Source organism: Streptomyces sp. SudanB52_2052, assembly GCF_964272415.1.
GTDB classification, from domain to species: domain Bacteria; phylum Actinomycetota; class Actinomycetes; order Streptomycetales; family Streptomycetaceae; genus Streptomyces; species Streptomyces olindensis.
In genome coordinates, this window is sequence record NZ_OZ186796.1 from 8,521,015 (window position 1) to 8,576,486 (window position 55,472).

Sequence of the window (55,472 nt, forward strand, 5' to 3'; positions counted from 1 at the left end):
AGCTCCCAGTAGAACTGCGAGCGGTCCGCCGCCACGGCCGCGCGGATCCCGTCGAAGGCCTCCTTCGGCGTGCCCTCGGGGTTGTCGTCGGTGCGCAGCATCAGCGGCGGCACCGCGCCCAGCAGCACGGCCTTGGCGACCCGCGCGGTCCCGTGCCGCCCGATGTAGCGGGCCACCTCGCCGCCGCCGGTCGAATGGCCCACCAGGACCGCGTCGTCGAGGTTCAGCGTCTCGATCAGCTCGGCCAGGTCATCGGCGTACCGGTCCATGTGGTTGCCCTGCCACGGCTGGCCCGAGCGGCCGTGCCCGCGGCGGTCGTGCGCGATCGCGCGGAAGCCGTGCTCGGCGACCAGACGGGCCTGCCCGTCCCACGCGTCCGCGTTGAGGGGCCAGCCGTGACTGAACACCACGGGCTGTCCCTCACCCCAGTCCTTGTAGTAGATCTCGGTCCCGTCGGACGTGGTGAACGTACTCATGAGCTTCCTCTCGGCGGGGGTGTCGTCGGCGGGATGCCGGCGGGCGATCAGACGAAACGCCGTACGAACGTCAGGGCCGTGTCCGCGACCTCCTGCCAGCCGTGGTCGATGGTCAGGGCGTGGCCCCGGCCCTTGATCTCGATGATCTCCGTGATTCCGGGATTGCGCCGCTGGCGCTTGTAGGAGGCGTTCGACAGCGCCCAGGGCACGGTGTGGTCCTTCTCGCCCGAGATGATCAGCAGCGGACCGCGCTCCGGGTTCTCGGTGTCGACCTTCGCCTCGGTCCACGGGTTGAGGTTGGCCGTGGCCGCCTGGAACAGCGGCGCGCCCGGTGCCGGCACGGCGAACGTCTCGTACAGCTCCCGGGCCTCCTCGTCGCTCACCGCGTTGGCGAAGGAGTATCGGAACTGGTCGAACGTGAGCGGCACGGCACGGTTGCGGTTCGCCGGGTTGGTGAGCACCGGCGCCGCCGCGCGCAGCGACGACACGGGCAGCGGCAGCACGCCCCGGAACGGCGCCGGGTCGATCGCCACCGACGCGGCGGACAGGCCCCGCCCGGCGAGAATCTGCGTGAGCAGTCCGCCGAACGAGTGACCGATGATCGCCGGCTTGCGCTTGAGGCCGCCGATCAGTGCCGCCAGGTGGTCGGCGACCTGCCCGACCGTCTTGCCGGCGAGGACCTCGGGGTGCCGGTTGGCCTCCTCGACGGTGTCCGGGTCGTCGGGCCAGGACAACGAGACCGGGGCGTACCCGGCCCGCTCGAAGTGGTCCGCCCAACGGTCCCAGCTGCTCGGCAGCAGCCACAGTCCGTGGACGAAGACGACGGGCGTGCGGTCGGCGGCGTTGGCCCGCTCGATCAGCTCCTCGTCATGCGTGGTCATACGGTCGTCCCCCTGGACGTCGGTGTCGGTCACGGACGCTCCTGTAAACGTGCACAGGGCGTTCACCTCTGGCCGATACTGGCAGCGGACGCGGTCGGCGGATCGGCCCTGGGTGCCCGGTCCTCGACTCACCGTGCCGGGGCGGAGAGGACTGGGGATGATCCTGCTGGACACGAGGGAGTTATCGGTGGACGAGCGGGTGGAGGCCTTCCGGGGCGCTCTGCTCACCGCGTCCGTGCCGTCGCTGGTCAGGATGGAGGAGGGCGGAGAGCGGGCGTTCGCCCGCATGGAGCGGTGGCACTTCGGCGAGCTGACGCTGTTCACCAGCAGCTCGTCCGGCTGGGCCGTCACCCGGAGCCCCCGCTACCTGCGCCTCGAAGGCGCGCCCATGGTCTCCCTGTCCCTCCAGGTCCGCGCCACGGGCCGGTTCGGCCAGTCGGGCCGGCAGGAACGGGTGGAGCCCGGTGAGCTGATGCTCAACGACCTGACCATCCCCTACGACTTCGCTTGGTCGGGCAGCGGCGGCGCACAGGCGCTCCAGGTGCCGTACGACGCCCTCGCCCTGCCGCCGCACATCGTCCGCCGGGGCGCCGAGCGGCTGCGGGCCAGTCCGCTGTACGACCTGCTCCGCGCGCACATCGCCCGCCTCCAGGCCGACGCCGACACCCTCGCCGGCGACCCGGGCGCGGCCGCCCTCGGCTCGGCCACCCTGGAGCTGGTGCGCGCGCTGCTCACCTCCGCCGCCGGCGTGGACGCCTACGCCCGGCCCGCGCTGGCCGAGTCGTTGCTCCAGCGCGTCCTCGCCTACGCGCGCACCCACCTGACGGAACCGGACCTCACACCCGCCCGCATCGCGCACGCCCACAGCATCTCCGTGCGCGCCCTGTACCGCCTGTGCGCGCAGGCCGGGCTGAGCCTGGAGCAGTGGATCATCGAGCAGCGGCTGGAGGGGGCCCGCGCCGGCCTGGTCTCCCCGGTGGGGCGCACCCGGACCGTCGCGTCGGTCGCCCGCGCCTGGGGGTTCACCGACCCGAGCCACTTCACGCGCCGCTTCAAGGCGGCGTACGGCGTGACGCCCCGGCGGTGGCGGGCCTCGCAGCCCGGCCCGGCAGAGTGAACTCGTAGACGAGCGCGTCCTGCCGGGTGTCCACGACGAGGTCGGTGATCTCCAGCGGCCGCGCGTACTGGTCGTGCACCCGGCGGGTGACCCGCACCGACGGCGTGCTCGCGGGCCGGGTGATGGTGTCGCGGTGGTGCAGGGTGAGCCCGGCCCGGCGCATCCAGTCGTAGGCCCGCCGCAGGTGCGCGGCCGCCGTGCCGTCGGCGCGGTCGCGATAGCGCGCCAGCTCCTCGACCTCCGCCAGCGCCACGGCGGAGAAGGACGTCACGGCGGTCCGCAGGCCGCGTCCGTCGGCGGTGGCGTACCGGTAGCGGTGGACCAGCGTCGGACGTCCCGGGGCGAGCCCCAGCGCCGCCGCGTGGTCCGGCGAGGGCGGTTCCCAGGCGACGGTGGCGCGGGAGACGGTGCCCGGTGTCGCGGCCCGGGCGCCGACGGGGAAGGTGAGCGTGGCAGGGGTCTCGACGGGCGGGCCGGGCAGGGTCGCGTGGCTGCCGCGCCGGTCGGTGGCGACGAGGCCGTCGCGGCGCAGCAGCTCCAGGGCCTGCCGCACGGTCTCCCGGCTGACTCCGAAGTGTCCGGCCAACCGCCGTTCCCCCGGCAGGCGTTCACCCGGCGGGACGGTGCCGTCGCGTAGCTCGCCGAGCAGCTCCGAAGCGATCCGGCGGTACAGGGGCTCCTCTTCGGTCGGCGGGTGGTCGGGCGGGGTGGTGCGGGCCATGCCGCGCCTCCTGTTGGTGACGTACGGTAGTCATGCGGGCTCGGTGCGCCACCAGATCTAGCATTGGTCTAAACCAGCAGGGAAGGGTGGCCGGGCGGTTCGGCCGAAACCGGACCGCCCGCGCCCGCCGTCACAGCGCGCCGTAGAGGGCGTCCACCAGCGCCATCTTCCGCGGGTCGTCCGCGATATGAGGCCCCATCCGGTTCATCACATAGCCCAGCGACACCTCGGCCTCCGGGTCGGCGAGCCCGCAGGAGCCGCCGAAGCCGTCGTGTCCGAAAGCGCGCGGGTTGGGTCCGTAGGAGCCGTTGGGTCCGCTGAGCCAGAGCCCGAGCCCCGCCTCCGTCTCGGCGGCGAGCCCGGCGCCGAGCACCAGGTCCAGGCACCTGCCCTGCCCCTCGCGCACCCGCTCGACCGCCTCGGGGGAGAGGACGCGGTGACCGCCGTACGTGCCGCGCCCCGCGAAGACGGCGTACAGCTCGGCGACCGCGCGGGCGGTGCCGTGCCCGTTCGCCGCGGGGATCTCGGCGGCCCGCCAGCCGGGTGTGCCGGCTCCGGCGGCGGACACCGCCGGGTTGGTCACGGCAGCGATGGCCGCGGGGGTCAACTGCGCGAAGACAGCGGCCTGTTCACTGGTCGTCGCGACCGGCGGCTGGACCAGTTCGGCCGCCCTGCCGTAGTCCTTCTCCGGCAGGCCGATGGTGAAGTCGATGCCGAGCGGCCCGGTCACCTCCCGCTCGAGGAAGGCCCCCGGCCGCAGTCCCGACACGCGCCTGACGACCTCGCCGACCAGATGGCCGTAGGTCAGCGCGTGGTAGCCGGAGCGCGTGCCCGGCTCCCACCAGGGCGGTGTCGCCGCGAGCCGCTGCGTGGTCAACTCCCAGTCGCACAACTGCTCAAGGGAGTGCGGCTCCCGCAGTCCGGCCAGGCCGGCGCGGTGGGACAGCAGGTGCCGTACGAGGACCTTCTCCTTGCCCGCCGCGGCGAACTCGGGCCAGTACACGGCCACCGGCGCGTCGAGGTCGAGCAGTCCCCGGTCGGCGAGGACGTGCGCGCACAGCGCCACCGGGCCCTTGGTCGTGGACCACACGTTGACCAGTGTGTCCCGCTCCCATGGCCGGGTGCGGGCCGCGTCGGCCCAGCCGCCCCACAGATCGACCACCGTCCGGCCGCCGACGGTGACGGTCACCGCCGCGCCCAGCTCGTCCCGCTCCCGGAAGTTCTCCTCGAACGCCCCGCGCACCGCCGCGAAGCGCGCGTCGCAGCGACCGTGCACCCGCACCGCGCGCTCGGCCGCCTCGCTCTCGGGTATCTCGCGTTCGGGCGCTTCGCGTTCGGGTGTCTCGCGTTCGGACACCTCGTGCTCGGACACCTCGCGTTCGGAAACTTCGTGCTCGGACACCTCGTGCTCGGGCATGGCCCCACCCCTCCGCCGGTCGCCTCCGGCCCGGGCCGCCGCCTCGCGGCCCGGGCGCCAAGAACGTACCGACTGGTCGGACCAAGGTGGAAGCCCGACGGCGGTGAACGGCCGGATCAGATGTGCGTGCGCATCCAGCGCAGCTTGGCGGCCTCCTGGTAGGGGCCGCCGCCCTCATGGTCGTTGAAGTCGTACACCTCGATCGCCTTGTCCTCGTGGCTCCAGGCGTTGAAGGCCGCGAAGACGGTCGAGGGCGGGCAGGTCTGGTCCTCCAGGGCGGCCGAGAAGAGCGCGGGGGCCCGGCCGCGGGCGGCGAAGTGGACGCCGTCGAAGTAGGACAGGGTGCGCAGGGCGTCGTCGGTGTGGCCGCGGTGCGTCTTGAGGTAGAGGCCGATCTCCCGGTACGGGTGGCGGTCCGTGAGTGTCGCCGCGCGCGGGAAGTCGCACAGGAACGGCACGTCGGGGGCGATGCCCGCGAGGTCCGGCACCAGGCCGCCGACCGCGATCGTGATGCCGCCGCCCTGGCTGGAACCGACGGCCACTGTGCGCGCCGGGTCGGTGAGGGGGTGCGAACGGGCGGCCTCCACGGCCCGCACCGCGTCCGTGAACACCCGGCGGTAGTAGTAGTGCTCCGGCGCGTCGATACCGCGCGTCATGAAACCGGGGTAGGCGGGCGCGCCGCCCACCGGGTCCGCCGTGCCGCCGCCCCCGCCCCAGGCGCTGCCCTGCCCGCGGGTGTCCATCACGAAGTGCGCCCGGCCCGAGGACGCCCACAGCAGGTGCTCGTGCGGCAGCCCGCGCCCTCCGCCGTACCCGATGAACTCCACGACCAGCGGCAGCGGGCCCTCCGCCCCGGCCGGCAGGGTCAGCCAGCCCTTGACCGGATGACCGCCGAACCCGGCGAACGTCACGTCGAAGACCTGCACGGTGGACAGGCCGGTGTCGACCGGTTCGAAGCGGGCGTCCAGATCGTGCTCGCGCGCCTCCTGGAGGGTCTTGGACCAGAACGCGTCGAAGTCCTCGGGCTCGGCGGACGCGCTGCGGTAGTCGCGGAGTTCGTCGAGAGGAAGGTCGAACAGAGCCATGCAGGACCACCTTGAGTGAGGAGCGGCTGCGAAGACGGTGCGGATGATCACATTACGGGGACGGCCGGAGGACCGGCCAGGCCCTTTCCGGTGCTCTGCGCTCGTTCACGGCGCGGCGCTCGTTCACGGCGCCCGTTCACGGGCCCTGCTCATGGGGCACGGAGCACCGGCGCCCGGAGGACCAGGCGCGGACGCGATCGCCTCACGCGTCCCGACGCGTCCACTCCGGCTCCGTACGGGCCCAGGCCCGCTCCCACTCGGCCAGCCGGCGGCGCATGGCCACCCGGCGGACGAGGAAGTGGCCGAGCAGCACCACGAGCACCGCACCCCCCGTGGCGCAGGTGCCGATCGACAGGGTGTGCTGCCAGACCCCGGTGCCGTCCACCGGCGGGGGCACGTTCCGGCCCCGGGAGTCGAACCAGACGTCCACGACCTCGCCCGGCCGGGTGCCCGCGGAGACCCGTGCCGTCGCCGCGCGCGTGCCCTCGCCGGGCTCCGTCCAGCGCACGGTCGCCCGATAGGCCTGCTGCCCGCCGGCCTGCACCGACGGGAGTGGGCCGCTCTTCCTCTCGACCACCTCGGCGCGGACCCGGTGCCGCTCGGCGCGCTGCTCCGCCGAGACCGACCGCGCCTCGCCGTGGGCCCACACGGCGGCCGCCGCCCCCACCAGCGGCACGACCACCGACAGCAGGACGGCGACCACCAGTACCGTCCACGCCTCGACGACGTCCGACCGACGCCGCAGCGGACTCCGCCGCCAACGCCAGCCGGGCACCCGGGTTCGCATGTCGACCTCCTCGCCGTCACCGCTGCCGGAGGGCCGGACCGGCGGTGCGGTGGCGGCGCCGCCGCTCCCTCCGCGTCACGCCACACGTGCGAGTGCCCACACGGATCTGGTACCCCCTCCGACGCACATCGATCGCTCACACGGCCCCGGCGCCGCCTGACGTGCGGGCTCGGCCCACGCCGTACGGACGGGCAGCGCCGCACGGGAGTGCCGGGCCGTCGGTCCGCTCCCCGGGTGCGCCGGTGCGTGCGCGGGGGAGGAGCGGTGGCGCGCGGCGTCGCGTGCCGAAGCCCTGCGGCCGGGGTGCCCGGACCGGCGGGGGCGAAACACCGGGCTCCGCCCCTGTGGCAGGCGACACGCCACGGGCGGCCGCTCCACCGGGAGGAGGAGCCCCCGTCGGGTCAGCCGAAGCGCTCGATCCGGATGCGGTCCACCGGCTGACCGGTCGTCACGAGCAGGCGAGAAGCGTGCTCGGCGAAGGAGTTGGAGCCGCACACATAGGCCTCCCACCCACCCGGAGGCTGCTCGGCCAGGAGCGACGCCACATGGGTGGCCGTCATACGTCCCACCGGCACACCCTCCGGTGCCCTGCGTGTGAAGACGGGCGTCGTCTCCGCGCCCAACTCCCGGGCGAAGACGAGTTCCTCGGGGCTGCGCGCGGACACCAGCATCCGCAGCGGCACCGTCAGGTTCCGCGCCCGGTGGTGCCGGACCATCGACATCAGCGGTACGACACCGGAGCCGGCGCCGATCAGCAGCGCGGGCCGGTCGCCCGGCCAGGCGAAGAAGCCGCTCACCGGGCCCCGTACCTCGACCCGGTCGCCCACCCGGGCCACGGTGTGGAACCAGCCCGAGACCTCGCCGCCCTCGACGTGGTCCAGGGTCAGCTCCACGTGCCCGGAGTCGTCCGGCGCGGAGGCGATCGAGTAGTGGCGCTGGGCCGTGTAACCGTCCTCGGCGGTCAGCCGCACCATCAGGTGCTGCCCGGGCAGATGCCCCGGCCAACCGGGCACGGCGAACCGGAACGTGGAGGCCCGCGGGGTCTCCCGGCGGATCTCGGTCAGCGTCGCGGTCTGCCACACGGAGGCGGCCTGCTCGCTCACGGCGATGCGCCCGGGCACGGCGAACCGCGTGGGCGGAACGAAGGTCTCAGTCACCGGAGTACCTCTGCTCCTCCCAGGGGTTGCCCCGCTCGTGGTAGCCGTTCCGCTCCCAGAACCCCGGCTCGTCGTGGTCGAGGATCCGCAGGCCCGCGATCCACTTGGCGCTCTTCCAGAAGTACAGGTGCGGCACCAGCAGCCGCGCCGGGCCGCCGTGCTCGGGGGCGAGCGGCCGGCCGTCGTACTCCCACGCGATCCAGGCGCGCCCGCCGGTCAGGTCGGCGAGCGGAAGGTTCGCCGTGTAGCCGGTGTGGGAGTAGGCGACGGCATGGGTCGCCGACCCATGGGGCCGGGCCACATCGAGGAAGGCGTCCAGGGACACGCCCCCGAACCGCACACCGAACTTCGACCAGCTCGTCACGCAGTGGATGGCGCCCTCGTACGCCGACGGCGGCAGCCGGTGCGCCTCCTCCCAGTCCCAGGTGCGGGGCTCCGCCACCAGACCGTCGACGCGGAACGTCCAGTCGGCGGGCGCGAGATCGGGCGTGACCTCGGCGGACAGCACGGGCCAGTCGTCACCGGCGTCGTACTGGCCGGGCGGCAGACCGGGGTCGTCGACGCGCGGGCGCCCGGTGAAGCCTCGGGTGATGTGCATGGGGTGGTGCCTCCGGGGCCGGTCCGACGGTGCTCCGCCGGCCGGCGAGCTCAGTAATTGCGCATTCAACCGTACGTGCCGTGGGCTCAGCCCTGCCCCTCGGGGCCGGGCCACGCGTTGTACCGCACGAGGTAGTCGGCGAACCGCGCCAGATCCGCCGCCGGCCAGTGCGCCAGCCGCTCCCGGAAGGCCTCCCGGCGGCGCTCGGTGACCTGGGCCAGGATGCGCCGCCCGGCCTGCGTCAGGTGCAGCACCTGGACCCGCTGGTCCTGCGCGTCGGGGCGGCGCTCGATGAGGCCGGCGCGCTCCAGCGCGGCCACCTGGCGGCTGACCGTGGACTTGTCCAGGGCGTGGTGCGCGGCCAGGTCGGTGGCGCGGCACCCACCGCTCTCCTCCAGATGCCCGAGCAGCGTGTACGACACCAGCGACAGCTCGGGGTGCATCCGCCCGGCCGCCGCACGGGCCCGCCGGGCGAAGACCGTCATCTCCCGCTGGATGGTCTCCACGGCGTCGGTTGTGTGCACGGGACCTCCCTCACGGCCTCGCTGCGTCCCCTCCCATGGTTGCATGACCCAACCAATGCCCCGGCGGGACGGCGGACCGCTGCGCCGTGCCGGACGACCGGCCCGTCGGGTAGTGTGGCCGCCGGCTGCGGACGGACCCAGCCGTGCGAAGCCGGGGAGGTGAGACCCATTACCGCTGTGTCAGCTCGGGTGCTCTCCTCTCGATGTCGCGCGGATCGCCGGCCGTAGGCGACCGCCGGAGCGCCCTTCGGTTCTCGAAAGGCTCTGGGCTTCCATGCCGTCCGTGTCTCCCGTACCACCGTCCACGCCGCCGTCCCGTGACCGTGTCGTCGACGCCCTGCGCTCCGCGGGCTGCGTCTTCGCCGAGGACGAGGCCGAGTTGATCCTCACCACCGCGCGCACGCCCGCCGAGGCCGCCGCCATGACCGAGCGCCGCGTCGCGGGCGAGCCTCTCGAACTCGTCGTCGGCTGGGCCGAGTTCGCGGGCCTGCGCATCACGGTCGCCCCCGGCGTCTTCGTGCCGCGCCGCCGCACCGAGTTCCTGGTCGAGCAGGCCCTGGACCGGGCGTCCGGAGCGACCGTCGTCGTGGACCTGTGCTGCGGCTCGGGCGCCGTGGGCGCGGCGCTGGCCGCCGGACTCGGCCGCGTCGAACTGCACGCCGCCGACATAGACCCGGCCGCCGTGCGCTGCGCCCGGGGCAACGTCGCCGCCGTGGGCGGCCGCGTCCACCAGGGCGACCTGTTCGAGGCCCTGCCCGGCGGACTGCGCGGGCGCGTCGGCATCCTCGCGGCGAACGTGCCGTACGTCCCCAGCGAAGAGATCGGCCTGCTGCCGCCGGAGGCCCGGGACCACGAGCCGCTGGTCGCCCTGGACGGCGGCACGGACGGCCTCGACGTCCTGCGCCGCGTCGCCGCCGAGGCCCCCTACTGGCTCGCGCCCGGCGGCTGCGTCCTGGTCGAGACGAGCCGGCACCAGGCCCCGGCCGCCGTCACCGCCTTCGAGCGCAACGGCCTGACGGCCTCCCTGGCCGTCTCGGAGGAACGGCACGCCCAGGTGGTGATCGGCGTCAGACCCTAGGGAGTGTCCGGAGCCGTCGCCCGCGCGATGAGCAGTGCCACGTCGTCGAAGTTGTCCGGCTCGTGCAGCGTGCGCAGCAGCAGGTCGCAGACCTCCTCCAGCGGCCGGTCCGGGCCGTCGAGGAGGGACAGCAGGGTGCCGAGCCGTTCGTCGAGCGGATCACGGCGGGTCTCCACGAGTCCGTCGGTGTAGAACACCAGCCGGTCGCCGGGTCCGAGGTCGACGGTGGTCGTGGAGAAGGCGACGCCGCCCACGCCGAGCGGCACGCCGGTCGGCAGGTCGAGCAGCTCCGGCGCCCCGCCGGCCCGCACGCGCACCGGCGGCAGATGCCCGGCGTTGGCGATCCGGCACTGCCGCAGATGCGGGTCGTGGACGGCGTACACGCAGGTGGCGATGGCCTGCTCCAGCCCCGTGGTGATCCGGTCGAGGTGCTCCAGAAGCACGGCCGGATCGAGGCCGAGGGAGGCGAGGGTGTTGGTGGCCGTGCGCAGCCGGCCCATGGCCGCCGCCGCGGGGATCCCGCTGCCCATCACATCGCCCACCACCAGCGCCGTCTTGCCGCCCTCCAGCGGGATCACGTCGAACCAGTCGCCGCCCACCTCGCTCGTGGCCCCGGCCGGCTGGTAGCGGGAGGCGACCTCCAGCCCGCCCGTCACCGGCGGATGACTCGGCAGCAGACTGCGCTGGAGGGTGAGCGCGGTCTCGCGGGCGCTCTGGTACCAGCGGGCGTTGTCGATCTGCACGGCGGCCCGTGCGGCCAGTTCCCGCGCCAGCAGCAGGTCGTCCTCGGTGAACGGCAGCGGATTGCGGGTGCGCTTGAGGTCCAGGGCGCCCAGCACCTCGCCCCGCGCGATCAGCGGCACCGCCAGATAGGAGTGCACCCCGGCCCGCCCCAGCAGCTCGGCCGACTCCGGGGAGCGCGCGATGCGCGCCAGGTCCTCGTCCTTGACCTCCGGCAGCATCACCGGGCTGCCGGTGCGCACGCACTCGGTGACCAGCCGGTCGGGCGCGTACCGGGCCACCTGACCGGGAGGGTCGGCGGCCTCCAGCGCCTCGGCGGAGTCGTACCCCTGGACCGCCAGCGCGCGGATCATGGCCGCCTCGGTGGGGCCGAGGCTGGTGCGCCGGCCCTGCACCACCGCGTCCAGCAGATCGACGGCCGCGATGTCGGCGAGTTCCGGCACGGCCACGTCGGCCAGCTCGCGGGCCGTGCGGTCCAGGTCCAGGGACGTGCCGATCCGCCCCGAGGCGTCGGCGATCAGGGCCAGGCGCCGCCGGGCGGCCTCGGCCTCGATGCCCGCCCGATACTGCTCGGTGACGTCGACGATCGAGACGGCCACGCCCAGCACGGTGCCGAAGGCGTTCTCCAGCCGGTACAGCGAGATCGACCAGGCGTGGTCCTGGTGGGGGTCGGCCGGGGTGCGGCCGATCGTGGACTGGTCGACGACGGGCCGGCCGGTGTCCAGTACCCGGCGCGCGGCGCTCTCCAGGGCGTCGACGTCCATCCGCGGCACCACCTCGCGGGCCGTGCGGCCCAGGTGCTCCTCGGCCGGCACGCCGTTGATCTCCTCCAGCGCCGGGTTGACCGAGACGTACCGCAGGTCCGTGTCGAGGACGGCCAGCCCGATCGGGGACTGCGCGATCATCCGCGTGGACAGCGCCACGTCCCGCTCCAGCCGGTGCACGGTCGACTGGTCGGCGCACAGCCCCAGCGCGTACACGTCGCCCTGGTCGTCGAGCAGGCGCATGTTGCGGAACTCCACGAGCCGTGTACTGCCGTCCTTGCGCCGGATGGGGAAGGCGCCCGCCCAGCTCTGCCCGGTGCCCATGACATCGGCGAACAGTTTGACCACCAGGTCGAGGTGCTGCTCGTGGACCATGATCCGGGCGGCGTACTGCCCGAGCGCCTCCCGCGCCTCGTACCCGAACAGCTCCTCGGCCTGCGGGCTCCACAGCACGATCCGGCCGTCGGCGTCGAGGACCACCGAGGCCACGCGCAGGACGTCGAGCAGGCCGCTCGGCCGCGCGGATCCGCGCACCGGCTCGTCGCCCTCGGACTCGGGAGACCCGGCTGCACTCATCCCACGCCCCGCATTCGCCGATCCTCGCGGCACGCCGTCACGGTGCCGACACCCCATGTTCTACCGCGCGGAGCCGTTCCTCCGAGGCCCCTTCCGTCACCTACCACCATCTCCCAACCCGGCGCGGGCCGCCCCGCAAACCCGCCACCACGAACAGGGGCACTGCCGGTAGTGCTCGCCGGAAGGTGGTGCTTTGCTGGGGTAGGGGCGGATACGGCATGTGGTGGCCGCGAGAGGAGCGATCACGATGGCGATGAACCACGAGCGACCGCACCCCCACTCCGTCTCGGTGGAGATCAGCGGGTGCAGCAAGCACGACGCCCGGATCGTGTTCGACACGCTGTGCGCCTGCTTCGAGTCCGACCGGTGCGCCGACGACGTCCCCGAAGAGCTGCACGAGACGCGCCCGACCGTGTGGCTCGGCACCTTCGACGTCGCCGACGAGCACGAAGGCGCGCGGCCGGCCCGGCTGTCGTCCTCGGTCGAGGCCGACCTGCACGGCGGGTACTGGGCGATCGAGCGGTTCCGCACGACCCTGGACGCGCTGTTCGACGTGCACGACCTGAGCACGGTCTCCGGCGACCAGGAGAAGGAACTGCACGTGCGCCTGCAGAGCCGTTGAGCGTCCTCACTGTGCCCTTCCTCTCTTGTGCAACTAGTTGCATAAACTGCGGGTAGTCCTCTACAACTGCGGGTACGACACCGCGCACGGAGGGCACGATGAGCCGTTACCCGCACCTGCTGACCCCCCTCGACCTGGGCTTCACGACACTGCCCAACCGCGTCCTGATGGGGTCCATGCACGTCGGCCTGGAGGAGGCCGAGGGCGGCTTCGCGCGCATGGCCGCCTTCTACGCCGCCCGCGCCCGCGGCGGAGTGGGCCTGATCGTCACCGGCGGCATCGCCCCCAACGAGGAGGGCCGGCCCTACGAGGGCGGCGCCAAGCTCACCACCGAGGAAGAGGCCGAGCAGCACCGGGTCATCACCGACGCCGTGCACCGCGAGGGCGGGCGGATCGCGATGCAGATCCTGCACTTCGGCCGGTACGCGTACCACAAGGACCTCGTCGCCCCCAGCCCGCTCCAGGCGCCGATCAGCCCGTTCCCGCCCCGCGAGCTCACCGACGCCGACATCGAGCGGACGATCGACGACTACGTGCGTGCCGCCCGCCTCGCCCGGCAGGCCGGCTACGACGGCGTCGAGATCATGGGCTCCGAGGGCTACCTCATCAACGAGTTCATCGCGCAGCAGACCAACCGGCGCGGCGACCGCTGGGGCGGCTCGTACGAGAACCGCATGCGGTTCCCGCTGGAGATCGTGCGCCGGGTGCGTGAGGCGGTCGGCGAGGACTTCATCATCGTCTACCGGCTGTCCATGCTCGACCTCGTCCCGGGCGGCTCGACGCTCGACGAGGTGATCACCCTGGCCAAGGCCGTCGAGGCGGCCGGGGCGACGATCATCAACACCGGCATCGGCTGGCACGAGGCCCGCATCCCCACCATCGCGACCTCCGTGCCGCGCGGCGCCTACACCTGGGTGACCAAGCGGCTGATGGGCGAGGTGTCCGTGCCGCTCGTCACCACCAACCGCATCAACACGCCCGAGCTCGCCGAGGAGCTGCTCGCCGAGGGCGCGGCCGACATGGTGTCCATGGCCCGCCCGATGCTCGCCGACCCGGACTTCGTCGCCAAGGCCGCCGCCGGCAAGCCGGAGGCGATCAACACCTGCATCGGCTGCAACCAGGCCTGCCTCGACCACACCTTCAGCGGCCGGATCACCTCCTGCCTGGTCAACCCGCGCGCCTGCCACGAGACCGAACTCGTGCTCTCCCCGACCCGGCTGCGCAAGCGCGTCGCGGTCGTCGGCGCCGGACCGGCCGGGCTGGCCTGCGCGGTCTCCGCCGCCGAGCGCGGGCACGAGGTGACGCTGTTCGACGCGGCGAGCGAGATCGGCGGACAGCTCAACGTCGCCCGCAAGGTGCCGGGCAAGCAGGAGTTCGACGAGACGCTGCGCTACTTCCGCACGCAACTCGACTGGCACGGCGTCGACATCCGCCTCAACACCCTGGTCACGGTCGCCGACGTCGACGGCTTCGACGAGGTCGTCGTCGCCACCGGCGTCACCCCGCGCACCCCCGACATCCCCGGCGTCGACCACCCGAGCGTCCTCGGCTACCTCGACGTCCTGCGCGACGGCGCCCCCGTCGGCGACCGGGTCGCGATCCTCGGCGCGGGCGGTATCGGCTTCGACGTCGCCGAGTACCTCACCGACAGCGGCGACAAGGCCCACGAGAACCCGCAGACGTACTTCCGCCAGTGGGGCGTCGACCTCGACTACCGCGCTCCGGGCGGCCTCGCCGCGCCCGAGCGGCCCGCCCCGCCGCGCACCGTCCACCTGCTCCAGCGCAAGACGTCCAAGGTCGGCGCCGGCCTCGGCAAGACCACCGGCTGGATCCACCGCACCGAGCTCAAGCACCGCGGCGTCACCATGGTCCCGGGCGTGCGGTACGACCGGATCGACGACGCCGGACTCCACGTCACGATCGGCGAGGAGAGCACGGTGCTGGAGGTCGACACCATCGTGCTGTGCACGGGCCAGGAACCGCGCCGGGGCCTGTACGAGGAGCTGCTCGCCGCCGGGCGCAGCGCCCACCTCATCGGCGGGGCGGACGTGGCCGCCGAACTGGACGCCAAGCGGGCCATCAAGCAGGGCACCGAGCTGGCGGCGGCGCTGTAGGGGGCGGGCGGCCCGTCCCTAGGATGACTCCATGTCACTCCCGCACGCGATCCTCACCGCCCTCCTGGAGAAGCCGTCGTCCGGGCTCGAGCTGACCCGCCGGTTCGACCGGTCGATCGGCTACTTCTGGTCGGCGACGCACCAGCAGATCTATCGCGAGCTGGGAAAACTGGAGGCCGACGGCCTCATCAGGGCCCTGCCGTCCGAGCAGCCGGCGCGCGGGCAGAAGAAGAGCTACGAGGTCCTGGCCGCGGGCCGCGCCGAACTGGCCCGCTGGACCGCCGCCTCCCAGGACCCCAAGCCCCACCGCGACCCGCTGCTGCTGCGGCTGAGGGCGGCGGCCGTGGTCGGCACCGCGGGTCTGGAGGACGATCTGCGACGCCATCTGGAGCTGCACGAGAAGCAGTTGGCGGAGTACCGGGAGATCGAGCGGCGCGACTTCCCGCCCGGCCGGGACAGCGCCGAGGACCGGCTGCGGCATCTGGTGCTGCGGGCCGGCATCGACCTGGAGACGTTCTGGACCCAGTGGCTCAGGCACGCCCTGGCGGACGTCGCCGAACTCCCGGACGGCGAGCCGGCCGGCCCGGCCTGACCGGGATGCCCACGTCCCGCCTGCCGCCTCACGACGTGACAGCGGCCCGCCCGACCGGAGCGCTTCGGCCGGGCGGACCGCCGTCCGTACCGGATCAGAGCCGGTACGGCTTGTTGCGCCGGCGCAGGTACCAGGCCGTCGCGAGGACGCCCGCCCCGACCAGCGTGCCGCCCGCCACCAGCGTGACGGTGCCGTAGTCCGTCGACGAACCGCCGACCCCGCCCATGACACCGCGGGACGGCGAGGCCGTCGGGGACGGGGACCGCGTGGGGGAGGGAGCGGGGGAGACGACGACGGACTGGGTGCCCGCGGTGGTGCCGTCGGAGCAGATGACGATGACCGTGTACGTGCCCGGAGTGACGTTCGACCAGGCGGCGGACTGGCTGGTGGACGTCCCCGACAGGGGCACCTGACGCCCCTGGGCGAAGCTGCCCTGGCTGCTGGTGAGGAGCGAGGCGGTGCCCCAGCTGCCGTTGATCTGGGTGCACGTACTGGTGGTGACCGAGACCGTGGAGCCCGTGGTGCTCACGGAGATGCCCGGGCCCGCGGCAGCGGGCACCGCCGCCAGGGCGAGGGGCAGCGCGGCGGCGGCCACGGTCAGGCCGGAGCGGAGAACTGGCGATGAGTTGCGCATGTGACTGCCCTCCGGCGGCACGGTTGGCGGTACATCCCTAGCGCCGCCGAGGGTCGGGAACGCCCGTGCTGCCTCAGGGTCAGCCAAGGCGCCCCGGGTCCGGACCGCACGCCGGGTGCCCCCGTGCAGGTGACGGCGTCCACCGGCCGGCCCAGGCCGCACGGGCACGTCCGTCAGCGTGGGCGCGTCGTCACCGTCCGCTCCGCGGAGAAGGCGCCCCAGGTGCCGTCCGGCAGCATCGCCCGGATCCGGACACGATGGCCGACCCCGGCCTCCCGCCCGACGTAGAAGCTGTACGTCGCCCGGTCGCGCGGGGCGCGCCCGCCGAACACGAGGGACGTGGCGGGACGGCCGTCCAGATGGATCTGGTACTCGGCGACCTCGCCGTCGACCCGCGGCGGCACCCAGCTCAGATCGATGTAGTACGCCCCGTCCGCACGGTGGCTCGCCGCCCGGAAGTCGGTGGGGGCCGTGGCACGTCCGTCGCCACGGCCCGGGGTGGCGAGGCGGACGGCGGCAGTGGCGGGGGAGACGTTGCCCGCCGCGTCCCGGGCCCGGACGGTGAACGCGTAGGACGTGCCGGGGCGCAGCCCCGTGACAACGGTGGCCGTCTGGCCGCCGCCCACACTGTGGATCTTCGTGTCCCCCTGGTGGATGTCGTACGACACCACGTCCCGGTCGTCCGCCGGGGCGGACCAGGACAGCTGGACCGCCCGGCTTCCGGCCGGCCGCCCGCTGAGCCCCGAGGGGCGCACCGGTGCGGAACGGTCGTCCGCGACGGCCGCGGGAGTCCTCGCCCGGACCTCCCGGCTGCGCGGCCCGAGCCGCCCGTCGGCGTCCCGCGCCCGCACCGTGAAGGCATACAGCGTGGAGGGGCGGAGCCTGGTGACATCCACCATGTGCTCCGAACCGGGCACTTCCCTGACCATCGTGGTGCCGCGATACACCTCGTAGACCTCGGCCTCAGGGATGGCGTTCCACATGACGTGCACGCTCGTCGCACTGCCCGCGGTGGCCGTCACCCCCGCCGGCGCACCGGGTGGAGCACCGCCGTGCCCTTCGTCCGCACCGGCCCAGCCGCAGGAGGCCACCAGCGCGAGACACCCGCAGAGCGCGACGCGACGAAGGAGAGAGAGCGGAGTGGAAGGGCCTCGCACGACACTGCCTCCCGGGAGCGGCACTCGGGAATGGTCCGGACCAATATGACGTGACTGACGCGACCACATCAAGGGGCGGTGCGGGAGGAGTTCGACGAGGGAGGGAGGGGCGGGCGAGCGGCCGCGCCTGCGTCACCCCGCCGTGCATGACCACTCGGGAGAGTTACGTATGCTGAAGGTCCTCACGGCCGAACACCTGGCGCACACCAGGGAGTTCGGGCCTGTCGCGCGGACCGCTGTCGTCGCAGATCCCGCGCCGGCGCGGGTGGCCGGGCAGCCCGGGTCTCACACGGACTCAGGCGCCCGGCCCCTGTCGGAGGTTGGGGCCGTGCACCGTCCGGCCCTCCAGCGGTGGCCGGGTGACGGCCCCGGGGCCAGAGTGGGCTGAGTGCCCGTCAGGTTCCTAGGAGAGGCTCCCGTATCGTGCGTGTCCGGTCGCTCACCCTCGCCGCTGCCAGCGCCGCCCTGCTCGCCCCGACGACACCGCCCGCCACCGCGTCCCCGTCGGCGGCCTGGCGCGACAACCCCGTGCGCGCCGCCGACCTGCTCGCCCGAGTCAAGGACTGCGCCCCCGTCTTCCGCGGCCGGTACCGCAGCGATCAGGGCGCACCCGCCGACATCCCGGTCTGCGGCACACGGGAGGCGGTGTTCTGGAAGGCCGACATGGACATCGACTGCGACGGCCGTCCGGGACCCCGCTGCAACCGCCGCACCGACCCGTACTTCGCCGCGAGCACGGCCTACGCCCAGTCCGACGGGCGGCCGTTGAGCGCCGAGAACCTGCCCTTCGTCGTCCTACCGGCACCGAGCCGCATCTGGGACTACCGGAAGCACGGCGTGACCGGCGGCTCGGTCGTCGCCGTCGTGTACCGCGACCGCGTGCAGTACGCGGTCGTCGGCGACACGGGCCCGCAGGGCATCATCGGAGAGGCGTCCTACGCGACCGCCAAGGCACTCGGCATCCGCCCCGACCCGCACGGCGGCGGCGCGCCCTCCGGCGTCACCTACGTCGTGTTCAAGAACACCCGCGTCTCACCCATCGAGGACCACGCCGCGGCCGTGGCGACAGGGGAGCGCCTGGCCAGACGGTTCATCGCCGCACGCTGAGCGCGTGACGGGGCGTCACGGATCGGCCCGAGGCAGTGCCGCGCCGGGCGCACCGCCGCGTGCGGCGCGCCCGGTGTCCGGCTCTCACACCTTCCGATACGTGTACGCCTCCGCGGCGGCCGACTCCACCGCCGCGAGATCCGCCCCGGTGGCCGCCGTGACGACCGCGGCCACGGCGCCCTCCACGAACGGGGCGTCCACCAGCCGTGTCCCCTCCGGGAGTTCGTCGCCTTCGGCGAGCAACGCCTTCACGGTGAGCACCGCGCTGCCCAGGTCGGTCAGGACGGCGACTCCGGCACCTCGGTCGACGGACGCGGCCGCCGCGGCGATCAGTTCGGCACTCGTGCCGAGCCCACCGCCCTCGGTGCCGCCCGCCGGGGCGACGGGCACCGCCGGGCCACCGCCCGCGAGCCCCTTCGCCAGCGCGGCGACCGACGCGGCCACCTCCGCGCTGTGCGACACCAGCACGATCCCCACGAGCCGCTCACCGCTCACGTCACTCACCGGCGGCCTCCGCGAGTCCGGCGATCAGCAGCGCCGACGACGTGGCACCCGGGTCCTGGTGCCCGATGCTGCGCTCGCCCACATAGCTCGCCCGGCCCTTGCGCGCCTGCAGCGGTGTCGTCGCCACGGCGCCCTCCTCCGCGGCGGCCCGGGCCGCCGCGAACGACTCGCCGAGCGCGTCCACCGCCGGCACCAGCGCGTCGATCATGGTCTTGTCGCCCGGCGCGGCACCGCCGAGGGTCATGACCGCGTCCACCCCGGCCCGCAGCGCCTCGGTCAGCTGCTCCGCGCTGACCTCGTCGGCGTCCCCGAGCGCCTTGCCCGTGCGGCGCAGCAGCGTCCCGTACAGCGGCCCCGAGGCGCCGCCGACCGTCGAGATCAACTGGCGTCCGGCCAGGGTCAGGACCCCGCCGGGCGTGCCGGGGGACTCCTTCTCCAGGGCGGCCGTCACGGCCGTGAACCCGCGCTGGAGGTTGCTGCCGTGATCGGCGTCCCCGATGGGGGAGTCGAGGGCGGTGAGCCGTTCCGCCTCGCGGTCGACGGACGCGGCGGTCGCCGTCATCCAACGGCGGAAAAAGTCGGCGTCGAGCACTGGATCTCCTTGCCTGGTAGGTACGTGGTGCTCCTCTACCCCTTCTGTCTCACACGCCCCAGCGCAGCCCCGGCGTCTTCACCGGCGCGTCCCACAGCCGCAGCAGCTCCTCGTCGACCTGGCAGAGGGTGAGCGAGGCGCCCGCCATGTCCAGGGAGGTGACGTAGTTGCCCACCAGGACCCGGGCCACCGGGACACCGCGCTCGGCGAGCACCCGGTGCACCTCGGCGTTGAAGCCGTACAACTCCAGCAGCGGCGTCGCACCCATGCCGTTGACCAGGACCAGGACGGGATTGCGCGGGCGGAGGTCCTCCACCACCGCCTCGACGGCGACCTCCGCGATCTCGCCCGAGGTCATCATGGGCCGCCGCTCCCGGCCGGGCTCGCCGTGGATGCCGATGCCCAACTCCAGTTCGCCGGGCGGCAGATCGAAGGTGGGGCTGCCCTTGGCCGGCGTGCTGCAGGCGCTCAGCGCGATGCCGAAACTGCGGGAGTTCTCGTTGACCTGCCGGGCGATGGCCTCCACCCGCTCCAGCGGCATGCCCTCGTCGGCGGCGGCGCCGGCGATCTTCTCCACGAACAGGGTGGCACCGGTACCGCGCCGCCCCGCCGTGTAGAGGCTGTCGGTCACCGCCACGTCATCGTTGACCAGCACTTTCGCGATCTGGATGCCCTCGTCCTCGGCCAGCTCGGCGGCCATGTCGAAGTTGAGCACGTCACCGGTGTAGTTCTTCACGATGAACAGCACTCCGGCCCCGCTGTCCACGGCGGCGGCCGCACGCAGCATCTGGTCGGGCACCGGGGAGGTGAACACCTCGCCCGGACAGGCCGCCGACAGCATGCCGGGACCGACGAAACCACCGTGCAACGGCTCGTGCCCCGAGCCCCCGCCCGAGACCAGCCCGACCTTTCCGGCCACGGGAGCGTCCCGCCGTACGATCACCCGGTTCTCCACGTCCACGGTCAGCTCCGGGTGGGCAGCCGCCAAGCCGCGCAGCGCGTCCGCGACCACGGTCTCCGGGACGTTGATCAGCATCTTCACGGGAACCTCCAGGTGAGACTGGTATCTGGGCCTCTGACCTTCATCTTCGCAGGCCTCTTTGCCACAGGCATCGGGGAAGGAGGTTCTGGGCGGCGGAGGCCTTGCCGCGGCCGCCGCCGGGACGCCTTCTTCGGCGTCTGGGCCCCGCGCATTCCGTGAGGTGGACAGGGCTTGGCAGCCCGCTGGCTGAACCGATTCAATGACGGCGTCCGTGATCGTGCCGTCAGGGGGAGGACCGGGTGCTGACACAGGAGGAAGGGGCAACTGCCCTGCCAAGTGCGGGCGTTGCCGTGCCGGAGACGCTCGCCTTCGGCTCCGGACACATTGTCCTCGACGCTCTCACCGGTGCCCCCCTGCAGTTCGTCGACGAGCAGGACCGGGACCGCCGGTTCCTGCTGGAACCCGGCGCCACCGTGTGGCACTCGGTCGAGCACCAGTGGGGTTCGGGACATCTGGTGACGGACCGGGGCGGCGCCCGCTGGCACACACCCGTCGAGCTGCGGGTGGCGGACGGGGTGGTCGAGGCCGTGCACAGGCCTCTGCCGGGAGTCGATGTGGAGGTGCGGCGCGCTGTGCGCGGGGACCTGCTGCACGAGCGGTACTCGGTCGTCAACACCGGTCAGGAGCCGCTCACCATCAGCGGCCTGGGCGTCCAGACCCCCTTCGCCGACCTGTACGACGGCGCGGAGCACTCCCTCGGCCGGGCGGTGCACGCGCACGTGTTCACCGGCGGGACATGGGCCTGGGTGCTGGCGCAGCCGATGTCGGGGGAAGGGCGGTGCCTGGGGCTGATCGTGCGGGAGGGGGCGCTGCGGGCGTACTCCGTGGAGTCGCGCAACCAGTACTCGCAGTCCGACGCCCGTGGTCACCTGGTGCTTCTGGTCACCGACCAGGCCCGCAATCCACAGGCGTTCGGCGGCCAGCCGGTGCTGCGCCTGGCTCCTGGAGAGTCGGTGACCATGGCATGGGAGCTGGGCTGGTACTCCTCGGTCGCGGACTTCACCGCCGCGACCAGACCGCCGGCCGTCCTCTCCGCCTACGCCGCCGAGATCGGACAGTCGATCACCGTCGAGGCGTCCTCGGTGAGCAGCCCGGACGCCGGGGTGACGGTGGACCACGACGCGGACGGCCGCCACCGGGTCAGGGCGTCCCGGCACGGCACCTACACGCTCGACGTCGGTGACGGTGCCCGTACCGAGGTCCTGTTCCACCTCCCGCTGGACGAGGTCGTACGGCGCCGGGTGGCCTACATAACCAGGTACCAGCGGGCCCGGGAACGGCCCGGCCTGCTCGCCCACGCCTTCGTGCCGGTGGACACCAGGACCGGACTCACCCAGGCGACCAACGGCTGGTCGGACTGGACGGACGGCTCCGAGCGGATCGCCATGCCGCTGCTGCTCCAGGCCGCCGCCGCCCACGGCCTGGCGGACCCGGAGGAGATCGGCCCCCTGCTGGACGGCTGGTCCCGCTTCGCCCGCCGGCATCTGCTGGACGAGACCGCCGCCCCGCGCCGCGGCTCCCAGAACTGGCACACCGGACCCCGGCTGTACGACACCCCGTGGCTGGCCCACTTCTTCCACGACCGGCACCGGGCCCACGGCCGGCCGGAGGATCTCGACTTCGCCGCCCGCGTCATCGAGCGGAGCTTCGAACTCGGCGGTGCCACGCACCTGTCGATCGGCCTGTCCCCGACGACGCTGGCCGTCTGCGACAGCCTGGACACCGCCGGGCAGGAAGACCGCGCCGAGAGGATGCGAGGCCGACTGGTCGACAGCGCACGGCAGTTCGTGCGCATGGGCAGGCGGCTGCCCGCCCACGAGGTGGCCTACGAGCAGTCCATCGTCGCTCCCCTGCTGGATCTCCTCGTCGACGCCCACACCCTGACCGGGGATCCCGCCTTCCACGACGCGGTCGCCGAACGGCTGCCCTGGCTGCTGGCCTTCGGCGGACCCCAGCCGCACGTCCGCCTGCACGGCATAGCGATCCGCCACTGGGACGGCTACTGGTTCGGCGCCCACCGCCTGTGGGGAGACGTCTTCCCCCACTACTGGAGCACCCTGACCGCCACCACCCTCCTGGGTCTGCCGGCCACCCTGCGCACGGCCGGCACCGACCGGCTGGCCGAGGCGATCCTGCGCGCCAACATGGCCAACTACCACGAGGACGGCTCCGCCACCTGCGCCTTCGTCCTGCCCTCGACCGTCGACGGCCGCCCCGCGCACACGGCCGACCCGCTCGCCAACGACCAGGACTGGCACCTGGTGCTGTGGCTGCGGGCACAGGGTCCGCGGCTATAGTCGGCCCGAGCCCTGCGTGAACACTGAGGTGGTGTGGCCGGAGTGTCCGAGACGGAAGAAGTGCGGTCGGCGTGGGGGCGGATCGTGCGCTGGCTCACGGCGAACGCGCCGTCGACCGCGCAGGCGCTGCGCGGCCCGGCGACCCATGAGGACATCGCGGGTCTGCGCGAGGCCCTGGGGTTCGAGGTGCCCGACGTGCTCGAGGCGTTGCTGCGGATGAACAACGGCAGCACCGCGAAGGACACCACGAGGACCCTCCCCAACGGGCGTGTGGTGCCCGCCCGGCACCTGGATTCGGTGATCTTCCCGTTCGGGAAGGTGTTCCTGGGGTGCGAGGAGATCATCGCGCGGCGCGCCCAGCTGCTGGCCTCGGCGCAGGAAGCGGAGGGCTACTGGAAGCCCTCCTTGATCCCGGTCATCTGGGATTTCGAAGGTGCCTACCACGGCTATGCCCTCGACGCATCCGGGGCTTCGCAATCCCGGATGCTCACGTACGCGGAAGTGAGCCCGAACGAGACCGACCCGACGGTCTCCCTCGGGGAACTGCTGACGTCGTTCGCCGACGGAATGGACCGCGGCATGTGGGACGTTCAGCGCCCGCTGGTGGAGAACGGCTCTCTCAGGTGGCGTGAGGACTGACCCCGGCGTGGGGCCGCCCCGGGAGGGACGGCCCCGCGCAGCTCAGTTCGTGGCGGTCAGGGTGCACCTGACGGACGTCGAGTTGACGTTGCGGGAACCGCAGTTCCCACTCGTGGCGGTGTCGAGCCAGTAGGCGTCCTTGTCCATGAGACGCATCTTCTTGCTGAACCCGTAGGCCCCTCCGAAGGGTGACATGGAGTCCTGGTTGTCCCGGTCGGAGATGGCCGACCGCCCGCAGACCTCGGTCCAGGTGGGGACGCTCCCGTTGAGGTTGTACAGATGCATGGTGCCGTTGACCGAGGTGGCGTAGGTCTCGATACACGCCGACCCGCTCGGTGTCCCGGTGGTGCTGTCGTCGGGGACGGCCGGGTTGATCCCGCCCTCGGCGGCACTCATGCCGCCGCTGTTGTAGCTGGCGCCGAAGGCGAACTCGTCGCAGTTGAGCGCCACGTCGGACGGCCCGTCCAGGGCGCTCGGGTCGCCGTTGTCGGAGGCCCACCCCGTCGGGCACATACGGCCCCGGTTCCTGCTGACCTGGCTGCTGTCGCCCAGGTAGTACAGCGGCTGTCCGGTCGCCTCGGACCCGGGGTGCCTGGGCGAGAAGGTCTGGATCAGCCAGGCGTGCGCGGCGGCCTGGGGGTTCTTGGCCGCGTTGAAGGTGTAGGTGGGGGCGTAGTTCGAGAAGACGCAGCCTCCGGCGGTGTCGACGACGGTGTCGCAGCGGACCGTGTCGAGGTCGGTCGCCCTCGTCGTGCTCGCGCTCCACTGGTAGCCGGTGGTCTGGTACGGGACGGTGTCGTCCGACGGGTACACATCGCCGTCGATCTTGACGTCCGGATGGAAGAAGTAGGTCTTGCCGCTGGTGGCGGTGGGCCAGGTGTAGGACGAGGTGATCGACGCCTCGTGGGTGTCACCGGCCGTCCAGGTGGTGCTTCCCTGCCATGCGCTCATGCCTGCCTCGACGGGGTTGCACGGGGACTCGCACACGTGCTGGTTGACGGCGAGCTGGATCATGGCGAAGTCCGGCGGGATGCTCTGCCCGGCCACGCTGAGGTGCTCGGTGAAGGAGTTGGTACCGGTCAGTTCGATGGTGCGCTGGAACTGGAAGTAGGCGGTGGCCTTCACCGCTCCGTCCACGCGCAGGTAGTAGGGCACGACGCGGTTCTCGCACTCGATGGTGCGGGTGGCGCGGGCGACGATTCTGCCGTCGTCGCACCAGGTGGCCACGCCGTGGCTGCTGACGTGGGGCACCACGCTGCCGTCCGCGGCGGGGTTGGAGGCCTCCCCCTTGAGCGGGGCGGTGGCCTCGTCGCTGACCGGCTGGTCGAGCAGGTCGGGGTTGGCGGCGGTCTCGACCGGGGTGGGCAGGGTCAGGTCGACGGGACGGTCCTCGCTGATGCCGTAGTCGCCGGGCACGAAGGCGACGGCGTCCCAGGCGACGTCCTCGTCGCCGGATCCGGTGCCGGTGGAGTTCGCCAGGGTGACCTGCGGGGTGTTGTCGTTGAACCGGTACGCGCCCAGGGACACCCATTTGTCGGCTTCGTTGGCGTTCTGGTCGAGGCGGACTTTGGCCTCACCCCAGGCCGTGTTGATCTTGTAGACGGCCTCGTGGGTCTGGGCGCCGGTGTCGGGGACGTGGACGTAGATCATGGCCTGCTTCTCGGCCACGGGTCCGTTCATCCTCCACGTGCCCAGCACCGTCATACGCCCGCCGGGACCGCCCAGATGGGCGGCGTCACGGGTGTGCGCGTACCAGAAGTGGCCCTGGTAGCCGCCGCCGATCTGGTGCAGGTCGGCCTTGGCGTCGTACTGCCCGAGCCCCGGGCCGGTGGCGTTCGGGTCGGGGTAGAAGGTGAACTGGAACGAGCCGCCGGTCGTGGTCGTTCCGCAACTGCTCCAGGTGTTCGTGCCCGAAGGGACGTCGTCGACCACCACCGAGTTGGCGGGCGCCCCGCTGCACACGGGCGTGCCGTACTGGAGGCGGTAGCCGCGTCCGGGCTCGCTGATCAGGGTGACGTACTTGATGTGTTCGTTGCCGCAGGTGGAGGCGCAGTCGGCCTTCCAGGTGGCGTTCGACTCGTGCCACCAGTACTGGGTGTAGCAGGTGGCGTCCGGACAGTCCGGCGGGTTGGCCACGTCGCAGCCGTTGTGGGTGTTGCAGAACGTGTCCAGCGGCGGCTTGATCGCGGAGCGCTCGGCGGTGGTGTTCCACCAGGCGGGGTAGAAGCCCGCGGAGGAGAAACCGGACTCGCCGGGCCAGTCCTGGCGGCCGGAGGTGGCGTAGGAGTGGCCGGTGTCGATGGACCAGGCGGCCCAGCCCATCACCTTCTCCTCGTACGGCCAGTACTGCGGGTGGGCCGCGTCCTGGTTGGCGTCGCTGTCGAGGTCGGTGTCCATGAAGGCGAGCCGGCTGGGCGGGTAGACGGGGTTGGCCGGGTTGTTGTACCAGCCCAGGCCCCAGTTGCCGTTGGTTCCCGCGTCGGCCGCCTTGTTGAAGCCGAGGTTGTAGTTCCACACGGCGGTGAACCAGTTCTCGGGCTTGGCGGGGTCGTCGTTGTTGACGGTGACCGTCTGGCCGCTCTCGTGGACCTCGTTCCACTTGTCGGCGAGGATGTGCAGCGAGGCGGCGATGTTGCTGGCGTAGTCGATGGCGACGGCCCGCTGCTGCTCGGGGGCGAGAGCGGTCTCGCCGGTCTTCTCGTGCCCGGCCATGCGCATGCCGTCGGTGACCTGGCCGACGCCGTAGCCGCAGTCGGACTCGTTCCAGTTGATCGTCCAGTAGGTGGCGAGGGAGCCGCCGCTCTGGTGGCCGTAGAAGCCGTCCACGGCGGCGAGCGGGCTGCCCATCTGGCCCGGGATGGCGCCGGACTCGGCCTGCCACAGGTTGGACTCCTGGGCGAGGATGCCCAGTTCGACCTGGGCGGGGATGCGTCCGCCGGTGTTGAGCGTCGGGACGGGGAACATGCCCTGCGGGTCGATGGTGCCGATCCCGGTCTGGGAGCGCCAGCCGCCCTGGGCGAGGTAGCCGGAGCGCAGGTCGCCCCGGACGGCCATGTCCACCGCCCACTCGACCTGGTTGGGGGTCGGCTGGAGGGCCTGGGTGTCGACGTCGTTGCGGGGTACCGAGCACCAGCGGTCGGTGTCGACGGGGTTGTGCTCGATGCTGGTGCTGTCGGCGGTGGTCATCATGCTCATCGTCGTCAGCTGCGGCTGGGTGGAGCCGGTCAGCGACGGCGAGGTCGTGCCGCCCGCTGTCGTGGCGGGCGCCGGAGCGGTCTGCTCGGTGCGCTCGCCGGTGGCCGCCGCCGTGCCGGTGATGGTCAGGACGTGGCTGGTGGTGCCGTGTTCCCGCTTGGCCGCCGGTTCCTTGGTTTTCGGCGCGGTGAAGTTCCTGCCCGCGTCGGCGATGTGGTCCAGGCCGGCCTGGACGGCCGGGGACACGACCGGGTCGACGGCGAGGCGCCCGTGGCTGGAGACATCCGCGTCGGGTGAGACGCTCAGGGCTTTGATGCCACTGGCCTTGAAGTTCTTGCCGGGGGTGGCGTGGCCGGTGAGGAAGACGGTGCCGTCGGCGCCCTGGCGGAGGTTCATCGCGGTGAGCCTGCCGCCGGCGACGGTGGCCGTCCTGCCATGGGCGTACGTCTTGACGTTCGCCTTGGTGTCATCGGCGCGGTCGAGGTAGCTGACCGTGCCGTCGGCCCTCACGTGGATGCCGTAGGGGGCGTGCCGGGTGGCCGCGAGCTTCTCGGTCTTCCCGTGCCGGTCGACGTGGACGAGCCGGTTGCCGGCGGCCGCGACCACACCGTCCCTGGTGGGTACGGGCGAGGTGATCTGGCCCTTCGCGGTGGTGTCGGCGAGGGTCTCGCCGTGGGTGTTCACCGTGACCAGGCGGGTCTTGCCGCCACGGTAGGCGGTGAAGACGGCGGTGCGCGTGGCCGGGTCGCAGGAGGGGTCGAAGTAGGCCAGGGAGGCGTTGAACGGCAGTTTGGTGACGCTGCCGTTGTCGAGGTCGACGATCGCGGTGAACGCCCCGCCGAGCATCGTGTCCTGGTGGTTGGTGAAGGTGCGGGGTGCGTAGGCGACGGCCGCGTGGTGGCCGTCCATGACGCACTGGTTGCCGATCCAGGTGTCGGCCGGGAGCCGGGGTTCGCTCAGGACGGCGGCCGTCCGCCAGGCGTAGGCGTTCCCGCTGTCGGCGACGAGGAGGTGGAGGCCGTCGCTGTCGGCGGCGGCGGTCACGGCCCGGTCGGTCGCGGTCTTCCACCCGTGGCCGAGGACACTGTCAGGGTTCTTCACACCTCCGCCGAGGGCGCCGGGGGAAGGAGTGGACGTCTGGGCGGGGGCGGCGGGCCGGGCCATGGCGGGCTGGGCCTGTATGAGTCCGGTCAGGGCTGCGATGACGGAGAGGACCGTCACCGCGGTTCTTCTGCAGCCGGTGGTCACCTGGCTTCCTCATTCCTTCTCTACCTGGGCGATACGGACGTCGAGTCCGCTGGAAGGGACGGCGCCGAGACTCTGGAAGTCGGCCTCGGCGCTCATCGTGGCCGTGGGGGGAAGCGGCCCGTCGCTGGAGACGACCGCGCTGTCGGTGACTCCGGCCGCGTCTCCCGCGGTGACCGTGACGGTCACGATCACGCGGTAGGAGGCTGGTTCGGCCGCGTGGTTGGTGAGGGTGAGCGGGATCGTGAGCATCCGCTGAGCCTCGTGGTGCGGGGCGTAGGCGATCACGTCCCCGTGGGCGGCGCGGGCGATGGGGGTGCCGTAGCCGTACTGGGACGGTCATGCTGTCGGCGAAGCGGAGGCCGCCGTAGACGACCGCACCGGCGAGTGCGGCGGCCACGGCGGCTCCGGCCAGAACGCGGCGCGCGGCTGGCACCGGTCAGCCGTTCAGCGCCGTCTTCGCCGCCGCGAGCGCGTCGGTGTTGCGGGCGCGCAGGGCGTCGAGTTCGCTTCTGTGGTCCTCGATCTGCTGTCTCTGGATCGTCGATTCCGCGTCGAACCAGATCCGGACGAGGTCGGTCGCCTTCTTGCAGTCGATGTCCGCGAGGGCGACGTTGATCTCCTCCTGGGACGGGTTCATGTCAACGTGAGGGACGACCTTGTCCGCGTCGTACGGCGTGGCGACGGTGTATCCCTTGGTGCCCATGCACGTCGACCAGGCGGTGATGGCGTTCTGGACGGCGGGCGCGGCCTGCGACTGGGTGAGGCTTCGGCCGTCGAGCTCGGAGAGGAGCGAGAAGTCGAGGTCGCGGGTGCCGAGCCGGTCGTCGGCCCAGCCCGCGCATCCGTCCTTGTGGATCTGCTTGCCCCGGTAGGAGCCGGGCGCCGCCTTCGGTGCCGGGTCGGCGAGGTTCCCCCGGATACCGGTGCGGCCGGTGAGGACCTCGACCTGGTCCTGGGTGAGGTCGGGCATCTTGGTGCCCTGCTGCCTCTGGCTCTCCTCGGGCAGCCCGTAGCCGTACTTCTCCGCGAGGGCACGGTCGGTGATGCCGTAGCGGCGGGGCATGTTGGCGTCGTCGGCGCTGGGCGGCGGGGTCTGGCCCGCCGGGGGGAACGTGACGTGGAAGCCGTAGCCGGCCATGCAGGAGGTTTCCAGGTGGCGCTCGGCGTTGTCGAGGGTGACGGTGTCCTCGTAGGTCTGCATGTAGGCCTGCAGGGGCAGGGAGAGTCCCTTGGCCAGGCCGGTGTCGGGGACGGCCTTGGGCCAGGCGCTCTTGTCGATGTTCGAACCGGCGTCGGCGACCGGTGCGGTCCTGGGACGCCCGGGGGTCTTCTCCACGGTGTCGTGGCCGGCGGAGCAGGAGGTGATCAGGGCGGCGGTGGCGGCGGCGGCCGCCAGCCGGGCCGCGGTACGGCGCGTGCTCATCGAGGGGCTCCTTGAGTGAGGGTCAGGCGAAGTGCTCGGAGGCGTTCTCGTTCTTCAGCGTCGAGTCGAGATTGGTGAGAACGCAGTCGCCGTACGGTTCCCGGTGCGCGAAGTACTGGGAGTGGCCCTCGTATCCGGAGTTGTAGTAGACGCGGTAGTTGTCGACTTCGGAGCAGTTCTGCACCGAGGCGGCGTTGTTCTTGACGTACTGCCAGGCCCCGTTGCCGTTGCCGTTGAAGACGTAGCGGTAGGTCGTCAGGGTCGAACCCTGGTACTGGCTGGTCCCCCAGTAGTCGGAGACGTTGCCGTAGAACTCCGCCCAGCTCGTGACGTACTGGCCGTCCTGGACGGCGTAGGCCGTGGAGTTGTAGAGCAGCCACAGGTCGCCCTCGGTGCAGTTGATCCAGGGCACGTCACAGTTGTCGGTGACGTTGTAGGTGGCCGCCTGGGCCGGTGCCGCCGTGGCGAGTACGGCCGCAGCCGTGACGGCGAACGCCCCGGCCGCGGTTCTCGCGCGCAGCTTGATGAACTTCACTGTGTCCCCTCCCCGATTGCCGGCGTGCCGCGGCTGCGCCGGACCTGATCAGGCGACTGGGCAGCCCCGGTCGCCGGACTCGCGGTGTGCCCCCATGGCAGCGGGATTCCAAGAATTCCGTGTGAAGATCGCGAGCCGTCCGGAAGCTACTACCGCGTCCCGGCGGAAATCGATGTGCTTTGCGATTTCCTGGGTGAAGAGGACAGCCTGTTTGCTGGGCCTTACCGGCTCATTGCTGAAATCGGATCAGGTCCCGCCGGTGCCATGGTGGTTATCGGGGCCGGGCTGTGCGGGGTTACTGCTCGGTGTCGGGTTGTGCCGGGTCGAGGTAGTGCACGGTGGTCCGGTCGGCGTGTGGGGTGAGCAGGCCCCGCAGTTCCTCCGCCGCACTCTTGAGGAGGGCGCCGTCGCGGGTGGCGTGCAGCGTTTCGAGGACGAAGGCGACGTGGGTGGAGTCCTCGGTGACGCGGGTGCGGTGGGCGTCGCGGTGGTTCCAGTGACGCGTCAGGACGCCGCTGGTGTCCGCGTAGATGATCTCGCCGGGCTTAGGGTGTTCGACGGTGTCGGGTTCGCCGAGCGGGGTGAAGGTCTCGGTGCCGTCGGCGTGGCGGATGTCGACGTCGCCGGTGACGTGGTCCAGGTCGAAGGCGCCGGCGGGCAGGCCGTGGCGTGCGGACACGGTGTTGTAGGAGTCGACGGCCGGGTTGATGCGCGGCAGCGTCCCCTTCTTGGCGAGGCGGCGGCCGAGCGCGTCGACGCTGGGGCGGATGCGGCGCGGGTTGGTGCCGAAGGAGCGGTAGGCGGTGTGCCAGGCCTCGATGCGGGGGTCGCTCTCGTCGGCGGGCTGCCAGGTGCCGTCGGCGAGCTGCTGCTCCAGTTCCTCCACGGCCGCGGCGGTGTGCGGCCAGGACTCCCGGCCGCGCAGACCGGTGGCGGTGACCACGGCGATGAGGGTGTCGGGGAAGGCGTCCGCGACGGCGGGGGCGATGCGGAAGGCGGGCATGGGTGGCGTTTCCATTTCCTGTCGGAGGGAGTCAAGACTTCCAGGGACCGATGCGGTCGAGACGGCGCAACTGCCGGCGTGCGGTGGGCACGTCCAGACCCTGGCCCCGCTCGGTGAGGCGCTCGGCGACAGTGCTGCGGTGTTCGACGGGCTTGTGGTCGTCGTACTTGAACTTGGCCCGCACGTCGGTGACTTCCAGACGCAGCCCGCGGATGCCGGACAGTATCCGGCCGTAGGGCGGCTGGTCGACGGCCACGGGGCCGTGGTCGCCGTCGGGCTGGAAGTGAGCGAGCTGGCGGCGCAGCAACTCGGCCTTCGCCTCGGGGTCGTCGACGATGGTGGCGTGGCAGGCCTGCCACTCGGCTTCGTCCAGACCGGCGTCCCAGGGGTGGACCAGCATTGCTTTTCTCCTTGGTCGTGCGGGCCTGTTCAGGTCAGGGCGGGAGGCTGACCGTGCCGGCCGGGTAGAGGACGGTGATCACGACACGACGGTGAGGTCCCCGCCACGCGCGGCGAGCAGGAACAGCAGGTTTGCCAAGGAGTCCAGCACACCCGCGGCCGCCGACATCGCGTACGCGAGCGGCTCCGAGCCCAGCCCGCGCCGGCGACGGGTGGTGAGCTGCCCAGACCCAGCAGCAGAGCGATCACAGCACATCCCCTAGTACCATTGGAACGACCGCACCGTACAACGTAACGACCAGCCCATGTCAACCGAACGACCGCGCGGTGCATTCCGATGACCCATCGGTGAGGAGAGACAGATGGCCGAGACAGGCGCAGCCCTGCGGACGGTCGCGCACAACGTCCGGACCGCTCGCACCCGCGCGGGCCTGTCCCTGGAGGAGCTCGGCCGCCGCGCCCAGGTCAGCAAGGGGGCCCTGGTGGCCTTGGAGAAAGCCCAGGGCAACCCCAACCTGGCCACACTGGTCCGGCTGGCCGACACCCTCGGCATCTCGGTGTCCGCCCTGATGCAGGGACCGTCCGAAGGCCGCGTCCGCGTCGTGGCCGCCGACGCCGTCGCACCGCTGTGGACCGGAGAACACGGCGGCGAGGCCCGGCTCATGCTGACGACGTCGGGCCCGGCCCCGGTCGAGGTCTGGCGCTGGCGCCTGGAGCCGGACGAGGAATACCCCAGCCATCCCCACCAGGCCGGAGTGGTGGAGACCGTCAGTGTCACCTCCGGCCGGATGACCCTGGTAGTCGACGGCACCGAACACACCGTGGAAGCCGGCCAGACCGCCACGTTCGACGGGGACACCCCGCACACCTACCGCGGCTCCGGCACCGGGACGTGCCACCTGATCATGACGGTCCACCTGCCGCCCGGCCCCACCGGGACGGCCTGACCGGCTCGGCGCATCCGGAGCCGCATTCACCCGGCCGTTCCTGACCCGACCGCCGGACCGTGCCCGCACGGCGCCGCGTCGAACGCCGCTTCCCGTACGCGACGGTCAGCACCGCCAGCAGCGGCCCCCACAGGAGCAGTGGCGCGTAACAGACGTAGAACCAGGCGGCTTCCCAGCCGGAAGCCTGGCCCGGGGCGTCGGGCGGCAGGTCGTCGCCCCGGACCGTGGTGCCCCTCAGCTCGGAGACGGTGAACAGGCACGTGAACAGGAGGGTGAGGACCGTGGCCCCGCAGGCGGCCGGGAGGAGCACCGCCGTCCTCGGCACCTCGTGGCCCCGCAGGAACGGGACCCAGCCCGGGAACACCTCACCCCAGCGGGCGATCAGGCCGATCGCGGTGAAAGCGAAGAGTTCCGAGACGACCGACAGGAAGATGACGTACGCCCGTTCGCCGGGTCCGAGGCCGTCGCCGAACGCGGCCGGGAGCCGCCAGACGCCGGACGGAAGGACCGTCAGCGGAACGGCGTAGGCGACGAGCCGTATCCGCCGCGACACTCCGGCGACGGGCTCGTGGGCGGACCGCCACGCGGCGCGGAAGCGTCCGGTGCGGGTGGTGACGGGTGCGTGCGGGTGCGGCTGCATGGGCGGTCCCCGGTTTCGACGGACTGGTGCTCGGCCCTTTCCGCATGAAGATCCCAGTCACGTCGGCCTCCCAGGATCGACCCCAGGGCTGAACCCGCTCCGTCCGGTGGCCGAGGGGCGGCGAGCCCCGAGGAGGAGCCCCGGTGCGCCGGCGTCGAGGGTAGTGCCGTGAAACCCGCTCCGACCTCGGCGAACGGATCGTTTTCCGCGCACAAAGATGCGTCAACTCGTCGTTGACCGGCTTTCCGTGGCGGGGCCAGGGTGAGGGAGACATCGGATCCCGATCCGTCCGGTCACCGACCGCGAGCAGGAGGCCGTGATGCTCCAGACAGACACCCGCCGCGAACTCTTCTTCCAGCGCTGCCTGTGGTGCGGCACCCCGGCCTACCGCCGCTCGTTCTGCCGTGTCTGCGGCGCCATGGCCTTCCACCAAGAGCGCAGCGCGGGCACCGGAGTCGTCGTGCGCCGCAACGGCCACGCCCAGCACAACACGTGGTTCGTTGCGATGGACGAGGGCTTCAACCTGCTCTGCCAGGTCGCCGGCACATCACCGGTCGTCGTCGCGGTGGGCGCACGGGTGACGCTCGTACGGTCGGTCGACCCCCTCGACCAGGGGCTGCCCGTCGTGGAACTCGCCCACCCGGCAGCGCTCCTGGAGCGCTGGACGTGACGGGATCCGGCTCCGGAGGGGCCACGACCGGGCGGGACGATCAGAGAGGAGGGTGCGTGAGCACCCAGCACCAGACGCCGGACGGACCGGACGACGCGCTCGGCGGAACCGGGCGGGGAGCCCTGGAGGGCCTGCGCATCGCCGACTTCTCCCGGGTCCTCGCGGGCCCCTACGCCACCATGCTCCTCGCCGACCTCGGCGCCGACGTCATCAAGGTCGAACGGCCGGGCAGCGGGGACGACACCCGGGCCTGGCACCCTCCCACGGACCACGACGGCACTTCCACCTACTTCCTGAGCGTCAACCGGAACAAGAGGTCGGTCGTGCTGGACCTGGCCACGCGGGCCGGTCGCGCACAGGCGCGCGCCCTGGTCGCCGACTGCGACGTGGTGGTGGAGAACTTCCGCCCCGGCACGATGGAGCGGCTGGGCCTCGGCCACCAGGACCTCCTCGTGCGGCACCCGCGGCTGGTCTACTGCTCCATCAGCGGTTTCGGCAGCGGCGCGGGCGCGACGATCCCCGGCTACGACCTGCTCGTGCAGGCCGTCGGCGGCCTGATGAGCGTGACCGGGACCGCGGACGGGGAGCCGGTGAAAGCCGGAGTGGCCCTGGTCGACGTGATCACCGGACTGCACGCCTCGCTCGGCATCCTCGCGGCCCTGAGGCACCGGGACGCCACCGGGCAGGGGCAACTCGTCGAGGTCAACCTCCTCGGCTCGCTGCTGTCCGCGATGGTCAACCAGGCCTCGGCGTACGCCGTCGCCGGTGTCGTCCCCGGGCGGCTGGGCAACGCGCACCCGAGCATCGCCCCGTACGAGACGTTCCCGACCGCCGACCGCCCCATCGCCCTCGCGGTGGGCAACGACAAGCAGTTCGCGGTGCTCGCCGAGACGCTCGGGGAGCCCGGCCTCGCCGACGACGACCGGTTCCGCACCAACACCGACCGGGTCGCCCACCGCACCGAGCTGCGGGAGACCCTGACCCGGCTGCTGAGCGGCGGCGGCGCCGACCACTGGTCGACCGTCCTACTGGCCGCCGGGGTACCGGCCGGCGCGGTCAACGGCCTCGACGAGGCGTTCGCCTTCGCCCGGCGGCTCGGCCTGCCCGGCATCGTCGACATCCCCGACCCGGGCACCGACGGAGCGACCGGCAGGCCCGCCCGCCAGGTCGCGCATCCCGTCGCGCTGAGCGCGACCCCCGCGCGGTACCTGCTGCCCCCGCCGCTGCTGGGACAGCACACCGTCGAGATCCTCGACGACCTCGACGGCAACGCCCCGGCGTGACCCGCGGGCGGACGCCGGCCGGCCCGACGGCCGTACCGCACGCCACACCCCTCACCACCACCCGACACCCCTGTTCACCACCACCCGACACCCGTGTGGACCACCACCCGACACCCCCAGCCACCAAGGAGCTCGCCATGAGCGGCAAGCCGTTGAAGGACCCCCTCGACCTGCTCGACATCGCCTCCGTCCTTTCGGACGAGGAGCGGGAGATCCAGGCCACCGTCGCCCGGTTCCTCGCCGAGCGGGTCCGCCCGCACATCGGCGAGTGGTTCGAGAACGCCCACTTCGCCCGCGAACTCGCCCCGGAGCTGGGCAAGCTGGGCGTGCTCGGCATGCACCTGGAGGGCTACGGGTGCGCCGGCACCAACGCCGTCTCCTACGGTCTGGCCTGCCTGGAGCTGGAAGCCGCCGACTCGGGCTTCCGCAGCTTCGTCTCCGTGCAGGGCTCGCTGTCCATGTACTCCATCTGGAAGTGGGGTTCGGAGGAGCAGAAGCAGGAATGGCTGCCCCGGCTTGCCGCCGGTGAGGCGATCGGCTGCTTCGGCCTGACCGAACCCGACTTCGGCAGCAACCCCGCGGGGATGCGCACCCGGGCCGTCCGGGACGGCGGCGACTGGATCCTCAACGGCTCCAAGATGTGGATCACCAACGGCGGCATCGCCGACGTGGCCACCGTCTGGGCGCAGACCGAGGACGGCGTCCGGGGCTTCCTCGTCCCGCGTGGCACGCCCGGCTTCACGACGCAGGACATCAAGCAGAAGATGTCGCTGCGCGCGTCGATCACCTCGGAGCTGTACTTCGACGACGTCCGGCTGCCCGACTCGGCGCGGCTGCCACTCGCCGAGGGACTGCGCGGACCGCTGTCCTGCCTGAACGAGGCCCGTTTCGGCATCCTGTTCGGCGTGGTCGGCGCGGCCCGTGACGCCCTTCAGGCGGCCATCGAGTACGCCGACTCCCGCGTGCAGTTCGACAAGCCGATCAGCGCCTTCCAGCTCACCCAGAAGAAGCTCGCCGACATGACCGTGTCCCTGGGCGGTGCCGCCCTGCTCGCCCTGCACCTGGGCCGCCTGAAGGACCAACACCGCATCCGGCCCGAGCAGATCAGCGTCGGCAAGCTCAACAACGTCCGGGAGACGATCGCCATCGCCCGGGAGTGCCGCAGCGTGCTCGGCGCCAACGGCGTCTCCCTGGAGTACTCGCCGCTGCGCCACGCCAACAACCTGGAGTCCGTCCTCACCTACGAGGGCACCAACGAGATGCACACCCTGGTCGTCGGCCAGGCGATCACCGGCCACCCGGCGTTCCGCTGACCGGCCCGGCGAAGGAAGACGCATGTGAACATCGTCGTACTCGTCAAACAAGTCCCCGACAGCGGCGCCGGACGCACCCTGTCGGAGACCGACCACACCCTCGATCGCGAGGGCGCCGACCTCGTCCTGGACGAGATCAACGAGCGCGCGGCGGAGGAGGCCCTCACGCTCAAGGAGACGGCCGGTGCCGAGGTCATCGTCGTGTCCATGGGACCCGACTCCGCGCTCGACGCCGTCCGTAAAGTGCTGGCGATGGGGGCCGACCGCGGGATCCACATCTGCGACGACAGGCTCCGGGGCGCCGACGTGGTGACCACCGCGAAGGTGCTCGCTGCCGCCGTGCGCACGGTCGAGGACGTCGACCTCGTCCTGGCCGGCAACGCCACGACCGACGGACAGGCGAGCGCGGTCCCCGCCGTCGTCGCGGACCTGCTCGGCCTGCCCCAGCTGACGCAGGTGCGGCAACTGCACGTGACGGCGGACCGGGTGCGCGCGGAACGCGAGACCGAGCGCGGCGAGGCGACGCTCGACGCGCCGCTGCCCGCGCTGGTCAGCGTCACCGAGAAGATCAACGAGCCGCGCTACCCCTCCTTCAAGGGGATCATGGCCGCCAAGAAGAAGCCCGTGGAGACGGTCGGTCTCGACGACCTGTTCCCCGACGCGGACGTCACCGGCTTCCTCGTCACCCGCACCCAGGTGCTGGAGGCCGTCCCGCGTGCGGCTCGGGCCGCCGGGGTCCGGATCACGGACGACGGCTCGGCCGGTCGGCAGATCGCCGACTACCTGATCGCCCAAAAGCTCGTCTGAACGCACCGAAGGCTCGTTGGAACGCCCCGAAAGCTCGTCTGTACCGCCCCGCAAGCCCGACCGAGAAGCAGGCAGCCATGCCCGAAGTCCTCGTCCTCGTCGACCACGACGGGGAACGTGTCCACAAGTCCACCTACGAACTCCTGGCCGCCGCCCGGCGGTTGGGCGACCCGGCCGCCGTCGTCGTGGGAACCCCCGGTACCACCGGGCGCCTCAGGGAGTCCCTCGCCCGTCATGGCGCCACGAGCGTCCACGCGGCCGAATCCGCCGAGGCGGGCGAGTTTCTCGCCACGCCGGCCGTCGACGCCCTGGAACGCGCGGCCGGGGAGGTTTCCCCCGCCGCCGTGCTGGTCTCGGCGACGACCGACGGCAAGGAGGTGGCCGGACGTCTCGCCGCACGGCTGGACGCCGGACTGCTGACCGACGTGGTCGACGTGGACCCGTCCGGGGTGGCCACCCAGGTCGTCTTCGGCGGGTCGTACACCGTGCGCTCACAGGTCACCCACGGCCCGCCGGTGATCGCCCTGCGGCCGGGCTCCTTCGAGCCGCAGGAGTGCCCCGTGGAGGCGGAGGATCGGGGGCTCGCCCTGCCCCCGATCGACCCGGGACGGTCCGCCCGCGTCACCGCCCGTCGCACGGCGCCCGGCGGCGACCGTCCCGAGCTCACCGAGTCGGCCGTCGTGGTCTCCGGCGGGCGCGGTGTCGGAGGAGCGGACGGCTTCAAGGTGGTGGAGGAACTGGCGGACGCCCTGGGCGGCGCGGTCGGTGCCTCCCGCGCCGCGGTCGACGCCGGCTACTACCCGCACCAGTTCCAGGTGGGGCAGACGGGCAAGTCCGTCTCCCCGCAGCTGTACATCGCCCTGGGCATCTCGGGGGCCATCCAGCACCTGGCCGGGATGCAGACCTCCAGGACGATCGTCGCGGTCAACAAGGACCCGGAGGCGCCGATCCTCGACCTCGCCGACTACGCCGTGGTGGGCGACCTGTTCACCGTCGCGCCCGGGCTGGCCCGGGAGGTGGCGGCCCGCCGCGCGGGCAGGTGAGGGACCGACCGAACGAACGAAGGCTCCCGCCCCCCGTCACATCCGGACAGGGGGCGGGAGCATTGCCGTCAGCCGTCAGCCGTCAGCCGTCAGCCCGTCATACGGCCAGGCGCCGGAACCGGCTGCCGTGGAACACCAGTGGCTCCCGGTCGGGTTCGGCCCGCAGGCCGTGGATCTCCAGCAGGACGATGATGTGGTCGCCTCCGGGGAACTCGGCGTGGACCGAGCAGTCCAGCCAGAGGCCGGCACCGTGGATGTACACGCCGCCGCCTGCGGACGCCTCCCCGTGCCGATGACGTCGTGCGAGGCGCCCGTAGTGCAGATGTGCCGGCGCGACCTCACCGACCCGCTCTGGACCACCTCCCGGTCGGTGCCGTCGGCGGGCGCTGGGGTTCGCGGACCCGGCCCACTTCGGCCACGCCTTCAAGGCGGCGTACGGCATGAGCCCCCGGGAGGCGCGCGCGGCGCGCCGATGAGCTCAGGCGGCCCGGTAGTCGAAGAAGCCCTGCCCCGACTTGCGGCCCAGCAGACCCGACTCGACCATGCGGCGCAGCAGCGGGGGAGGGGCGTACAGCGGTTCCCGGTACTCCTCGTAGAGCGCCTCGCCTATCGCCGCCACGGTGTCCAGTCCGATGAGGTCCGCCAGGCGCAGCGGGCCCATGGGGTGGGCGCAGCCGGCGGTCATGCCGGTGTCGATGTCCTCCGCCGTCGCGGTGCCGGAGCCGACCATCCGCACGGCGGCCAACAGGTAGGGGATCAGCAGGGAGTTCACCACGAAGCCGGCGCGGTCCTGCGCGACGATCGTCCGCTTGCCCAGGGTCTCGCCCGCGAAGGCGCGCACGCGCTGCTCGGTGGCCTGCGAGGTGTGCAGTGAGGGGACGACCTCGACCAGCGGCATGACGGGGACCGGGTTGAAGAAGTGCAGCCCGATCACCGTCTCGGGGCGTCCGGCCGCGGCCGCGAGTCGGGCGATGGGGATCGAGGAGGTATTGCTGGCCAGTACGGTCGCCGGGTCGGTGACCTCGCCCAGCTGCCGGAACAGCGCCGTCTTGGCCCGCTCGTCCTCGACGGCGGCCTCGATGACCAGGTCCGTCCCGCCCAGGCGGGAGAGATCGCCGGTGACCGAGATGCCGGCCAGGGCCTGCGCGCGGTCCTCGGGCGCGAGGGCACCGCGCTTCTCCGCCCTCAGCAGGGAGTCCGCCACGCCCGCCAGTCCGGCCCGGGCCCTGTCCTCGGTCACGTCACACAACGTGACGCGCAACCCGGCCCGGGCGCACACCTCGGTGATGCCCCGGCCCATCTGGCCCGCGCCCACGACGCCCACGTTCTCGATCGCTGTCATGTGCCTCTCCGCCTGTCTCCGTCGGGCGGCGGCCGACCGCCGCCACGGTGTGTGCAGCAGTGCCGAGCGTAGGGCGGTCAGACCCCCTCTGACCTGCTCGGACAGTGCGTCATCCGCGTACAAACGTGCGTCGGTTCGGTGGTGACCGGAGCCCCGGGCATGCCGAGGGGGCGTCCGGATCGTGCCGGACGCATGACTTGGATCGACGGGTCAGGCCGAGGCCGTGGCGGCAGCGGCCTCCCGCAGTCGGCGGATCACGCCGCGCACCGCGGGCGAGGTCTCCCCCCGGCGGTAGGCGCCGACCAGCCGGGTGGTCGGCGCCACGTCCGCCAGCGGCCGGTACGCCACCCCCGGGATCCGCACGCGGCGCAGCGAGTCCGGGACCAGAGCCACCCCGAGACCACCGCCCACCATGGTCAGCGCCGCGATGAAGTCCCGAACCGGGGGAGCGCACCGGGGCGTGAAACCGCCTTGCTCCGCCACTTCGAGGATCTGGTCGCGGCAGCCGTACTCCTCGTCGAAGTGGGGGGCCACGAAGCACTCGTCGCGCAGTTTCGCCGCCGGTACCGTCTCGTACGCCGCGAGCGGAGCGGCCGCCGGCAGCGCCAGGACGACCTGCTCGCTGAGCAGACAGGTGGCCGTCACCTCGGGCGGGTACTCCGGCCGCCAGCGCAGGAAGCCGACGTCGACGTCCCCGCAGGCCAGCGCCTCCAACTGGGCCGGCGTCTCCAACTCACGTACCTGCACGGTCAGTTCGGTGCCGAGGGCCGCGCAGCGGGACAGGACGTCGGTCAGCACCCCGGAGAACGCGGCGGAGGCGACGTACGCGATGTGGGCGTGTCCCACCTCGCCGCGGCCGGCCCGCCGGCCCACCGCCTCGGCCCGGGCGGCCTGCGCTAGGGTCAGCCGAGCCTCCTCGAGGAACAGCCGCCCGGCACTGGTCAGCGCGGGGCGGGTGCGCCGTCCGCGGTCGATGAGCCGTGCGCCCAGATGGGACTCCAGCGCTCTGATCTGGGCGCTGAGCGCCGAGGGAGCCAGATGCAGACGGTCCGAGGCCCGGGCGAAGTGCAGTTCCTCCGCGACCACCACGAACGATTCCAGCCAGCGCAGTTCCACCGGTACCTCCGTCGTACTCCGTCGTGCTGGGACCACCCCGCGGCGGCGTCAGGGCAGAACAGGACCGCCGCGGGGTGAGCAGGGGGGATCCGCGGTTCAGGGGATCACGACGTAGTTGCTGAATCCACCGTCGAGGTCCGTGGCCCGTCCGGAGATCGCTTCGTTGACCTCGGACAGCGGGAAGGGCTTGGTGATCAGGTACGACAGGTCCAGGGCCCCGGTCGCCACCATGTCGGCGACCTCCTGGCCCTGCGCGGTGGTGAACCAGTTGGACCCGATCAGCTGGACCTGCTCGTCCATGAGCCACTTCACGTCCACGGGCAGCCGGTCGGCCACGCCGCCGACGTTGACGACCCTGCCGCCGCGGCGGACACCCTGCAGGGAGTCGAGCATCGTCTCCACCGGGGCCTTGGCGCCGAGCGCGCTGATGACGAAGTCCGCGCCCTCGCCGCCGGTGCGGGACTTGGCCCACTCGCCGGTGGAGCCGTCGCCCAGCCGCATCACCTCGATCCGGTCGGGAGCCAACTCCTTGACGCGTTTGAGGAGTTCCTCGTTGCGGCCCGTGCCGAGGACCCTGGAGACACCCGAGGCCAGGGCGAGGAGGGTGGAGGCGACGCCGAGCGTGCCCGTGATCCCGTCGATCAGGGCGACCTGGCCGGGGCCGGCCGCCGCGTGCCTGAGGGCGCCGTAGGAGGTGCCGATGTAGCCGAGCTTGCCGGCCTGCTCGAACGTCATGGTGTCGGGGATGTTGACGATCGCGTACTGCGGCGCCGTCATGTACTCGGCGAAGCCGCCGTAGGGGTAGAGGTCGAAGATGCGCTGGCCGTCGCGGGAGGTGCTGAAGTACCCGTTGAGGGTGAAGTAGCGGCACCGGCTCAGCTCGCCGCCGCGGCACACCTGGCAGCTGCCGCAGGACCGCAGGGGGCTGACGTAGACCCGGTCGCCGGGCCTGGTGTTGAGCACCGCCTCGCCGACCGCCTCGACCACGCCCGCCGGGTCCAGGCCGAAGATCGCGGGCAGCTTGGGCAGCGGCTGGTGCGGGTACCAGGTGGGCCAGTTGTTGATCACGTTGGCCATGTTGGGGACGATTCCGCATGCCTTGACCCGAACCAGCACATCGGTCGGCCGTGGGGTGGGCACGTCGATCGTGTCCACGGACATCGGCTCACCGAGCGCGTGCAGTCGTGCAGCGAGCATTTTCGCCATTGAAATACTCCGGAATTGAGGGCCGTACGGTGCCGTGGACTCAAGAATTCGGGAACGGGTGCGGGTAATTGTCCTCAAGGTCGATGTCCAGCAGCCCCATGATGCGGACGCCGGAGTTGTACCAGGCGATGGACAACGAGAGTTCCACCATCTGCCGGTCCGTGAGATGGCGGGCGGCGGCACGCCACGTCTCCTCCGAGACGTCGACGTGGAGGGTGGACTCCCGCGCGAGGCGCATCACCGCCTTCTCCGTCTCGTCGAACAGGCCGGACGTCTCGAAGTCGGCCACCGCCGCGAGCTGTTCCCGGGTGAGCCCGGCCTTGAGGCCGTGCGACTGGTGGTGGGCGACCTCGTACGCGGAGCGGGTCGCGTGCCCCACGGTCAGGATGGCCAGCTCGCGCAGCCTGGGGCTGAGGTCGGCGGCCCGCAGCGCGTTGGCGTAGGTCAGGAAGGCGTCCAACTGCTCCGGCGCGCCCGCCAGGGCGAGGAAGATGTTCGCCGTCGGGACCTTGCGCTCGGCTTCGAGCCGGTCGTACAGGGGCTTGTGCGCCTCGTCCGCGTCCTCGCGGCGCAGGTAGGGAACGCGTGCCATGGTGTCTCCTCGGGGACGGACGGGTCAGTGGGCGGACCGCTCGAGCAGGTACCGCTCGAGCGTCATCGGCTGCGGCGGCTCGGCGGGCGGCGTCTGCGGTGTCCCCACGAACGGCGACGCCTCGACGTACCACTTCTCCAGCGCCGGGAAGCCCCAGCGGACGTTGGTGCTCAGCGACCCGGCGTCCCACCGCACGGGCTCGATCTCCGTGTCGATGGTCTGGTAGTGGGCGTTGAAGACCTCCACCCGGTGCCCGTCCGGGTCGCGGAGGTAGGTGAAGAGCATGCCGCCCGGGCCGTGCCGCCCGGGGCCCCGCTCGACGCCCTCGCCGTAGCCGAGGATGCCCGCCCAGTCGCAGGCGGTGAAGATGTCCCGGCTCTCGGAGACGGTGTACGCGAAGTGGTGCAGAGCGGGACCCGTGTTCTCCACGAGGGCGAGGTCCAGGGTGGTGCCCTTGCGGTACATGAAGGAACTCAGCAGCTTGTCGCCGTGCGCCAGGTACTCGGAGTTCCGGAAGCCGAGTTCGCCGTAGAACGCGGTGAGCTCGTAGGCGTTCGGCGCGAAGGTCTGGAAGTGGTCCAGCCGCTGGGCGTGGGCGCCCTTGTAGTGCTCGAAGGCGATGTGCAGCCGCGGCCGCGTCTCCATGTGCGCGCAGAGTTCCAGCGGCGTGCCGGCGGGATCGGTGACGTGCAGCGTGCGGGCCTGGTACGGCAGGTCGACCCACTCGGCGGGCAGCCCCCGGTCGCGGAACCACGCGTAGGCGACGTCCAGGTCCTCGTCGAGGAAGACCCGGAAACCGATCCTCCGGCAGGCGCCGGCCCCCTCCTCGTCCAGCTCCAGGACGAGGCTGTGGTGGCAGGCCTCGGCCAGACCGCGCAGATAGCAGGTGCGCTCGTCCTCGTCGCTGACGACGAGCCCGAGGGCGTTCGTGTAGAAATTCCGGCTCTCGGCGAGATCGGCCACGGTGAGACGCACATGGCTGGTTCGGGTGATGTTGAAACTCGGGCGCAGATTTACGGGGGGCAGCATGCTGGTCTCCGTGCTCCGATCGGCTCTGGATTTCGCTGACTCTAATACGGCTGGAATGTTTTACGACCTGGTGGTGGAAGGCGCGGAACCGGCGAATGGAAAGACGGACCAGCCGCTGAATTCCGCGGAATCTCCGAGGGACTCCTCGATGCGCAGGACCTCGTTCCACTTGGCCATGCGCTCGGAGCGCGTGAACGAGCCCACCTTCAGCTGGCCCGCGTCCCATCCCACGCTCAGGTGGGCGATGGTGACGTCCTCCGTCTCCCCGGACCGGGCCGAGACGATCGTGCCGAAGCCGGCGTCCCGCCCGGCGCGCAGGGCCTGGTACGCCTCGGTGACGGTGCCGGCCTGGTTCGGCTTGACGAGGACGGCGTTCGCCGCGCCGGCGGTGGCCGCGGCCTCCACCCGCTTGGCGTTCGTGACCAGGTAGTCGTCGCCGATCACCTGACAGCGGTGGCCGTGGCGCCGGGTGAACTCCACCATGCCGTCGGTGTCGTCCTCACCCACCGGATCCTCGACGGACAGGATCGGGTACTGCTCGATCCAGCCGCCGAGCAGGTCGAGCAGCTCCGCGGTGTCCAGCGTGCGGTCGTCGAGCGCGAGGGTGTACCTGCCGCCGCTGCCGAACTGGGACGCGGCGACGTCCAGCGCGATGCCGACCTGGGCCGAGGGTGCGAAGCCGGCGGTCTCGATGGCGAGGGTCAGCGTCTCCAGGGCCTCTTCGTTGGAGTCGAACGCGGGCCAGAAGCCGCCCTCGTCGGCGACGCCCTGGGCCCTGCCCGCCCGGCGCATCAGGCTGCCGGCCGCCCGGTAGATCTCCGCCGTCCAGTCCAGGGCCTCGGCGAAGCTCCGCGCCGCGGGGCAGACCACCATGAAGTCCTGGACGTCGACACGGCGGTCCGCGTGGGCGCCGCCGCCGAAGATCTGGATCTCCGGCAGGGGGATGCGGACCGGCCGCCCCGCCGCGAGGTGCTGCCACAGGGGTACGCCCGCCGACGCCGCGGCGGCGTGCAGCACCGCCATGGACGTGGCCACGATCGCGTTGCCGCCGAGGCGGCCGCGGTCGGGGGTGCCGTCGAGGTCCACCAGGAGCCGGTCGACGGCTTCCTGATCGGTCGCGTCGCGGTCCAGCAGGGCGGGCGCGATCTCCCGGTCGACCGAACCGACGGCGCGCAGGACGTCCAGCCCGCCGAAGCGCCGGCCGCCGTCGCGCAGATCGAGCGCCTCGCCCTGCCCGGTCGAGGCCCCCGCCGGTGCGATGGCCCGGCCGACCGAGCCGTCCGCGAGGTGGGCCTCGACCTCCACGGTCGGTCGCCCGCGGGAGTCCCACACCCTGCGGCCGTGGAGCTCGGTGATCCGCGCGTCTGTCATGGCGGTGCAACCTTTCGAAGTCCGAGGCGTAAGAGAGTCCTCGCCACGCGACGGGCACGGGCCCGGTGGGGTGTGGGCCCGGTGGGGCGGCACCCGGGGGCGTACGGGACAGGGGAGCGGACGGGGGGAAGCGCATCCGCTGCGGCTCATTGTGCTATCGATAGCGCAATCGTGCGAAGGATTGACGGTTGTGTCAAGGGGTGGCGGGCGGCTGGACTTCCCGCACAAGGTGTTTGTTTCTGGCCTCCAGAGCCGTCCTGCGGTCTCGTGCTATCGTTCGCACACTCCGTCGTGCGCTCCGTGGCGCTCCGGTGGAGACCCCGGCGGGCCCGCGCTCCTGGACGGACGGACAGCACAGGCGGCGTGGGTCCGCCGGGCCGACCGCAGCCGGCAGGAAGGCGAGCACCCCATGACATCCGACCCCAGCGCGGCGCCCCTGACCCTCACCACCGTCGTCGGCAGCACGCGTCCCGGGCGGGTGGGCAGGTCCGTCGCGGACTGGTTCACCGCCCGGGTCGCGGAGCACGGCCGGTTCGCATCCCGCCTGGTCGACCTGCGCGAACTCGCCCTGCCGTTCTTCGACGAGCCGCATCCGCCGGCTCTGCGGCGGTACACCCAGAGCCACACCCACGCCTGGAGCCGAATCGTCGACGCCTCCGACGCGTTCGTGTTCGTCACCCCGGAGTACAACGGCGGCTTCCCGGCGTCCCTGAAGAACGCGTGGGACTTCCTCGCCGTGGAGTGGCAGCACAAGCCGGCCGGGTTCGTCGGCTACGGGGGTGTCTCGGCGGGCACGCGGGCGGTGCAGATGGGCAAGTCGGTCGTGGCGAACCTGCGGATGCTGCCGATCGGTCCGACCGTGAGCATCCCGTTCGTCGACGAACGCGTCGAGGACGGCGCTTTCCGCCCCGGCAAGATCCACGAGCGGGCGGCCGAGCGCATGCTCGACGAACTCGTGCGGACCGCGACCGTCATGCGGCGGCTGCGCGGCGGGGACCTCTGACACGGCCGCCTGGTTCCCTGCCGGCCGCGCCGCCATCGGCCCCGGCGGAACCGCCCGTGCCTCACACGGACTTGGACGGACCCCTGCCGCCGGGCGGTGCCGTGCTGCCGCGCAGGATCAGTGAGCCGGGGGACACCGACGTGTACGGGCCGTCGTTGCTCGGCTTGGTCTTCAGGCGGCGCAGCAGCCACAGGGCGCAGCCGGTCGCCATCTCCTGGATCGGCAGGCCGACCGTGGTGAGGCCGGGGCCCCACCAGGAGAAACCGGGCTCGTCCCCGAAGCCGACCACCGACAGTTCGCCGGGCACCTTCACACCCTGCCGGGACAGCTCCTCCAGGATGCCCAGGGTGAGCTGGATCGACCCCGACACGAGCGCGGAGGGCGCGTCCGGTGTCTCCAGCAGCCTGCGCACCGCCTCGCGGCCGTGCTGAACCGACGACGGCGGCCCCAGTTCCGTGCGCCCGGCATCGTCCGGCAGGCCGCCTTCGCGCAGCGCGGTGCGGAAGCCGCGCAGGCGCTCCGCGCCCGTGGGCAGTTCCTCGGGGCCGCCGAGGTAGGCGATGCGGGTGTGGCCCTGGGCGACCAGGTGGGCCGTCGCCCGGCGCAGCGCCTCGTGGTCGTCCACCCCGAACCACTGGGAGCCGAGCGAGGGGTGCTTGCGCAGCAGCTGCAAGTGCGGCACGGCGCGCAGCAGTTTGACGGACTCACTGTGCGGGCGCGCGGTCGGCACGATGATGACGCCGGCCACACGGTTCGCGGACAGTTCCCGCAGGTGGCGCAGCTCCGCCATCCGGTCGTCGTCGGTCTCCGAGAGCATCAGCTGGAAGCCCTCGGCCTCCATGTTCTTGGACAGCTCGTGCGCGATGGTCGAGTAGAAGCTGTTGCGGATGTCCGGGATCACCAGCGCGACCACGTTGCTGGACGCCCCGCGCATCATCCGCGCCGCACGGTTGCCGACGTAGCCCAACTCGGACGCGGCCTGCCGCACCCGGCCCTTGGTCTCCTCGCTGATGCGGGGATCGTCGGCGAGCGCCCGTCCCACCGTCGACACGGAGACTCCGATGCGCTCGGCGATGTCCCTGGTGGTGATCACGTGAAGGGGCCCCCTCGGCTGCCTGGTCCCATGCCGTCACTGTCCGTGTGCCAACGATAGCACTCTCGTTGCGCTCTGTGGTCGCCGACGGAGGGAGGCGCGGTTGATCTCCGTGCCTGTGCTAACGTTAGCACTGCTGAAGGGGCCGTGCAGCCGCCCACGGCTGCCTAGTCGCAGGAGGTTTCCGTGCAGATCGTCAGGTATGCCGTCGGCGGCGTGCGTCACTATGGGGAACTCGAATCCGGGGACGCGCGAATCGTCAGATTCCAGGGTGATCCCTTCACCGGATTGTCCCCCACGGGACATGTCGACGAAGTCGGCGACGTCGTCCTTCTGCCGCCGGTCGAGAAACCCCGGATCTTCGGATTCGCCTACAACTACGCCTCACATGTCGACGAGACCGACCGTGAGATTCCGGACGTTCCCGTGTGCTTCATGAAACCGAGCACCGCGGTGGTGGGGCCGGGGGACCCCATCGTCTATCCGGCGGACGGTGAGATCGTCCATTTCGAGGGCGAGTTGGTCGTCGTCATCGGAAAGGAAGCCCGCCATGTGAAGCCCTCCGAGGCCCATGAGTACATTCTCGGATACACCTGCGGCAACGACGTCAGCGATCGCGTCGTCCAGCGCAGGGAGAGCGCGTTCGGGACGCTGCTGATCGGCAAGGGCCAGGACACCTTCGCGCCCCTCGGACCCGTCATCGCGACCGGGCTCGATTCCTCGGACCTGTCCCTGACGACCCGGGTGAACGGCACCGTCGTGCAGGCGGCGAGCACGGCCGACCTGCTGCTCCCGGTTCCCGGCATCATCGCCTATCTCAGCCGCTATCTGACGCTGCTCCCCGGAGACGTGATCATGACCGGTACCCCGTCCGGGGTCGGTCCGATCCGCCCCGGGGACGAGGTGGAGGTCGAGATCGAGGGCATCGGCGTCCTGCGCAACCCGGTCGTCGCCGAGAACCGTTGACTCCGGACGCCCGCCGGGTGACCACGCACGAGGGCCTGCCCACCGCTCGGCGGTGGGCAGGCCCTTCGGTGTGTCGGCGGTGCATCCCGCTAGCGGACCGCGTTGTTGAACTCGGCGGGCCGGACGAAGAGCAGGGCGGCGACCCCCACCAGCGGCAGGAGCGTGACCTGCAGCAGCCCGGCCCCGCTCCATCCGAAGGAGTCCACCAGGGCGGCGAAGAGCAGGCCGGAGAAGGCCGCCGGCCCATAGTAGCTGGTGACGAAGAGACCCGAGGCGCGGCCGATCTGCGAGGGACGGACGGCCCGCTGCATCGCGCTGTTGGTGTTCGGATAGACGAAGCCCAGCCCGAAGGCGCCCATGAGGAACGCGAACACGCACTGCACGCCGACCCCCACCTGCGTCTCGTAGACGCACACGCTGATCGCGGAGACGGCGAGCAGGCTGACGACCAGCAGGGAGCGCTGGTTCACACGGTCGCCGAGCCAGCCGCCGAGGACCGCCAGCATGCCGCCGAAGCCCAGGAAGCTCATGGCCAGCGCCGCCTGCTCGGCGGAGTAGTGCAGCGAGGAGATGAGGTACGTCGGGTAGAGGCCGAGGAACCCGTAGATGGCCACGCCGCTCACCACCGCGTGGACGGCCAGCGCGAGGGAGTTGCGGTTGTAGGCGGAGGCGGGCATGGACTCGTGGGTGCCGGTGGCGACGACTTTCGCCACGGAGCGCTCGGTCAGACCGGTCCTGACGAGGAACAGGGAGGCCGCGGCGATCAGGAGTCCGGCCGTGCCGAACAGGTAGAACGGCGAGTGCCAGGTGCCGTGCATGGTCATCAACCGGACGCCGATCAGCGGGGCGATGAACACGCCGACGGAGTAGCCGAGGCCGATGACACCGAACGCGAGGCCGCGCCGGTGGGCGAAGTAGGCGCCCATCGCCGCGAAGATGGCCGCGGACTGCATGCCCTCACCGAAGCCGGAGACGACCCGGTACAGGGTCATGTCGGCGAAGCCGACGGCCAGCGGTGTGGCCATGGTGCCCAGGGAGTAGAGCACGATGCTGGCCAGGAGGACCGTCTTGCGGCGGAAGCGGTCCAGGAGGTAGCCCGCGGGCAGGCCGGCCAGGGCCATGCCGAGGGTGAAGTTCGTCGCCAGCAGCCCGCCCTGCTCCAGCGAGAACCCGTACTCGGCGCGGATGTCGGGCAGCAGCGGAGGGAAGACCTGGCGGTCCATCGCGTTGACCATGTACGAGAGGACGATCAGCACGAATCCCGTCACCACCATGGTGCGGGAGAGGGCGGGGGGACTGCTTTCCCGCGTTCCGTCGGCGGGCACCGCGCCGGTGTCGACGTGCGCTGCGTGAGTCATGGCGGCTCCTGAGGAGGAATGGCCGCGGCGGGCCGCGGCGGATGCCGCGCCGGTACGGGGGCGTACGGGCGACGGTGAGAAAGGATGAACAGAACACGGACTCGATCGAGTCGGCGCGGCCGAGTCGGCCGCCGACTTGGCGGAAGGGGGCGAGGGGCTGCCGCGCGATCGGAAACCGCACGCGGAATTCAGCCGTATATCGCCCGTCGGGGACGTCCGTGGCTGTGGCGTCTTCGACAGCCGGGCCCCGTGGGCTCGTCTCGGGCCACACGGTCGGCGTTGGCAGAAACCATGAGGGGAAGTCCCCGGCGCGTCAAGATGTGAACGCCGGATTTTCTTCGGCGGGACCTTTTTTCCGTGGTGGCCGGGTTTTCCGCCATCGCTGTCGGGGCGCGCAGGGCCGCACATCGTGCTCTTGACGCCCTGAAGCCCCCCAGTGCTATCGTTAGCACCAGTGGCTGTGACAGAGTGAATTCGACATGCCCCGACATCGCGCGACCCGTCCCAGGGGCCCCCGCGGCGTCCGAACCGACCACAAGTCGACGAGCGCCGGCAGCCCTCCCGAGCCCGACGACCCTCTCCCTCCCGCCCCTGGCGCGTGCGGGCCTTCGGCCATGCCGTCGGCCCCCCGCCGCCCGCCGCGGCCGCACGAAATCTGCGAGGACGACCTGCCATGACACCACCGAGCCGCCCCGGCACCGTGCTGCTCACCGACTACGCCTGGCCCGACGACTCCGTCGAGCGGTCGGTCATCGAGCGGGCGGGCCACACCCTGGTGACCGGCCCCGCCGAGCCCGCGTCCGCCACGGCGATCGAGGACCTGGTCGCCGAGCACCGGCCCGCCGGGATCCTCACCTGCTGGGCGCCCGTCACCGCCACCGCGATCGGCGCTTCGCCGGAGCTGCGCATCGTCGCCCGGCTGGGGGTGGGGCTCGACAACATCGCCGTGGACGCCGCCACGGAGCGGGGCGTGTGGGTCACCAACGTGCCGGACTACTGCGTCGAGGAGGTCTCCGACCACGCCGTCGGCATGGTGCTGGCGTGGACGCGCGGCCTGGCGGTTTTCGACCGGGAGGTCCGGGCGGGCCGCTGGGACCCCGCGAGCGCGCGGCTGCGCCGACTGTCGACGCTGACGTGCGGCATCGTCGGCTTGGGGCGGATCGGCCGTGCCACCGCGGCCAAGCTCGGCGCGTTCGGCTGCCGGATCCTGGCCCACGACCCGCATCCGCCGGCGGACGCTCCCGGAGTGGAGGCGGTGGGCCTGGAGGAACTGCTGCGCCGTAGTGACGCGGTGATCCTCCACGCGCCGCTCACCCCCGCCACGCACCACCTCGTCGGGGCGGGAGAACTGGCCCTGATGAAGCCCGGCGGCCTCCTCGTCAACGTCAGCCGGGGCGGCCTGGTCGACACCGACGCGGTCGTCAAGGCGCTGGACAGCGGGCATCTGGACGGCGCCGCCCTCGACGTCCTGGAGACCGAACCGCACGTCCCCGCCGCACTCCTGGACCAGCCGGGGGCCCTGCTCACCCCGCACGTCGCCTTCTCCTCCGACGCGTCGGTCACGGAACTGCGCCGCCGCGCCGCCGAGGAAGTCGTACGGGTCCTCGCGGACGAGGCGCCGGTCCACGCCCGCAACAACCCGCGCGGCCTGCCCGCCGGGCCGGAGGAGACGCGATGAGCTCCGCTTCCGCGCGGACGGCCCCGGGATCCGCACCCGACACCGCGCTCACCGCGTTCCTGACCGCCCACCGGCTCGCCGAGCCCGGTGAGGCCGCACGCTGGACGCCGCTGGCCGGCGGCGTCTCCTCCGACCTGTGGCGGGTGGACCTCCCGGGCCGCTCCCTCTGCGTCAAACGCGCCCTGGCCCGGCTGAAGGTCGCGGCCGACTGGCAGGCGCCGGTGTCGCGCAACGCCTACGAGTGGGCCTGGATGCGATTCGCCTCCCGGTACCGCCCGGACAGCGTGCCGGAACTGCTGGCCCACGACCCCGAGGCCGGCCTCTTCGCCATGGCGTACCTGCCCCCCGAGCGGTACCCGGTGTGGAAGGCGCAGCTCCTGTACGGCGAGGTGCACGTGGCGACCGCGGCGGCCGTCGGGGAACTGCTCGGCAGCCTGCACGCGGCCAGTGCGGGCGACGCCGACCTCGCCGCCCGGTTCGCCACCGACGACAACTTCCACGCGCTGCGCATCGAGCCCTACCTGCTGGCGACGGCCGCCGCGCACCCGGCCCTGGGCCCCGTCCTTAAGGACCTCGCCGACCGCACGGCCGGAACCCGGCTGGCCCTGGTGCACGGTGACGTCAGCCCCAAGAACATCCTGGTCGGCCCGGTCGCGCCGGTGCTGCTGGACGCCGAGTGCGCCTGGTACGGGGACCCGGCCTTCGACCTGGCCTTCTGCGCCAACCACCTGCTCCTCAAGAGCCTGGTCGTGGCGGGACGCCGCGCCGAACTCCTGCGCTCGGCCCGCGTGCTCGCCGAGGAGTACGTCCGGCACGTCGACTGGGAGCCGCGGCCCGACCTCGAAGCACGAGCCGCGTCGCTGCTGCCCGCCCTGCTGCTCGCGCGCGTCGACGGCAAGTCCCCGGTCGAGTACCTCACGGACGAACGGCAGCGGTCGTTCGTCCGCACGGTGGCGACGGCGCTGCTGCGGGCGCCCGCCCCGACGGTGGCGGACGTCGTCGACGCCTGGCAGACCGCCCTGACGGTCTCGGCCGAGTCCGCCGAGTCCGCCGAGTCAGTCCCGTCCCGACCGCCGGACGGGGCCAGTGGTCCCGAGCGAGGAGAGACGCATGCGTAGAGGGGACGAACGCATGCCTGGAGAGGACAGACGTATGGGTGGAGAGTACGGACCCATGCGCAGAGTCGTCACCGGCCATGACGGGAACGGCCGGTCGGTCGTCGTCAGCGACGGCCCGATCCCGCGCAGCCGGGAGTTCACCAGCCTGCCCGGCTGGGTCTCCCGCCTGCCGTGGGCCACCGACCCCGGCGACCCTCCCAACCGGGCCGGGGAGGATCCCACGCCGAAGGTCACCAGCCTGCTCCCGGCGCCGGGCGGCACGCGCTTCATCGTCCTGACCTTCCCGCCGGACAGCGCGCTGGCCGACCCGGCGTTCGACCCCGTCGCCTTCGACCAGGAGCAGCGCGCCGACTCGCCCGGCCTCGCCGAGCTCATCGAACCCGACGGCATGCACGCCACACCGACCGTGGACTACGGCATCGTGCTCCGGGGCGAGATCCTCCTCGAACTCGACGACGGCCACCGCACCCGGCTCTCGGCCGGGGACATCGTGATCCAGAACGGCACCCGGCACGCCTGGCGCAACGACAGCGGCCGTCCGGTGACCATGGCCTTCGTCCTCATCGGCACGGAGCCCGAGGGATCCACGGAGCCCGAGACTCACGGCGCCTGAGGGCTGCCGGGGCGACCATCGCTGACCGGTCGGCCCGGGGCGCGCGGTCAGCGGTGGGGAGAGCGGCGGACCGTCAGGACGGCGACGTCGTCGTGCCCGCCGTCGTCGTCGCCGAAGGCGCGGGCGTCCTCGTACAGGGCCCGGGGCAGTTCGGCGGGGGAGAGGCCGAGGTGCCCGGTCAGTCGTTCCTCGACCGGGTAGAACGTGCCGTCTGCGGACCGGGTCTCGTCGAGCCCGTCGGTGGTCAGCAGCAGCGTCGAACCCTCCGGGAACGCGCACCAGTTGACCGTCGTGGGCGCGTCCGCCAACTCGGCGAGACCGAGCGGGACGCCGGAGTCCAGCGGCGGTGTGGAGACCACGCCGTCCCGCACCAGCCGGGGCGGGACGTGCCCGCAGTTGACGAGCTGCGCCTCCGGGCCGGCATCGACACCGACGACGAGCGCGGTCACGAAGCGCTCGTCGTCACCGGCCTGTTCCGCGTGCGAGTTGTGGCGCACCACGGCGGCGTCGAGGGCGTCGACGAGCGCGGTGAGCGTGGGCTCGCGGTACGCCGCCTCACGGAAGGCCCCGATGACGGCGAACGCGGCGCCGACCGCCGCCAGGCCCTTGCCCTGCACGTCCCCGATCAGCACACGGCTGCCCCAGGGCGAGTCGACCACGTCGTAGATGTCACCGCCGACGAGACGGTCCTCCTGCAGGGGCTCGTAGACGCCGTTGACGAGGACCTCGTCGGTCAGGACGGGGAGGGGGTGCAGGATGTGCCGCTGCATGGCCGCGGCGGTGGAGCGCAGGCGGAGCATCTCGTGCTCGCGTCCGAGGCGCCGGCGGCAGGCGTAGACGGAGGTCGCGCCCAGGGCGAGGGTGAGCAGCACCAGCAGGGCCCGGTCGAGCCACCGGCCCACGTCGGTGTCCCGCACCAGCACGGTGAAGGTGACGACGAGCGTGGTCCACACGGCGACGAAGGTCGTCTGCCGGACCGTGCACAGCGCCGACGCCGTTCCCGGCAGGAAGACCAGCAGCCCGAGGAGCCACACCTCGGATCCGGAGACCAGGCCGAGGAACTCCACCAGCACCGTCACCGACACCACGCCGACGAGCATCTGGACGGTGTCCGGGGGCTCGATGGCGTCCAGGGCGTCGACGGATCGGGTGCGGCGGATACGGGCCATGGGGACTCCCGGACAAGTGGTGATCTCTCTGTAGTTGTACAGGTCGCGGGGTGTCCCGGCCGTCAGGGTCATCAGTCCGGCGGACAGGCGGCGGAGCGACGACTGTTCCGAGCGCGCCCCGCCCACGTCACCCGGCTGCCTCCTCACCCTCGGGAGTGCCCGCAGACCAGGTCATCGGAGCACGCTCAGTCGGTGATCCGCAGCAGCAGCTTGCCCGTCGACGTGCGCCCGCCCATCAGGCGATGGGCCTCGGCCGCCTCCGACAGCGCGAACTCGGCCGTGACCGGAAGGCGCACCGTGCCGTCGGTGACCGTGCGGAACGACCGCTCGGCCAGCGCGCGCAGCGCCTGGGGCGCGGACTGCGCGAGGGCCAGGATGGAGAAGCCCGCGACGGAACGGCCCCGCGGATACAGCTCGGGCTGCCCGACGCGCCACGGCTCCGCGCCGCTCGCGTTGCCGAAGGACACCAGCCGTCCGAACACGGCCAGGACGTCGAGGCCCTGGCGCAGGGTGTCGCCGCCGATCGGGTCGAGGACCAGGTCGACACCCCTGCCGCCGGTCGCACGGCGGACGTCGTCGGCGAAGGTGCCGGTGGTGAACACCTCGTCGTAGCCGTGTTCCAGGGCGTGCCCGGCCTTCGCCGCGGAGGAGACCACGCCGTAGACCGCGCCGGCTCCCGCCGCCCGGGCCAGCTGCCCGGCCACCGTGCCGATGCCCCCGGCGGCGCCGTGCACCAGCACGCTCTCCCCGGCGCTCAGCCGGCCCACCTCGTGCAGCAGGGCGTGCGCGGTCGGCACCACGGTGGGGAGCGTGGCCGCCGTCCGCAGGTCCAGGGCCTCGGGGAGCGGGAAGACGGTCGCGGTGTCGGCGACGACCACCTCCGCGTAGGCGCCGCTGTCGACGAGGGCGGCGACCTCCTGCCCGGGGCGCAGTCCCTCGACGCCGGCGCCCACGGCCCGGACCCGGCCGGAGACCTCCAGACCCGGGCGGTAGGGCAGCGACTGCACGCGGTAGCCCTCGGCGCGGGCCTTGAGGTCCGCGAAATTCACGCCCGCGTAGGCGACGTCGACGGCCACCTGGCCCGGGCCGGGCTCGGGAACCTCGGTCTCGACGACCTTCAGCACCTCGGGACCGCCGTACTCCTCGAACTCCACCGCACGCATCATCGGAACGCACCCCTCGACTGAGTGTTCAATGGAAAGCGAACACCCGGACTGTAAGATGTTCATCGAACACTCGGCAAGTGGCCCGGGTGCTCGACGGGGGCCGGCGAGGTCGCAGGGCAGGGAGAGGGGCATGGCGAACCAGACCGCGGGCGGCAGTCACCGCGCCGCACCGGTGCACACGGATCCCGAGGACGTCTCCGTCCTGACCGCGCTGTCCGCGCTCGCCGACCCGGTGCGCCTCCAGTTGGTCCGCGAACTGGCGGGTTCCCCCGTGTGGACGCGCAGCTGCGGCAGTTTCGACGTGCCGGTCGGCAAGGCCGCGCTCAGTCATCACTTCTCCGTCCTGCGGGGCGCCGGCCTGGTCGAGCAGCGGGACGAGGGGCCGAAGCGGGTCAACCGACTGCGTCGCGAGGAGTTCGACGCGCGGTTCCCGGGGCTGCTCGACCTGGTGCTGCGCGCCGAGAACCGGCTGTAAACCGCAGGGCCGCCCGCGCCGCTGCCCGCCCGGCCTTTCCGTCCCGCCTCACCGGAAAGAATCATGGCCCGTTATGGACGGGGCGTTCATATTCTGCTTATATGAACCCACCGTCCATTTCTCGTGGAGGAGACAGACCATGACCAGCACGCCCCGCGCCACCACCCCCCGCGTCGCGCTCGTCACCGGCGGCTCCGGCGGCATCGGCAAGGCCGTCGTCGAGCGGCTCGCCGCGGACGGCTTCGCCCTCGCCGTGCACTACGCCGGCAACAAGGCCAAGGCCGAGGCCCTCGTCGAGGAGATCACCGCATCCGGCGGGCAGGGCGTCGCCGTCGGTGGCGACGTGGCCGACGAGCAGGAGATGGAGGCCGCCTTCGACGCCGTCGAGACGGCGTTCGGCGGGATCGACGTGGTGATCAACACCGCCGGGATCATGGTGCTCGCGCCGA

General features: G+C 72.1%; 54 protein-coding genes and 1 pseudogene (2 of these 55 only partly in view). 21 read left to right on the forward strand and 34 right to left on the reverse strand.

Features of this window, described 5'->3' with window-relative positions:
* Positions 1 to 476, reverse strand: partial view of an alpha/beta fold hydrolase gene (locus tag ACSUPV_RS38280; protein WP_037758039.1) — the 5' portion only. 346 nt of this gene lie to the left of the window's left edge; only the first 476 of its 822 coding nucleotides appear in the window; it begins with the start codon at positions 474 to 476; its stop codon lies beyond the left edge, outside the window.
* Positions 477 to 523: 47 nt separating this feature from the next.
* Positions 524 to 1,357 carry an alpha/beta hydrolase gene (locus tag ACSUPV_RS38285; protein ID WP_031119594.1) on the reverse strand — a complete coding sequence of 278 codons (834 nt, stop codon included), beginning with the start codon at positions 1,355 to 1,357 and terminating at the stop codon, positions 524 to 526.
* 157 nt (positions 1,358 to 1,514) lie between these two features.
* Between ACSUPV_RS38285 and ACSUPV_RS38290 the strand changes: the two genes are divergently transcribed.
* Positions 1,515 to 2,474, forward strand: coding sequence for a helix-turn-helix domain-containing protein (locus ACSUPV_RS38290; RefSeq protein ID WP_436949586.1), 960 nt, complete (start codon positions 1,515 to 1,517; stop codon positions 2,472 to 2,474).
* Here ACSUPV_RS38290 and ACSUPV_RS38295 read toward each other — a convergent pair.
* The 7 genes from ACSUPV_RS38295 to ACSUPV_RS38325 form a co-directional block, all read right to left on the reverse strand.
* A complete protein-coding gene (locus ACSUPV_RS38295) occupies positions 2,410 to 3,195 on the reverse strand; it encodes a GntR family transcriptional regulator (RefSeq protein ID WP_037758041.1) in 786 nt (261 codons plus the stop codon). The two genes, ACSUPV_RS38290 and ACSUPV_RS38295, sit on opposite strands and share 65 nt — an antisense overlap.
* Before the next feature lie 130 nt (positions 3,196 to 3,325).
* Positions 3,326 to 4,612, reverse strand: coding sequence for a serine hydrolase domain-containing protein (locus ACSUPV_RS38300; RefSeq protein WP_359785030.1), 1,287 nt, complete (start codon positions 4,610 to 4,612; stop codon positions 3,326 to 3,328).
* 116 nt (positions 4,613 to 4,728) lie between these two features.
* Positions 4,729 to 5,697, reverse strand: coding sequence for an acetylxylan esterase (locus ACSUPV_RS38305; RefSeq protein WP_359785028.1), 969 nt, complete (start codon positions 5,695 to 5,697; stop codon positions 4,729 to 4,731).
* A gap of 202 nt (positions 5,698 to 5,899) precedes the next feature.
* On the reverse strand, positions 5,900 to 6,484 hold the full coding sequence (locus ACSUPV_RS38310; protein ID WP_037758043.1) for an Rv1733c family protein: 585 nt from the start codon (positions 6,482 to 6,484) through the stop codon (positions 5,900 to 5,902).
* Between the two features lie 401 nt (positions 6,485 to 6,885).
* The gene (locus ACSUPV_RS38315; RefSeq protein ID WP_031119585.1) at positions 6,886 to 7,641 is read right to left on the reverse strand and encodes a ferredoxin reductase; all 756 of its coding nucleotides are present in this window, start codon (positions 7,639 to 7,641) and stop codon (positions 6,886 to 6,888) included.
* Positions 7,634 to 8,239 (reverse strand): sulfite oxidase-like oxidoreductase, encoded by a 606-nt coding sequence (locus ACSUPV_RS38320; protein WP_037758044.1) that lies wholly within the window; start codon positions 8,237 to 8,239, stop codon positions 7,634 to 7,636. Before ACSUPV_RS38320 ends, ACSUPV_RS38315 begins: the two co-directional genes overlap by 8 nt.
* Positions 8,240 to 8,325: 86 nt before the next feature.
* Entirely contained in the window at positions 8,326 to 8,724 is a 399-nt protein-coding gene (locus ACSUPV_RS38325) for a MarR family winged helix-turn-helix transcriptional regulator (protein ID WP_382611896.1), read from the reverse strand.
* Positions 8,725 to 9,037: 313 nt separating this feature from the next.
* On the opposite strand from ACSUPV_RS38325, the gene ACSUPV_RS38330 reads away from it, so the two are divergent.
* Positions 9,038 to 9,841 (forward strand): putative protein N(5)-glutamine methyltransferase, encoded by an 804-nt coding sequence (locus tag ACSUPV_RS38330; RefSeq protein ID WP_031119581.1) that lies wholly within the window; start codon positions 9,038 to 9,040, stop codon positions 9,839 to 9,841.
* Here the strand turns inward: ACSUPV_RS38330 and ACSUPV_RS38335 are convergent.
* On the reverse strand, positions 9,838 to 11,922 hold the full coding sequence (locus ACSUPV_RS38335) for a SpoIIE family protein phosphatase (RefSeq protein WP_382611531.1): 2,085 nt from the start codon (positions 11,920 to 11,922) through the stop codon (positions 9,838 to 9,840). The genes ACSUPV_RS38330 and ACSUPV_RS38335 overlap by 4 nt on opposite strands.
* 253 nt (positions 11,923 to 12,175) lie before the next feature.
* Here ACSUPV_RS38335 and ACSUPV_RS38340 point away from each other — a divergent pair, with 253 nt between their 5' ends.
* The 3 genes from ACSUPV_RS38340 (at position 12,176) to ACSUPV_RS38350 (ending at position 15,250) form a co-directional block, all read left to right on the forward strand.
* On the forward strand, positions 12,176 to 12,544 hold the full coding sequence (locus ACSUPV_RS38340; RefSeq protein WP_031119579.1) for a hypothetical protein: 369 nt from the start codon (positions 12,176 to 12,178) through the stop codon (positions 12,542 to 12,544).
* Positions 12,545 to 12,642: 98 nt separating this feature from the next.
* Positions 12,643 to 14,658, forward strand: a complete 2,016-nt coding sequence (locus tag ACSUPV_RS38345; protein ID WP_382611529.1) for an FAD-dependent oxidoreductase — start codon at positions 12,643 to 12,645, stop codon at positions 14,656 to 14,658.
* 31 nt (positions 14,659 to 14,689) lie between these two features.
* The gene (locus ACSUPV_RS38350) at positions 14,690 to 15,250 is read left to right on the forward strand and encodes a PadR family transcriptional regulator (protein ID WP_037758047.1); all 561 of its coding nucleotides are present in this window, start codon (positions 14,690 to 14,692) and stop codon (positions 15,248 to 15,250) included.
* 94 nt (positions 15,251 to 15,344) lie between these two features.
* Here the strand turns inward: ACSUPV_RS38350 and ACSUPV_RS38355 are convergent, their stop codons facing one another.
* Positions 15,345 to 15,884, reverse strand: a complete 540-nt coding sequence (locus ACSUPV_RS38355) for a hypothetical protein (RefSeq protein WP_037758048.1) — start codon at positions 15,882 to 15,884, stop codon at positions 15,345 to 15,347.
* Positions 15,885 to 16,057: 173 nt separating this feature from the next.
* On the reverse strand, positions 16,058 to 17,110 hold the full coding sequence (locus tag ACSUPV_RS38360; RefSeq protein ID WP_436949587.1) for a fibronectin type III domain-containing protein: 1,053 nt from the start codon (positions 17,108 to 17,110) through the stop codon (positions 16,058 to 16,060).
* A gap of 354 nt (positions 17,111 to 17,464) precedes the next feature.
* Here ACSUPV_RS38360 and ACSUPV_RS38365 point away from each other — a divergent pair, with 354 nt between their 5' ends.
* Complete coding sequence (locus ACSUPV_RS38365; RefSeq protein WP_037758051.1) at positions 17,465 to 18,148, forward strand: glycoside hydrolase family 75 protein; 684 nt, start codon at positions 17,465 to 17,467, stop codon at positions 18,146 to 18,148.
* 84 nt (positions 18,149 to 18,232) lie between these two features.
* Here ACSUPV_RS38365 and ACSUPV_RS38370 read toward each other — a convergent pair whose 3' ends face one another.
* The 3 genes from ACSUPV_RS38370 to dhaK are packed head-to-tail and all read right to left on the reverse strand — an operon-like array spanning position 18,233 to position 20,286.
* Positions 18,233 to 18,643, reverse strand: a complete 411-nt coding sequence (locus ACSUPV_RS38370) for a PTS fructose transporter subunit IIA (RefSeq protein ID WP_031119573.1) — start codon at positions 18,641 to 18,643, stop codon at positions 18,233 to 18,235.
* Between the two features lies 1 nt (position 18,644).
* The gene (dhaL, locus tag ACSUPV_RS38375; protein ID WP_037758052.1) at positions 18,645 to 19,244 is read right to left on the reverse strand and encodes a dihydroxyacetone kinase subunit DhaL; all 600 of its coding nucleotides are present in this window, start codon (positions 19,242 to 19,244) and stop codon (positions 18,645 to 18,647) included.
* Positions 19,245 to 19,293: 49 nt separating this feature from the next.
* On the reverse strand, positions 19,294 to 20,286 hold the full coding sequence (gene dhaK, locus ACSUPV_RS38380; protein WP_037758053.1) for a dihydroxyacetone kinase subunit DhaK: 993 nt from the start codon (positions 20,284 to 20,286) through the stop codon (positions 19,294 to 19,296).
* Positions 20,287 to 20,576: 290 nt separating this feature from the next.
* On the opposite strand from dhaK, the gene ACSUPV_RS38385 reads away from it, so the two are divergent.
* Positions 20,577 to 22,583 carry a hypothetical protein gene (locus ACSUPV_RS38385; RefSeq protein ID WP_382611518.1) on the forward strand — a complete coding sequence of 669 codons (2,007 nt, stop codon included), beginning with the start codon at positions 20,577 to 20,579 and terminating at the stop codon, positions 22,581 to 22,583.
* A gap of 42 nt (positions 22,584 to 22,625) precedes the next feature.
* Entirely contained in the window at positions 22,626 to 23,222 is a 597-nt protein-coding gene (locus ACSUPV_RS38390; protein WP_382611516.1) for an SMI1/KNR4 family protein, read from the forward strand.
* A 42-nt stretch (positions 23,223 to 23,264) separates the two neighbouring features.
* On the opposite strand, the gene ACSUPV_RS38395 is transcribed toward ACSUPV_RS38390, so the two are convergent.
* The 7 genes and pseudogenes from ACSUPV_RS38395 to ACSUPV_RS38425 all read right to left on the reverse strand — a co-directional run.
* Positions 23,265 to 27,638: a Tat pathway signal protein gene (locus tag ACSUPV_RS38395; protein WP_436949588.1), complete on the reverse strand. Its 4,374-nt coding sequence runs from the start codon at positions 27,636 to 27,638 to the stop codon at positions 23,265 to 23,267.
* 36 nt (positions 27,639 to 27,674) lie between these two features.
* Entirely contained in the window at positions 27,675 to 27,950 is a 276-nt protein-coding gene (locus ACSUPV_RS38400; protein ID WP_436949589.1) for a hypothetical protein, read from the reverse strand.
* Positions 27,951 to 28,101: 151 nt separating this feature from the next.
* Positions 28,102 to 29,088, reverse strand: coding sequence for a hypothetical protein (locus tag ACSUPV_RS38405; protein ID WP_436949590.1), 987 nt, complete (start codon positions 29,086 to 29,088; stop codon positions 28,102 to 28,104).
* 22 nt (positions 29,089 to 29,110) lie between these two features.
* Positions 29,111 to 29,623: a hypothetical protein gene (locus ACSUPV_RS38410; RefSeq protein ID WP_051648327.1), complete on the reverse strand. Its 513-nt coding sequence runs from the start codon at positions 29,621 to 29,623 to the stop codon at positions 29,111 to 29,113.
* 295 nt (positions 29,624 to 29,918) lie between these two features.
* A complete protein-coding gene (locus tag ACSUPV_RS38415) occupies positions 29,919 to 30,626 on the reverse strand; it encodes a B3/B4 domain-containing protein (RefSeq protein ID WP_436949591.1) in 708 nt (235 codons plus the stop codon).
* 31 nt (positions 30,627 to 30,657) lie between these two features.
* On the reverse strand, positions 30,658 to 31,026 hold the full coding sequence (locus ACSUPV_RS38420; protein WP_436949592.1) for a hypothetical protein: 369 nt from the start codon (positions 31,024 to 31,026) through the stop codon (positions 30,658 to 30,660).
* 43 nt (positions 31,027 to 31,069) lie between these two features.
* A pseudogene (locus ACSUPV_RS38425) lies at positions 31,070 to 31,221 on the reverse strand (EamA family transporter); the annotation flags it as partial.
* Positions 31,222 to 31,387: 166 nt separating this feature from the next.
* Here ACSUPV_RS38425 and ACSUPV_RS38430 point away from each other — a divergent pair.
* A complete protein-coding gene (locus tag ACSUPV_RS38430) occupies positions 31,388 to 31,972 on the forward strand; it encodes a helix-turn-helix domain-containing protein (protein WP_436949593.1) in 585 nt (194 codons plus the stop codon).
* On the opposite strand, the gene ACSUPV_RS38435 is transcribed toward ACSUPV_RS38430, so the two are convergent.
* On the reverse strand, positions 31,929 to 32,612 hold the full coding sequence (locus ACSUPV_RS38435) for a hypothetical protein (RefSeq protein WP_436949594.1): 684 nt from the start codon (positions 32,610 to 32,612) through the stop codon (positions 31,929 to 31,931). The two genes, ACSUPV_RS38430 and ACSUPV_RS38435, sit on opposite strands and share 44 nt — an antisense overlap.
* Before the next feature lie 319 nt (positions 32,613 to 32,931).
* Here ACSUPV_RS38435 and ACSUPV_RS38440 point away from each other — a divergent pair, with 319 nt between their 5' ends.
* The 5 genes from ACSUPV_RS38440 (at position 32,932) to ACSUPV_RS38460 (ending at position 37,728) form a co-directional block, all read left to right on the forward strand.
* Positions 32,932 to 33,282, forward strand: coding sequence for a Zn-ribbon domain-containing OB-fold protein (locus ACSUPV_RS38440; RefSeq protein ID WP_031119563.1), 351 nt, complete (start codon positions 32,932 to 32,934; stop codon positions 33,280 to 33,282).
* Positions 33,283 to 33,338: 56 nt separating this feature from the next.
* Complete coding sequence (locus tag ACSUPV_RS38445) at positions 33,339 to 34,565, forward strand: CaiB/BaiF CoA transferase family protein (RefSeq protein ID WP_436949595.1); 1,227 nt, start codon at positions 33,339 to 33,341, stop codon at positions 34,563 to 34,565.
* Positions 34,566 to 34,702: 137 nt separating this feature from the next.
* Positions 34,703 to 35,878 carry an acyl-CoA dehydrogenase family protein gene (locus tag ACSUPV_RS38450; RefSeq protein WP_436949596.1) on the forward strand — a complete coding sequence of 392 codons (1,176 nt, stop codon included), beginning with the start codon at positions 34,703 to 34,705 and terminating at the stop codon, positions 35,876 to 35,878.
* A 24-nt stretch (positions 35,879 to 35,902) separates the two neighbouring features.
* Positions 35,903 to 36,685, forward strand: a complete 783-nt coding sequence (locus tag ACSUPV_RS38455; RefSeq protein ID WP_436949597.1) for an electron transfer flavoprotein subunit beta/FixA family protein — start codon at positions 35,903 to 35,905, stop codon at positions 36,683 to 36,685.
* 77 nt (positions 36,686 to 36,762) lie between these two features.
* Positions 36,763 to 37,728 (forward strand): electron transfer flavoprotein subunit alpha/FixB family protein, encoded by a 966-nt coding sequence (locus ACSUPV_RS38460; protein WP_436949598.1) that lies wholly within the window; start codon positions 36,763 to 36,765, stop codon positions 37,726 to 37,728.
* Between the two features lie 97 nt (positions 37,729 to 37,825).
* On the opposite strand, the gene ACSUPV_RS38465 is transcribed toward ACSUPV_RS38460, so the two are convergent.
* The 7 genes from ACSUPV_RS38465 to eno all read right to left on the reverse strand — a co-directional run bounded on the left by ACSUPV_RS38465 (position 37,826) and on the right by eno (position 44,384).
* A complete protein-coding gene (locus tag ACSUPV_RS38465) occupies positions 37,826 to 37,990 on the reverse strand; it encodes a flavin reductase family protein (RefSeq protein ID WP_436949599.1) in 165 nt (54 codons plus the stop codon).
* A 216-nt stretch (positions 37,991 to 38,206) separates the two neighbouring features.
* Complete coding sequence (locus tag ACSUPV_RS38470) at positions 38,207 to 39,070, reverse strand: 3-hydroxybutyryl-CoA dehydrogenase (protein WP_031119557.1); 864 nt, start codon at positions 39,068 to 39,070, stop codon at positions 38,207 to 38,209.
* A 210-nt stretch (positions 39,071 to 39,280) separates the two neighbouring features.
* Positions 39,281 to 40,186 carry a LysR substrate-binding domain-containing protein gene (locus ACSUPV_RS38475; RefSeq protein WP_037758069.1) on the reverse strand — a complete coding sequence of 302 codons (906 nt, stop codon included), beginning with the start codon at positions 40,184 to 40,186 and terminating at the stop codon, positions 39,281 to 39,283.
* 96 nt (positions 40,187 to 40,282) lie between these two features.
* Positions 40,283 to 41,383, reverse strand: a complete 1,101-nt coding sequence (locus tag ACSUPV_RS38480; RefSeq protein WP_037758070.1) for an alcohol dehydrogenase catalytic domain-containing protein — start codon at positions 41,381 to 41,383, stop codon at positions 40,283 to 40,285.
* Positions 41,384 to 41,432: 49 nt separating this feature from the next.
* Positions 41,433 to 41,984: a carboxymuconolactone decarboxylase family protein gene (locus ACSUPV_RS38485; protein WP_037758071.1), complete on the reverse strand. Its 552-nt coding sequence runs from the start codon at positions 41,982 to 41,984 to the stop codon at positions 41,433 to 41,435.
* Between the two features lie 24 nt (positions 41,985 to 42,008).
* Complete coding sequence (locus ACSUPV_RS38490; protein ID WP_031119552.1) at positions 42,009 to 43,013, reverse strand: VOC family protein; 1,005 nt, start codon at positions 43,011 to 43,013, stop codon at positions 42,009 to 42,011.
* 60 nt (positions 43,014 to 43,073) lie between these two features.
* Entirely contained in the window at positions 43,074 to 44,384 is a 1,311-nt protein-coding gene (gene eno, locus ACSUPV_RS38495) for a phosphopyruvate hydratase (protein WP_037758072.1), read from the reverse strand.
* Positions 44,385 to 44,793: 409 nt separating this feature from the next.
* Between eno and ACSUPV_RS38500 the strand changes: the two genes are divergently transcribed.
* Positions 44,794 to 45,387: an NADPH-dependent FMN reductase gene (locus tag ACSUPV_RS38500; protein ID WP_382611480.1), complete on the forward strand. Its 594-nt coding sequence runs from the start codon at positions 44,794 to 44,796 to the stop codon at positions 45,385 to 45,387.
* Positions 45,388 to 45,448: 61 nt separating this feature from the next.
* On the opposite strand, the gene ACSUPV_RS38505 is transcribed toward ACSUPV_RS38500, so the two are convergent.
* The gene (locus ACSUPV_RS38505) at positions 45,449 to 46,480 is read right to left on the reverse strand and encodes a LacI family DNA-binding transcriptional regulator (protein ID WP_436949600.1); all 1,032 of its coding nucleotides are present in this window, start codon (positions 46,478 to 46,480) and stop codon (positions 45,449 to 45,451) included.
* A gap of 186 nt (positions 46,481 to 46,666) precedes the next feature.
* Here ACSUPV_RS38505 and ACSUPV_RS38510 point away from each other — a divergent pair, with 186 nt between their 5' ends.
* A complete protein-coding gene (locus tag ACSUPV_RS38510; protein ID WP_436949601.1) occupies positions 46,667 to 47,446 on the forward strand; it encodes a fumarylacetoacetate hydrolase family protein in 780 nt (259 codons plus the stop codon).
* 89 nt (positions 47,447 to 47,535) lie between these two features.
* Here the strand turns inward: ACSUPV_RS38510 and ACSUPV_RS38515 are convergent, their stop codons facing one another.
* Positions 47,536 to 48,804 (reverse strand): MFS transporter, encoded by a 1,269-nt coding sequence (locus ACSUPV_RS38515; protein WP_436949602.1) that lies wholly within the window; start codon positions 48,802 to 48,804, stop codon positions 47,536 to 47,538.
* A gap of 673 nt (positions 48,805 to 49,477) precedes the next feature.
* Here ACSUPV_RS38515 and ACSUPV_RS38520 point away from each other — a divergent pair.
* From ACSUPV_RS38520 to ACSUPV_RS38530, 3 genes are read left to right on the forward strand one after another with little or no spacing between them, the layout of a single operon-like run.
* Complete coding sequence (locus tag ACSUPV_RS38520; RefSeq protein WP_436949603.1) at positions 49,478 to 50,482, forward strand: C-terminal binding protein; 1,005 nt, start codon at positions 49,478 to 49,480, stop codon at positions 50,480 to 50,482.
* Positions 50,479 to 51,600 (forward strand): phosphotransferase family protein, encoded by a 1,122-nt coding sequence (locus ACSUPV_RS38525; protein ID WP_436949604.1) that lies wholly within the window; start codon positions 50,479 to 50,481, stop codon positions 51,598 to 51,600. The genes ACSUPV_RS38520 and ACSUPV_RS38525 overlap by 4 nt, the downstream gene beginning before the upstream one ends.
* 55 nt (positions 51,601 to 51,655) lie before the next feature.
* The gene (locus tag ACSUPV_RS38530; RefSeq protein WP_078650627.1) at positions 51,656 to 52,213 is read left to right on the forward strand and encodes a cupin domain-containing protein; all 558 of its coding nucleotides are present in this window, start codon (positions 51,656 to 51,658) and stop codon (positions 52,211 to 52,213) included.
* A gap of 47 nt (positions 52,214 to 52,260) precedes the next feature.
* Here ACSUPV_RS38530 and ACSUPV_RS38535 read toward each other — a convergent pair whose 3' ends face one another.
* Together ACSUPV_RS38535 and ACSUPV_RS38540 are read right to left on the reverse strand one after the other, a co-directional pair.
* Complete coding sequence (locus ACSUPV_RS38535) at positions 52,261 to 53,382, reverse strand: PP2C family protein-serine/threonine phosphatase (protein WP_436949605.1); 1,122 nt, start codon at positions 53,380 to 53,382, stop codon at positions 52,261 to 52,263.
* 185 nt (positions 53,383 to 53,567) lie between these two features.
* Entirely contained in the window at positions 53,568 to 54,545 is a 978-nt protein-coding gene (locus tag ACSUPV_RS38540) for a quinone oxidoreductase family protein (protein ID WP_436949985.1), read from the reverse strand.
* 133 nt (positions 54,546 to 54,678) lie between these two features.
* Between ACSUPV_RS38540 and ACSUPV_RS38545 the strand changes: the two genes are divergently transcribed.
* Both ACSUPV_RS38545 and ACSUPV_RS38550 read left to right on the forward strand, forming a co-directional pair.
* Positions 54,679 to 55,023 carry an ArsR/SmtB family transcription factor gene (locus tag ACSUPV_RS38545; RefSeq protein ID WP_037758077.1) on the forward strand — a complete coding sequence of 115 codons (345 nt, stop codon included), beginning with the start codon at positions 54,679 to 54,681 and terminating at the stop codon, positions 55,021 to 55,023.
* 139 nt (positions 55,024 to 55,162) lie between these two features.
* Positions 55,163 to 55,472: the 5' portion of an SDR family oxidoreductase gene (locus tag ACSUPV_RS38550; RefSeq protein ID WP_436949606.1), read on the forward strand. It continues 440 nt past the right edge of the window; the window shows 310 of its 750 coding nt (coding positions 1-310); the start codon lies at positions 55,163 to 55,165; its stop codon lies off the right edge, out of view.

Coding starts and splice junctions, on each gene's coding strand:
- ACSUPV_RS38285 (WP_031119594.1), bottom strand. CDS start 1,357: ATGACCACGCATGACGAGGAGCTGATCGAGCGGGCCAACGCCGCCGAC.
- ACSUPV_RS38290 (WP_436949586.1), top strand. CDS start 1,515: ATGATCCTGCTGGACACGAGGGAGTTATCGGTGGACGAGCGGGTGGAG.
- ACSUPV_RS38295 (WP_037758041.1), bottom strand. CDS start 3,195: ATGGCCCGCACCACCCCGCCCGACCACCCGCCGACCGAAGAGGAGCCC.
- ACSUPV_RS38300 (WP_359785030.1), bottom strand. CDS start 4,612: ATGCCCGAGCACGAGGTGTCCGAGCACGAAGTTTCCGAACGCGAGGTG.
- ACSUPV_RS38305 (WP_359785028.1), bottom strand. CDS start 5,697: ATGGCTCTGTTCGACCTTCCTCTCGACGAACTCCGCGACTACCGCAGC.
- ACSUPV_RS38310 (WP_037758043.1), bottom strand. CDS start 6,484: ATGCGAACCCGGGTGCCCGGCTGGCGTTGGCGGCGGAGTCCGCTGCGG.
- ACSUPV_RS38320 (WP_037758044.1), bottom strand. CDS start 8,239: ATGCACATCACCCGAGGCTTCACCGGGCGCCCGCGCGTCGACGACCCC.
- ACSUPV_RS38325 (WP_382611896.1), bottom strand. CDS start 8,724: ATGACGGTCTTCGCCCGGCGGGCCCGTGCGGCGGCCGGGCGGATGCAC.
- ACSUPV_RS38330 (WP_031119581.1), top strand. CDS start 9,038: ATGCCGTCCGTGTCTCCCGTACCACCGTCCACGCCGCCGTCCCGTGAC.
- ACSUPV_RS38335 (WP_382611531.1), bottom strand. CDS start 11,922: ATGAGTGCAGCCGGGTCTCCCGAGTCCGAGGGCGACGAGCCGGTGCGC.
- ACSUPV_RS38340 (WP_031119579.1), top strand. CDS start 12,176: ATGAACCACGAGCGACCGCACCCCCACTCCGTCTCGGTGGAGATCAGC.
- ACSUPV_RS38345 (WP_382611529.1), top strand. CDS start 12,643: ATGAGCCGTTACCCGCACCTGCTGACCCCCCTCGACCTGGGCTTCACG.
- ACSUPV_RS38350 (WP_037758047.1), top strand. CDS start 14,690: ATGTCACTCCCGCACGCGATCCTCACCGCCCTCCTGGAGAAGCCGTCG.
- ACSUPV_RS38355 (WP_037758048.1), bottom strand. CDS start 15,884: ATGCGCAACTCATCGCCAGTTCTCCGCTCCGGCCTGACCGTGGCCGCC.
- ACSUPV_RS38360 (WP_436949587.1), bottom strand. CDS start 17,110: ATGTGGTCGCGTCAGTCACGTCATATTGGTCCGGACCATTCCCGAGTG.
- ACSUPV_RS38405 (WP_436949590.1), bottom strand. CDS start 29,088: ATGAGCACGCGCCGTACCGCGGCCCGGCTGGCGGCCGCCGCCGCCACC.
- ACSUPV_RS38415 (WP_436949591.1), bottom strand. CDS start 30,626: ATGCCCGCCTTCCGCATCGCCCCCGCCGTCGCGGACGCCTTCCCCGAC.
- ACSUPV_RS38420 (WP_436949592.1), bottom strand. CDS start 31,026: ATGCTGGTCCACCCCTGGGACGCCGGTCTGGACGAAGCCGAGTGGCAG.
- ACSUPV_RS38430 (WP_436949593.1), top strand. CDS start 31,388: ATGGCCGAGACAGGCGCAGCCCTGCGGACGGTCGCGCACAACGTCCGG.
- ACSUPV_RS38435 (WP_436949594.1), bottom strand. CDS start 32,612: ATGCAGCCGCACCCGCACGCACCCGTCACCACCCGCACCGGACGCTTC.
- ACSUPV_RS38440 (WP_031119563.1), top strand. CDS start 32,932: ATGCTCCAGACAGACACCCGCCGCGAACTCTTCTTCCAGCGCTGCCTG.
- ACSUPV_RS38450 (WP_436949596.1), top strand. CDS start 34,703: ATGAGCGGCAAGCCGTTGAAGGACCCCCTCGACCTGCTCGACATCGCC.
- ACSUPV_RS38460 (WP_436949598.1), top strand. CDS start 36,763: ATGCCCGAAGTCCTCGTCCTCGTCGACCACGACGGGGAACGTGTCCAC.
- ACSUPV_RS38470 (WP_031119557.1), bottom strand. CDS start 39,070: ATGACAGCGATCGAGAACGTGGGCGTCGTGGGCGCGGGCCAGATGGGC.
- ACSUPV_RS38480 (WP_037758070.1), bottom strand. CDS start 41,383: ATGCTCGCTGCACGACTGCACGCGCTCGGTGAGCCGATGTCCGTGGAC.
- ACSUPV_RS38485 (WP_037758071.1), bottom strand. CDS start 41,984: ATGGCACGCGTTCCCTACCTGCGCCGCGAGGACGCGGACGAGGCGCAC.
- ACSUPV_RS38490 (WP_031119552.1), bottom strand. CDS start 43,013: ATGCTGCCCCCCGTAAATCTGCGCCCGAGTTTCAACATCACCCGAACC.
- eno (WP_037758072.1), bottom strand. CDS start 44,384: ATGACAGACGCGCGGATCACCGAGCTCCACGGCCGCAGGGTGTGGGAC.
- ACSUPV_RS38500 (WP_382611480.1), top strand. CDS start 44,794: ATGACATCCGACCCCAGCGCGGCGCCCCTGACCCTCACCACCGTCGTC.
- ACSUPV_RS38515 (WP_436949602.1), bottom strand. CDS start 48,804: ATGACTCACGCAGCGCACGTCGACACCGGCGCGGTGCCCGCCGACGGA.
- ACSUPV_RS38520 (WP_436949603.1), top strand. CDS start 49,478: ATGACACCACCGAGCCGCCCCGGCACCGTGCTGCTCACCGACTACGCC.
- ACSUPV_RS38525 (WP_436949604.1), top strand. CDS start 50,479: ATGAGCTCCGCTTCCGCGCGGACGGCCCCGGGATCCGCACCCGACACC.
- ACSUPV_RS38530 (WP_078650627.1), top strand. CDS start 51,656: ATGCGCAGAGTCGTCACCGGCCATGACGGGAACGGCCGGTCGGTCGTC.
- ACSUPV_RS38535 (WP_436949605.1), bottom strand. CDS start 53,382: ATGGCCCGTATCCGCCGCACCCGATCCGTCGACGCCCTGGACGCCATC.
- ACSUPV_RS38540 (WP_436949985.1), bottom strand. CDS start 54,545: ATGCGTGCGGTGGAGTTCGAGGAGTACGGCGGTCCCGAGGTGCTGAAG.
- ACSUPV_RS38545 (WP_037758077.1), top strand. CDS start 54,679: ATGGCGAACCAGACCGCGGGCGGCAGTCACCGCGCCGCACCGGTGCAC.